The organism is Streptomyces sp. NRRL S-378 (genome assembly GCF_000720645.1).
Lineage (GTDB): Bacteria > Actinomycetota > Actinomycetes > Streptomycetales > Streptomycetaceae > Streptomyces.
Map to the genome: position 1 here is coordinate 1 of NZ_JOBX01000055.1, position 45,945 is coordinate 45,945.

The 45,945-nt window shown below is 74.0% G+C and carries 38 protein-coding genes; 19 read left to right on the plus strand and 19 right to left on the minus strand.

The annotated features are described in order from the left end of the window. Positions 1 to 543 precede the first annotated feature (543 nt). Together IH80_RS0129670 and IH80_RS0129680 are read left to right on the plus strand one after the other, a co-directional pair. A complete protein-coding gene (locus tag IH80_RS0129670; RefSeq protein WP_030964598.1) occupies positions 544 to 1,677 on the plus strand; it encodes a hypothetical protein in 1,134 nt (377 codons plus the stop codon). Positions 1,678 to 1,845: 168 nt separating this feature from the next. Continuing rightward, complete coding sequence (locus IH80_RS0129680) at positions 1,846 to 2,937, plus strand: phosphotransferase family protein (RefSeq protein ID WP_030964599.1); 1,092 nt, start codon at positions 1,846 to 1,848, stop codon at positions 2,935 to 2,937. 85 nt (positions 2,938 to 3,022) lie between these two features. Here the strand turns inward: IH80_RS0129680 and IH80_RS0129685 are convergent, their stop codons facing one another. After that, positions 3,023 to 3,493 carry a hypothetical protein gene (locus IH80_RS0129685; protein WP_030964601.1) on the minus strand — a complete coding sequence of 157 codons (471 nt, stop codon included), beginning with the start codon at positions 3,491 to 3,493 and terminating at the stop codon, positions 3,023 to 3,025. Positions 3,494 to 3,709: 216 nt separating this feature from the next. Here IH80_RS0129685 and IH80_RS0129690 point away from each other — a divergent pair, with 216 nt between their 5' ends. The 4 genes from IH80_RS0129690 (at position 3,710) to fxsA (ending at position 7,681) form a co-directional block, all read left to right on the plus strand. Then, positions 3,710 to 4,150: an Lrp/AsnC family transcriptional regulator gene (locus IH80_RS0129690; protein ID WP_030663734.1), complete on the plus strand. Its 441-nt coding sequence runs from the start codon at positions 3,710 to 3,712 to the stop codon at positions 4,148 to 4,150. A 69-nt stretch (positions 4,151 to 4,219) separates the two neighbouring features. Then, positions 4,220 to 5,848, plus strand: a complete 1,629-nt coding sequence (locus IH80_RS0129695) for an amidohydrolase (RefSeq protein WP_030964602.1) — start codon at positions 4,220 to 4,222, stop codon at positions 5,846 to 5,848. Between the two features lie 364 nt (positions 5,849 to 6,212). After that, positions 6,213 to 6,998 carry a polyprenol monophosphomannose synthase gene (locus IH80_RS0129700; RefSeq protein ID WP_030964603.1) on the plus strand — a complete coding sequence of 262 codons (786 nt, stop codon included), beginning with the start codon at positions 6,213 to 6,215 and terminating at the stop codon, positions 6,996 to 6,998. An 89-nt stretch (positions 6,999 to 7,087) separates the two neighbouring features. Next, entirely contained in the window at positions 7,088 to 7,681 is a 594-nt protein-coding gene (gene fxsA / locus IH80_RS0129705; protein WP_030964605.1) for an FxsA family membrane protein, read from the plus strand. 75 nt (positions 7,682 to 7,756) lie between these two features. Here the strand turns inward: fxsA and IH80_RS0129710 are convergent, their stop codons facing one another. The 3 genes from IH80_RS0129710 to IH80_RS0129720 form a co-directional block, all read right to left on the minus strand. Continuing rightward, positions 7,757 to 8,131, minus strand: a complete 375-nt coding sequence (locus tag IH80_RS0129710; RefSeq protein WP_007262928.1) for an RNA polymerase-binding protein RbpA — start codon at positions 8,129 to 8,131, stop codon at positions 7,757 to 7,759. 313 nt (positions 8,132 to 8,444) lie between these two features. Beyond that, the gene (locus IH80_RS0129715) at positions 8,445 to 9,827 is read right to left on the minus strand and encodes an MFS transporter (RefSeq protein WP_030964606.1); all 1,383 of its coding nucleotides are present in this window, start codon (positions 9,825 to 9,827) and stop codon (positions 8,445 to 8,447) included. A gap of 67 nt (positions 9,828 to 9,894) precedes the next feature. Next, complete coding sequence (locus IH80_RS0129720; protein ID WP_030964607.1) at positions 9,895 to 10,665, minus strand: glycerophosphodiester phosphodiesterase family protein; 771 nt, start codon at positions 10,663 to 10,665, stop codon at positions 9,895 to 9,897. Between the two features lie 172 nt (positions 10,666 to 10,837). On the opposite strand from IH80_RS0129720, the gene IH80_RS0129725 reads away from it, so the two are divergent. Further along, positions 10,838 to 12,340 (plus strand): PLP-dependent aminotransferase family protein, encoded by a 1,503-nt coding sequence (locus IH80_RS0129725; RefSeq protein ID WP_030964608.1) that lies wholly within the window; start codon positions 10,838 to 10,840, stop codon positions 12,338 to 12,340. 204 nt (positions 12,341 to 12,544) lie between these two features. Here the strand turns inward: IH80_RS0129725 and IH80_RS0129730 are convergent, their stop codons facing one another. Further along, positions 12,545 to 14,143 (minus strand): membrane protein, encoded by a 1,599-nt coding sequence (locus IH80_RS0129730; protein ID WP_030964610.1) that lies wholly within the window; start codon positions 14,141 to 14,143, stop codon positions 12,545 to 12,547. A 68-nt stretch (positions 14,144 to 14,211) separates the two neighbouring features. After that, a complete protein-coding gene (locus IH80_RS0129735; RefSeq protein WP_030706611.1) occupies positions 14,212 to 14,406 on the minus strand; it encodes a hypothetical protein in 195 nt (64 codons plus the stop codon). 303 nt (positions 14,407 to 14,709) lie between these two features. Here IH80_RS0129735 and IH80_RS0129740 point away from each other — a divergent pair, with 303 nt between their 5' ends. Beyond that, entirely contained in the window at positions 14,710 to 15,126 is a 417-nt protein-coding gene (locus IH80_RS0129740; RefSeq protein ID WP_030964612.1) for an ankyrin repeat domain-containing protein, read from the plus strand. A gap of 320 nt (positions 15,127 to 15,446) precedes the next feature. Beyond that, the gene (locus IH80_RS0129745; protein ID WP_030964613.1) at positions 15,447 to 16,844 is read left to right on the plus strand and encodes a hypothetical protein; all 1,398 of its coding nucleotides are present in this window, start codon (positions 15,447 to 15,449) and stop codon (positions 16,842 to 16,844) included. Between the two features lie 150 nt (positions 16,845 to 16,994). On the opposite strand, the gene IH80_RS0129750 is transcribed toward IH80_RS0129745, so the two are convergent. From IH80_RS0129750 to IH80_RS0129770, 5 genes are all read right to left on the minus strand, one after another. Further along, positions 16,995 to 18,023 (minus strand): hypothetical protein, encoded by a 1,029-nt coding sequence (locus IH80_RS0129750; protein WP_030964614.1) that lies wholly within the window; start codon positions 18,021 to 18,023, stop codon positions 16,995 to 16,997. After that, entirely contained in the window at positions 18,020 to 18,592 is a 573-nt protein-coding gene (locus IH80_RS39825; RefSeq protein WP_051810117.1) for an RNA polymerase sigma factor, read from the minus strand. Before IH80_RS39825 ends, IH80_RS0129750 begins: the two co-directional genes overlap by 4 nt. Positions 18,593 to 18,685: 93 nt before the next feature. Then, the gene (locus IH80_RS0129760) at positions 18,686 to 19,552 is read right to left on the minus strand and encodes a biotin-dependent carboxyltransferase family protein (protein ID WP_030964617.1); all 867 of its coding nucleotides are present in this window, start codon (positions 19,550 to 19,552) and stop codon (positions 18,686 to 18,688) included. After that, the gene (locus IH80_RS0129765) at positions 19,549 to 20,178 is read right to left on the minus strand and encodes a 5-oxoprolinase subunit B family protein (RefSeq protein WP_030964618.1); all 630 of its coding nucleotides are present in this window, start codon (positions 20,176 to 20,178) and stop codon (positions 19,549 to 19,551) included. Before IH80_RS0129765 ends, IH80_RS0129760 begins: the two co-directional genes overlap by 4 nt. Beyond that, the gene (locus tag IH80_RS0129770; RefSeq protein ID WP_030964619.1) at positions 20,175 to 20,942 is read right to left on the minus strand and encodes a LamB/YcsF family protein; all 768 of its coding nucleotides are present in this window, start codon (positions 20,940 to 20,942) and stop codon (positions 20,175 to 20,177) included. Before IH80_RS0129770 ends, IH80_RS0129765 begins: the two co-directional genes overlap by 4 nt. Positions 20,943 to 21,058: 116 nt before the next feature. On the opposite strand from IH80_RS0129770, the gene IH80_RS0129775 reads away from it, so the two are divergent. The 3 genes from IH80_RS0129775 (at position 21,059) to IH80_RS0129785 (ending at position 28,463) form a co-directional block, all read left to right on the plus strand. After that, complete coding sequence (locus IH80_RS0129775; RefSeq protein WP_030964620.1) at positions 21,059 to 22,561, plus strand: membrane protein; 1,503 nt, start codon at positions 21,059 to 21,061, stop codon at positions 22,559 to 22,561. A 217-nt stretch (positions 22,562 to 22,778) separates the two neighbouring features. Then, a complete protein-coding gene (locus IH80_RS0129780; protein WP_030964622.1) occupies positions 22,779 to 23,681 on the plus strand; it encodes a hypothetical protein in 903 nt (300 codons plus the stop codon). A gap of 54 nt (positions 23,682 to 23,735) precedes the next feature. Further along, positions 23,736 to 28,463 carry a hypothetical protein gene (locus IH80_RS0129785; RefSeq protein ID WP_030964623.1) on the plus strand — a complete coding sequence of 1,576 codons (4,728 nt, stop codon included), beginning with the start codon at positions 23,736 to 23,738 and terminating at the stop codon, positions 28,461 to 28,463. 132 nt (positions 28,464 to 28,595) lie between these two features. On the opposite strand, the gene IH80_RS0129790 is transcribed toward IH80_RS0129785, so the two are convergent. Then, positions 28,596 to 29,030 carry a hypothetical protein gene (locus tag IH80_RS0129790; RefSeq protein WP_051810121.1) on the minus strand — a complete coding sequence of 145 codons (435 nt, stop codon included), beginning with the start codon at positions 29,028 to 29,030 and terminating at the stop codon, positions 28,596 to 28,598. A 384-nt stretch (positions 29,031 to 29,414) separates the two neighbouring features. Between IH80_RS0129790 and IH80_RS0129795 the strand changes: the two genes are divergently transcribed. The 4 genes from IH80_RS0129795 to IH80_RS0129810 are packed head-to-tail and all read left to right on the plus strand — an operon-like array spanning position 29,415 to position 33,750. After that, a complete protein-coding gene (locus IH80_RS0129795) occupies positions 29,415 to 32,252 on the plus strand; it encodes a nitrate- and nitrite sensing domain-containing protein (RefSeq protein WP_030964625.1) in 2,838 nt (945 codons plus the stop codon). After that, positions 32,249 to 32,686, plus strand: a complete 438-nt coding sequence (locus IH80_RS0129800) for a roadblock/LC7 domain-containing protein (RefSeq protein WP_030964627.1) — start codon at positions 32,249 to 32,251, stop codon at positions 32,684 to 32,686. Before IH80_RS0129795 ends, IH80_RS0129800 begins: the two co-directional genes overlap by 4 nt. A gap of 55 nt (positions 32,687 to 32,741) precedes the next feature. Then, positions 32,742 to 33,143: a DUF742 domain-containing protein gene (locus IH80_RS0129805; protein ID WP_030964628.1), complete on the plus strand. Its 402-nt coding sequence runs from the start codon at positions 32,742 to 32,744 to the stop codon at positions 33,141 to 33,143. After that, complete coding sequence (locus IH80_RS0129810) at positions 33,124 to 33,750, plus strand: GTP-binding protein (protein ID WP_030964629.1); 627 nt, start codon at positions 33,124 to 33,126, stop codon at positions 33,748 to 33,750. Before IH80_RS0129805 ends, IH80_RS0129810 begins: the two co-directional genes overlap by 20 nt. 184 nt (positions 33,751 to 33,934) lie before the next feature. Here IH80_RS0129810 and IH80_RS0129815 read toward each other — a convergent pair whose 3' ends face one another. The 4 genes from IH80_RS0129815 to IH80_RS0129830 all read right to left on the minus strand — a co-directional run bounded on the left by IH80_RS0129815 (position 33,935) and on the right by IH80_RS0129830 (position 36,683). Continuing rightward, positions 33,935 to 35,125 carry a lipid-transfer protein gene (locus IH80_RS0129815; RefSeq protein WP_030964631.1) on the minus strand — a complete coding sequence of 397 codons (1,191 nt, stop codon included), beginning with the start codon at positions 35,123 to 35,125 and terminating at the stop codon, positions 33,935 to 33,937. Next, complete coding sequence (locus IH80_RS0129820) at positions 35,122 to 35,580, minus strand: Zn-ribbon domain-containing OB-fold protein (RefSeq protein ID WP_234432427.1); 459 nt, start codon at positions 35,578 to 35,580, stop codon at positions 35,122 to 35,124. The genes IH80_RS0129815 and IH80_RS0129820 overlap by 4 nt, the downstream gene beginning before the upstream one ends. Before the next feature lie 70 nt (positions 35,581 to 35,650). After that, positions 35,651 to 35,989: a DUF962 domain-containing protein gene (locus tag IH80_RS0129825; RefSeq protein WP_030964633.1), complete on the minus strand. Its 339-nt coding sequence runs from the start codon at positions 35,987 to 35,989 to the stop codon at positions 35,651 to 35,653. A 13-nt stretch (positions 35,990 to 36,002) separates the two neighbouring features. Next, on the minus strand, positions 36,003 to 36,683 hold the full coding sequence (locus IH80_RS0129830; RefSeq protein WP_234432428.1) for a M15 family metallopeptidase: 681 nt from the start codon (positions 36,681 to 36,683) through the stop codon (positions 36,003 to 36,005). Positions 36,684 to 36,712: 29 nt separating this feature from the next. On the opposite strand from IH80_RS0129830, the gene IH80_RS0129835 reads away from it, so the two are divergent. Then, a complete protein-coding gene (locus IH80_RS0129835; protein ID WP_030964636.1) occupies positions 36,713 to 37,225 on the plus strand; it encodes an NUDIX domain-containing protein in 513 nt (170 codons plus the stop codon). Between the two features lie 126 nt (positions 37,226 to 37,351). On the opposite strand, the gene IH80_RS0129840 is transcribed toward IH80_RS0129835, so the two are convergent. Beyond that, entirely contained in the window at positions 37,352 to 39,748 is a 2,397-nt protein-coding gene (locus IH80_RS0129840) for a glycoside hydrolase family 31 protein (RefSeq protein ID WP_420708878.1), read from the minus strand. Positions 39,749 to 40,217: 469 nt separating this feature from the next. Here IH80_RS0129840 and IH80_RS0129845 point away from each other — a divergent pair, with 469 nt between their 5' ends. Together IH80_RS0129845 and IH80_RS0129850 are read left to right on the plus strand one after the other, a co-directional pair. After that, positions 40,218 to 42,200, plus strand: a complete 1,983-nt coding sequence (locus IH80_RS0129845) for an acetoacetate--CoA ligase (protein ID WP_030964639.1) — start codon at positions 40,218 to 40,220, stop codon at positions 42,198 to 42,200. Positions 42,201 to 42,294: 94 nt separating this feature from the next. Further along, a complete protein-coding gene (locus tag IH80_RS0129850; RefSeq protein ID WP_030964640.1) occupies positions 42,295 to 43,215 on the plus strand; it encodes a hypothetical protein in 921 nt (306 codons plus the stop codon). A gap of 59 nt (positions 43,216 to 43,274) precedes the next feature. Here the strand turns inward: IH80_RS0129850 and ptsP are convergent, their stop codons facing one another. Both ptsP and IH80_RS0129860 read right to left on the minus strand, forming a co-directional pair. Then, positions 43,275 to 44,945 carry a phosphoenolpyruvate--protein phosphotransferase gene (ptsP, locus tag IH80_RS0129855; RefSeq protein ID WP_030964641.1) on the minus strand — a complete coding sequence of 557 codons (1,671 nt, stop codon included), beginning with the start codon at positions 44,943 to 44,945 and terminating at the stop codon, positions 43,275 to 43,277. Between the two features lie 74 nt (positions 44,946 to 45,019). Further along, entirely contained in the window at positions 45,020 to 45,469 is a 450-nt protein-coding gene (locus IH80_RS0129860; RefSeq protein ID WP_030964644.1) for a PTS sugar transporter subunit IIA, read from the minus strand. Between the last annotated feature and the right edge of the window lie 476 nt (positions 45,470 to 45,945).

Consider the following 45,945-nt stretch of genomic DNA (forward strand, 5'->3'; position numbering starts at 1 on the left):
CAGTCTTTCGGATTTCCGGGGCGGGACGGTCGGTCAAGGGTGGCCGAAGGCCATCGCGAAGCGACGCGACGAAGGAGCGCCCTTGAGGGACCGGCACGAACCGGAGAGACGATGGGACTGACGGGAAACCCCCATACCCTCTCGATGCCGTCCCGCCACACCACCGCATCTACACCGCTGTCGCGCCTCGGGAATCTGTCCCGCCGTGGTTCGGTCCCGAAGCCGCCCCGCGCCTCAGGCTTCCGCCCTGCCTTGCTGTCGTCTCCGTGCTGCGGGCGCAATTCCTGCTTGTGCCCTGCCTCGCTTCCGCACCCCGTCCCGCCGCCGGGCTTCCCGCTCGTGGTCTGCCTTGCTGCCGCCCCCGCGGCGCCGCCCCGCCTTCCACCACCGATCCGCCCCCGCCTGCCCCACCACCCCGACCGCCCCCGCCACTTCGTGCCCCGCTGTCAGGGCGTGCCAGAAGGCTGGTCCCGGGGCGCGTTTCTGACGTACCGTCATATCCGCTCGCGCCGCCCCAGACGTCACCCGCACCGGAGGTCCGTCATGCCCGCAGACCGGCCCGTCGCCCTCGACGAGTACCCCATCCACCAGGCCCCCTTGTCGATGAAGCACCTCGTGAGCGGCGACCGGAACGCCTACGACCGGTGCATCTTCCACGTCTTCGACCACGCCGGCCGCGCCGTCCTGATCCTCGGCCTCGGCGTCTATCCCAACGCCGGGGTCATCGACGCCTACGCCACCCTCCGCCTCGGCGACGAACTCCTGGCGGTCCGGGCCTCCGACGCCCTCACCGACGACCGGATGAACCTCTCGGTGGGACCCCTGGCCATCACCGTCGACGTGCCGCTCCACCAGCTCACCCTGCGCTGCGCCCCCGACGCGGACGACCCGCACGGGCTCTCGTGCGACATCACCTGGACCGCGGAGTTCCCCGCCGTCTGGGAGCCGCACCACATCCAGCGGCGCGGCGACCGGCTCATGCTGGAAGGCCGACGCTTCGTCCAGGCCGGCAACGTGACGGGAACGATGCGCGCCAAGGGGGAGGAGTTCACCCTCACGGCGGGGGAGTGGACCGGTACGCGCGACCGGAGTTGGGGCGTGCGCCCGATCCCCGGCGAGGAGGGCGGCCGGGCTGCCGAGGAGTACCGCCCCGACGGCTTCCACTGGCTCTGGATCCCGGTGCGGTTCGCGGACCGTTTCGTCATGGTCATCGCCCAGGAGGACGCCGACGGCCACCGCACCCTGAACGAGGCCGTGCAGGTCTTCCCCGAGGGCAGCGGCCGCGCGGACGTCCAGCTCGGCTGGCCGCACACCGAGATCCGCTACCGTCCCGGCACCCGCCACCCCGAGAGCGCCACCGTCCACCTCACCGACCCGTCCCGGAAGTCCCTGGAACTGGGCGTGGAGATACTGAACTCCTCGCCGCTCGCCGTCGGCGCCGGCTACCCGCCCGCGAGCGACTGGCAGCACGGCACCTGGCAGGGCCGCGGCTGGAGCGACCGCCGCGTCTACGACCTCTCCCACCCCGCCGCCCATCCCATGGCCGCCTTCGGGGTCACCGACCACTCGGCCCGCTTCACCTTCGACGGGCAGACCGGTCACGGCATCTTCGAGCACGGCAGCTTCGGTCGCCACGACCCGAGCGGCTTCGCCGACTACTCCTCCGTCGCCCCGTAAGCCCGCACATCCAGGCCCAGGTCAGGCCAGGCCCAGGTCAGGCCCGGGTCAGGCCCAGGTCAGGCCCGGGTCAGGCCCAGGTCAGGCCCGGGCCAGGTCAGATCAGTCCAGATCCGGATCAGGTCCGGGTCCGGGCCCGCGCAGGAGAACAGGAGAAGAGGGGTACCCATGGCCACCGCACCACGTCCGCGCACCTCCACCCGCGAACCCGAGGAGCTCGGCCGCCGCCTCGGCGCCTGGCTCGACGGCAGGCTCCCCGGGGCGAAGGTCACCAACATCTCCGTCCCCGGCTCGAACGGGATGTCCAGCGAGACCCTGCTCTTCGACATAGAGCACCCCGACACCCCGCTGCGGGCCTGCGCGCTGCGCCTCGCCGCCGACCCGGCGGCCTACACCGTCTTTCCGACGTACGACATGCCGCGCCAGCACCGGGTGATGAGCCTGGTCGCCGAGCACACCGACCTGCCCGTGCCGCGCGTGCAGTGGCTGGAGGAGGACGCCGGGCCGCTGGGGGCGCCGTTCTTCGTGATGGCCCGCGCGGAGGGCCGGGTCCCGCCCGACGTCATGCCCTACACCTACGAGGGCAACTGGCTGCACGCGGCGACGGATGCCGAGCGCGGAGCGCTCCAGGAAGCCACCGTCTCGCTGCTGGCCCGCCTGCACGACCAGTTCCCCGCGGAGAAGGCCGAGTTCCTCCTGCCCGAGGGCGACGGCACCCCCCTGCGTCGGCACGTGGACGCCCAACGCGCCTACTACTCCTGGGTGGTGGGCGGGCTCGCGCCCTCCCCGCTGATCGAGCGGGCCTTCGCCCGGCTCGAGGAGCTGTGGCCGGCCGACGAGGGCCCCGCCGTCCTGAACTGGGGTGACGCCCGCATCGGCAACGTCGTCTACGACGGCTTCACGCCGGTGGCCGTCCTGGACTGGGAGATGGCGGCGTACGCCCCGCGCGAGGTGGACCTCGGCTGGACCGTGTACCTCCACCGGTTCTTCCAGGACCTCACCGTGAGCTTCGGCCAGCCCGGCCTGCCGGACTTCCTGCGCCGTGCGGACCTGGAGCGCCGCTACGCCGAACTGACCGGCCACACGCCGCGCGACATGGAGTTCCACACCCTGTACGCCGCCCTGCGGCACGCGATCGTGATGCTGCGCATCGCCTACCGGCAGGCCCACTTCGGCGAGGTCGAGGTCCCGGCGGACCCGGACGGCCTGATCCTGCACCACGCCAGCCTGGCCGCCATGGTGCAGGGGACGTACTGGTAGAGGAGCGGGGGAGGGGAAAGGAGCGGGGAGGGGAAAAGAGGCGGGGGAAAAGAGGCGGGGGCGGCGCCTCCGGCCCAGGCGGCCCTCAGGCCGCCTGGGCGTGCTGCTGGCGCGTCTGTGCCGGCGGCTGCGGCAGCACCGGGCGGACGACGCGGATCGGGCGCGAGCCGGGGCCGCCGACGTGCGAGAACGGCTGCGTCCGCCAGTCCAGGCCCTGGGGCAGGGCCGGAAGGGTGAAGGAGTCGGCCTCCGGCGCCTGCACCGGCTGGTTCATGCCGAGGCTGGGCAGGGCGTCGGCGGCGGGCCGGCCGGTGCCGGCGCACACCGTGAGCCCGAAGGGGTTCCACGGGGTCAGGCAGAGCGCGTGCTGCGGCAGGTACTCCTCGTCCGCGAGGAGGGCGATGGACTGGCCGCAGTCGGGGCAGACGGCGTGGTGGATCCCGAACCCGTCGGTGTCGTCGAGGTATTCGCCGTCCTCGGGGTAGGCGTCGTCCCCGGAGTCGAGCGGTTCGAGAGGCTCCGGTTCGGTGCGGCCGGCGCGCTGGGTGTTCGGCATGGATGTACTCCCCCTTGGGTGGGCCGGGCGGGCAGGTTCTTCGGCCTCGGCCACAGCAACCACTTCCCGCCGCGCGTCACGAGTAACCACAACGGACCGGCCTCCCGCGGCATACCCGTGTGGCCTTGGTCACATGCCCGGCGCAGATGCCTCCAGTGGGCGGACAGCACTGGGCCTGGAGTGCCTTTGGCCGTAAGTTGAGCGGCTATGAGTGCAATGGAGGAGCTGGACCGCCAGATCGTGGATCTGCTCGTGCGGGACGGGCGGATGAGCTACACGGATCTGGGCAAGGCCACGGGACTGTCCACGTCGGCGGTCCATCAGCGGGTACGCCGTCTGGAGCAGCGCGGGGTGATCCGCGGCTACGCGGCCGTGGTCGACCCGGAGGCCGTCGGCCTGCCGTTGACCGCCTTCATTTCGGTCAAGCCCTTCGACCCGAGCGCCCCGGACGACATCGCCGACCGGCTCTCCGGCGTACCCGAGATCGAGGCCTGCCACAGCGTCGCGGGCGACGAGAACTACATCCTCAAGGTGCGCGTCGCCACCCCGCTGGAGCTGGAGGACCTCCTGGGGCGGCTGCGCGCCCTCGCCCACGTCGCGACGCGTACGACCGTGGTCCTCTCCACCCCCTACGAGGCACGCCCGCCCCGCGTGTGACACCGGGGACGGTCGTGCAGGGGGACCCGGCGGTCGGAAGGGGCGGGGCGACGCGGGACACTGGTCGGCATGACTGACCGCACCGCCCACTCCGCCGACGCCGCCGGGGCGCCGACCAGGACCGTCCTCCTCCGCGGGGGCGAGGTACACAGCCCCGCCGACCCCTTCGCCACGGCGATGGTCGTCGAACGCGGCCATATCGCCTGGGTCGGTTCCGAGGGCGCGGCCGACGCGTTCGCCCAGGGTGTCGACGAGGTCGTCGATCTCGGCGGCGCGCTCGTGACCCCCGCCTTCACCGACGCGCACGTCCACACGACCTCCGCGGGTCTGGCCCTGACCGGGCTGGACCTCACGGGAGCGCGGTCGCTGGCCGCCGCGCTGGACCTCGTCCGCGCGTACGCCGCGAGCCGCCCCGCCGACCGGGTGCTCCTCGGGCACGGCTGGGACGCCGCCCGCTGGCCCGAGCGCCGCGCGCCGCGCCGGGCCGAGCTCGACGAGGCCGCCGGCGGCCGTCCTCTCTATCTGAGCCGCATCGACGTGCACTCGGCCGTGGTCACCACGGCCCTGCTCGACCTGGTGCCCGGGGTGCGCCCCGAGGGGGACCTGCCGCTGACCGCCGGCGACCACCACGCCGTACGGCGGGCCGCGCTCGCCGCCGTCACCCCGGCCCAGCGCGCCGAGGCGCAGCGGGCCGCGCTGGACCGGGCGGCGTCGCTCGGCATCGGTTCCCTGCACGAGTGCGGCGGGCCCGACATCTCTTCCGCCGAGGACTTCACCGCTCTGCTCGCGCTGGCGGCGGAGCGGCCCGGGCCGCGCGTGTTCGGGTACTGGGCCGACCGGGACCTGGGTCTGGCCAGGGAGCTGGGGGCCGTGGGGGCGGCGGGCGACCTCTTCGTGGACGGCGCCCTGGGTTCGCACACCGCCTGCCTGCACGCTCCGTACGCCGACGCCTCGCACACGGGGACGGAGTACCTGGACGCGGTCGCCGTCGCCGAGCACGTCGCGGCCTGTACGGAGGAGGGACTGCAGGCCGGCTTCCACGCCATCGGCGACGCGGCGATCACCGCGGTGGTCGAGGGTGTCCGGGCGGCGGCCGAGAAGGTGGGCCTGGCCCGGGTCCGTGCGGCCCGGCACCGGGTCGAGCACGCCGAGATGATGACCCCGGCCACCATCGCGGCCTTCGCGGAGCTGGGGCTGACCGCGTCGGTGCAGCCCGCCTTCGACGCGGCGTGGGGCGGCGAGGACGGCATGTACGCGGACCGGCTCGGGGCCGACCGGGCCCGCACCCTCAACCCGTATGCGGCCATGCTGAAGGCGGGGGTGCCGCTGGCCTTCGGCTCGGACGCGCCGGTGACCCCGCTCGACCCGTGGGGCACCGTGCGCGCGGCCGCCTTCCACCGGACGCCCGAGCACCGGGTCTCGGTACGGGCCGCCTTCACCGCGCACACCCGGGGCGGCTGGCGGGCGCTGGGCCGCGACGACGCGGGGGTCCTGGTGCCCGGCGCCCCGGCCGACTACGCGGTCTGGCAGACCGGCGAACTGGTCGTCCAGGCCCCGGACGACCGGGTGGCCCGCTGGTCCACCGACCCCCGCTCGGGCACCCCCGGCCTGCCCGATCTGACCCCCGGATCCGACCTGCCGGTGTGCCTGGCCACCGTCGTGGGCGGGCGGGAGGTATTCGTACGCCCACAGGGGTGATCCGGTCGGCCTCGGTTCGGTGCGGGCGGCCGGACCCGGATAGGTTCGGCCGGGTCCACCACAGGACGTCGTGCCGGACGGATCCGTCTGCTCAGCGCGCCCGCGCCTCGGGGGCGAGGGAAGGTTTCGCCGGGCGGCGGGTGGCCCCGGGTCGGGGTCCGGCGGTCCAGTAGACAACGGTCACGGCGGCCCGCAGCCAGCGGGAGTCTGATCGGCCCGAAGGACCGCGGGCCCCGACCACCCGACCCGGCGCCCCGGGGAGGCCGCCGGCGCCCGCACCGCCGGGGCGGGCCGCGGCCGATGTTCTAAAGTCATCCTCTGCGACCAGACGTACAGGACGTGCAAGCGCACAAAAGGGGAATCAGTGAGCGACGGCGGACAGCGGACCTACGGCCCGCTCGGTACAGCCTTGGTGATCATTCCGACCTACAACGAGGCGGAGAACATCGGGCTGATCGTCGGCCGCGTCCGGGCGGCGGTCCCCGAGGCCCACATCCTGGTCGCCGACGACAACAGCCCCGACGGCACCGGCAAGCTCGCCGACGAGCTCGCGGCCGGCGACGACCACGTGCACGTCCTGCACCGCAAGGGCAAGGAGGGGCTGGGCGCCGCCTACCTCGCGGGCTTCGTCTGGGGTCTGGACGAGGGTTACGGCGTGATCGTCGAGATGGACGCCGACGGCTCCCACCAGCCCGAGGAGCTGCCCCGCCTGCTGACCGCGCTGGCCGGTGCCGACCTGGTCCTGGGCTCGCGCTGGGTGCCGGGCGGCCGCGTCGTCAACTGGCCCAAGTCCCGCGAGTTCCTCTCGCGCGGCGGCTCGACGTACTCCCGGCTGATGCTGGACGTCCCGATCCGGGACGTGACCGGCGGCTACCGGGCCTTCCGGCGGGAGACGCTGGAGGGTCTGGGCCTGGAGGAGGTGGCCTCCGCGGGCTACTGCTTCCAGGTGGACCTGGCCCGCAGGGCCGTGCAGAAGGGATTCCGCGTGGTGGAGGTCCCCATCACGTTCGTCGAGCGTGAGTTCGGCGACAGCAAGATGAGCAAGGACATCGTCGTGGAGGCCCTGTGGCGGGTCACCCAGTGGGGCCTCAAGGCCCAGGCCGCCAAGCTGCTCGGCAAGGACACCGGCAAGCGGGACGGCGGCGCCTGATCCGTCCTGGCCGGCAGGGCACCCCTTAGGGGGTGTCCCGTACCTCCGGCTGAGGACACTTTTATCCGGCCCCAGGCACACTGGGTGCTATGACGACCGGCACTGGATCCCTGCGAACGGGCACCCCGACGGCCCCCCGTCGGCGCTCGCCCGCCCGAACCTTCCTCCCCCTGGCCATCGCCGCCTGGCTGATCCTGGAGATCTGGCTGCTCGGCCTGGTCGCCGACGTGGCCGGTGGGCTCGCCGTGGCCGCGCTGATCGCCGGCGGACTGGTCCTGGGCGGGGTGGTCATCAAGCGCGCCGGGCGCCGGGCCTTCAAGAACCTGACGGACACTTTCCAGCAGGCGCAGCAGGGCGTGCAGCCCACCCCGCAGCAGCCCGGCCGGGGCAACGGCCTCACCATGCTGGCGGGCCTGCTCCTCATGCTGCCGGGCCTGCTCTCCGACGCGGCGGGCCTGCTCCTGCTGCTCCCGCCCGTGCGGGCCCGGATCGGCCGCAGGGCCACCCGGTCCCTGGAGCGGAAGATGGCCGCGGCCCCCGCCGGCAGCTTCGGCGACGCCTTCCAGCAGGCGCGCATCCACTACCCCGACGGCAAGATCGTCCAGGGTGAGGTCGTCCGCGAGGACCGCCCGGGCCCGCAGGCCGGCCCGGACACCACGTACCGCCCGCCGCTCACGCCGTAGGGCACGGGAACGCCGAGGGGCCCCGCCGCACACAGTGTGTGGCGGGGCCCCTCGGCTTGTGCGTTCGTCCGGCTGTCAGGCGGACTTGCGGCTGTCCCGCGGATGCACGGCAATGTTCATGGCGCCGGAGCGCAGGACCGCCAGCCGTTCGGCCAGCACTTCCTCCAGCTCCTCGCGAGTGCGTCGCTCCATGAGCATGTCCCAGTGCGTTCGCGCAGGCTTGCCCTTCTTCTCTTCGGGCCCGTCCCCGTCCACCAGGAGTGCCATGGCGCCGCACGCCTTGCACTCCCACTCCGGCGGAATCTCTGCCTCAACCGAGAACGGCATCTCAAATCGATGTCCGTTCTGGCATGCGTACTCCACCGCCTGGCGCGGGGCCAGATCGATGCCGCGGTCCGTCTCGTAGCTGGTAACCACGAGGCGCGTACCGCGGAGAGCTCGCTCACTCATGAATCGTGCCTCCCGGGCTTGTCGCCCACAGGACAGGTGTCGCTGTCGTCGTCATCCGGTCAACGTCCGGTCGGCGGTATAGATTCCCGCTCCGGGTCGTGCGTCGCCCGTCGTACCGCCCCTTGTTGTACCCACCAGTGCCCGTTTTGTCACATCTGGCAGCAGATGTCACCCAACGTCTAGATTTCTTTAGCGCGCAGTAACGGTCCGCCTGGCAGGCCAAAGGCGTACACTACCGGCCCTTCGCCGCAACGTCTAAATCCGTTCGGAATTCGTTCGTGGATCCGGACCGGGCGCGGGCGCGGACCCGGTCTCAGAGCCGCTCCGGTACAGGATTGCCCGCCGCCTCCACCGCGCGCCGCACCGGCACTCGCGCGAGCAGCAGGAACCCCAGTGCGAAGAAGGCCACCAGCGAGATGATCGCGTCCCGGTAGCTGCCCGTCACCTGGTACGTCAGGCCGAAGACGAGCGGACCCACCCAGCTCAGGCCGCGGTCGCTCATCTCGTACGCCGAGAAGTACTCGGCCTCCTTGCCCGCCGGCACCAGGTGGGAGAAGAGCGAGCGCGACAGCGCCTGGCTGCCGCCCAGCACCAGGCCGATCATGGCGGCGAGGGCGAAGAACCACACCGGCGTCCGCGCGGGCAGGAAGTAGCCGACCCCCAGGGTCACCGCCCAGGCGGCCAGCGAGCCCAGGATCGTCCGCTTGGCGCCGTAGATCCGGGCCAGCCGGCCCATGCCCAGCGCCCCGCCGACCGCCAGGACCTGCACCAGCAGCACCGCCCCGATGAGGGTGGACTGCTCCAGCTGCAGCTCCTCCGAGCCGTAGATGGAGGCCTGCGAGATCACCGTCTGCACGCCGTCGTTGTAGATCAGGTACGCCAGCAGGAACGACAGGGTCAGCGGGTAGCGCCGCATGTCCTTGAAGGTGGCGACCAGCTGCTTCCAGCCGCTGACGGCCGGCGCCGCCCCCGGCTCCCGGACCGCGGCCCGGTCCCGCAGCCGCCGCAGCGGGATCAGCGCGAAAGCGCCCCACCACAGACCCGCGGAGGCCAGGCAGATCCGGACGGCCATGCCCTCCGAGACGCCGAAGGCGTCGTGGCCCAGGTAGAGGGCCAGGTTCATGACGAGCATCACCGACCCGGCGGTGTAGCCGAAGGCCCAGCCGCGCGAGGACACGGTGTCGCGCTCGTCCGGGGTGGAGATCTGGGGCAGGTAGGCGTTGTAGAGCACCATCGACACCGACAGCGAGGCGTTCGCCACGATCAGCAGGAACCCGCCCAGCAGGTACCGCTCGCCGCCCAGGAAGAACATCGCGGTCGTCGCCGCGGCCCCGGTGTACGCGGCCACCGCCAGCAGCGGCTTCTTGCGGCCCGTCCGGTCCGCCACCGCGCCCGCGAGCGGCATGAGCAGCACGGCCAGGATCACGGAGGCCGAGACCGAATAGGCGAAGAAGGACCCGGCCCGCACCGGTATGCCCAGCGGGTGCACGAAGCCCTCGGCGTCCGCGGCGGCCTTGGCCACCGACGTGAGGTACGGCCCGAGGAACACCGTCAGCACGCTCGCCGAATACACCGACACGGCGAAGTCGTAGAAGTACCAGCCGCGCTGCTCGCGCTTCCGGGACGCCGCGGCGGCTCTGTCCTCCTCCGCCCCCGGTTCCGCTTCCTCGGTCCTGCTGCTCTTGTCCGCGCTCACGCGTCGTCCCCCTCGGTGGTCCCGTACCGCACCGGCCGCCGCATCCGTCGCGGCGGCCGGGAGCGGGTCAGGCCCAGGCGCCGCGCCGGTCCAGCACCGTGCGCAACAAGTCGATGTGGTCGGTCATGATGCCATCGACACCCAGGTCGAGGAGAGCCTCCATACGTTCCGGTTCGTTCACGGTCCACACGTGGACCTGCAGGCCCCGCGCGTGCGCGGTCCGTACGAAGCGCCGGTCGACCACCCGGATGCCCGCCTGCGTCTCCGGAACCTGGGCGGCCACCGCCCCGACGCGCAGCGCCGCCGGGATCGCGTACGAGCGCAGCCGCAGCCCGACCACCCCGCGCACGCCGTACGAGGTCGCCAGCCGGGGCCCGGCGATCCGCTGGGCGCGCGCCACCCGGCTCTCCGAGAAGGAGCCCACGCAGACCCGGTCCCAGATCCCGGCCCGCGCGATCAGGTTCACCAGCGGGTGCAGCGCCGACTCCGCCTTGATGTCAATGTTCCAGCGGGCGTCGGGGAACTCCTCCAGCAGCTCCTCGAAGAGCGGCAGGGGCTCGGTGCCCCCGACCCGGGCCTCGCGGACCTGCTTCCACGGCAGCTCGGCGATCCGGCCCCGGCCGTCGGTGACCCGGTCCAGCGTGGAGTCGTGGAAGGCGACGAGTTTTCCGTCGGCCGTGGCGTGCACATCGGTCTCGAAGTACCGGTAGCCGGCCCCGGCGGCGCGGCGGAAGGCCGCGGCGGTGTTCTCCAGCCCGTCCGCGGCACCTCCCCGGTGCGCGAAGGGAATCGGAGCCGGGTGGTCCAGATACGGATGGCGAAGGCGTACGTGCGTCACGGCGGCAGTATCCCCCGTGGCGGCCGGGACCGGTGGTACGCGAGGTGAACGGGATACGGGAGGCCGCCCACGGCCTGGTGCAAGTGGACTGACTCGTGGCACGCTGTGCCCCGGACAGCAATCCAATCCAGGCCTTCTCCGAGGCCAATCGGACGAAAGTGGACCGCACGCCATGGCCGAATGGACCTCAGCGGTCGGTGCCGCGCAGCTGGCCCGTCTCATCACCTCGCAGCAGGAGCGGACCGCCGTACCGGGCGCCCGCAAGCCGCCCGCCTACCGCACCCTCGCCGACGGCATCCGGCTGCTGGTCCTGGAGGGCCGCGTCCCGGTCGCCGCCCGGCTGCCCGCCGAGCGCGAGCTCGCCGTCGCCCTGTCGCTGAGCCGCACCACCGTCGCCGCCGCCTACGAGGCCCTGCGCGGCGAGGGCTTCCTGGAGTCCCGCCGGGGCGCCGGCAGCTGGACCTCCGTACCGGCCGGGAACCCGCTGCCCGCCCGGGGCCTGGAGCCGCTGCCGCCCGAGTCCCTCGGCTCGATGATCGACCTCGGCTGCGCCGCTCTCCCCGCCCCCGAACCGTGGCTGACCCGGGCCGTCCAGGGCGCCCTGGAGGAACTGCCGCCGTACGCGCACACGCACGGGGACTACCCGGCGGGCCTGCCGGCGCTGCGCCGGATGCTCGCCGACCGCTACACCGAGCAGGGCATCCCCACCATGCCGGAGCAGATCATGGTGACCACCGGGGCGATGGGCGCCATCGACGCCATCTGCAGCCTCTTCGCCGGCCGCGGCGAGCGGATCGCCGTCGAGTCCCCCTCCTACGCCAACATCCTCCAGCTGATGCGCGCCGCGGGCGTCCGCCTCGTACCGGTCGCCATGGGCGACGGGCTGACGGGCTGGGACATGGACGTCTGGCGGCAGGTCCTGCGCGACTCCGCCCCGCGCCTCGCCTACGTCGTCGCCGACTTCCACAACCCCACCGGGGCCCTCGCATCCGAGGAACAGCGCCGCGCCATGGTCGAGGCGGCCCGCTCCGCGGGCACGGTCCTCGTCGCCGACGAGACCATGCAGGAACTCCAGCTGGAGCCGGACCTGCGGATGCCCCGCCCGGTCTGCTCCTTCGACCCGGCCGGCAGCACGGTGATCACCGTGGGCTCCGCCAGCAAGGCCTTCTGGGCGGGCATGCGGATCGGCTGGGTCCGCGCGGCTCCCGACGTGATCCGCAGCCTGGTGGCGGCCCGCGCCTACGCCGACCTGGGCACGCCGGTGCTGGAGCAGCTCGCGGTGAACTGGCTGATGCGGACGGGCGGCTGGCAGGAAGCGGTGGAGCTGCGCCGGCAGCAGGCCCGGGAGAACCGTGACGCGCTGGTCGCGGCGGTCCGGCGGGAGCTCCCGGGCTGGGAGTTCGAGGTCCCGGCCGGCGGCCTGACCCTGTGGGCCCGCGCGGGCGGCCTGTCCGGCTCCCGCCTGGCCGAGGTGGGCGAACGGGTCGGCGTACGGGTCCCCTCGGGTCCCAGGTTCGGCGTGGACGGAGCCTTCGAGGGCTACGTCCGGCTGCCGTTCACGGTGGGCGGCCCGGTGGCCGAAGAGGCCGCCACCCGCTTGGCGGCGGCCGCCCGCCTGGTCGCCACGGGCGCGGGCGACAGCGGCACGGAACCACCCCGCACGTTCGTCGCGTAACGCGGGCGGGACACAGGCGGGACGGACGGCACCCCGCCCTGGCACGGGGGCCACCGCGCCGTCCCCGCTCCAGGACTCCGGCCCCACCGCCCCGCACGGCACGGCACCGCCCCGCCTGGCACGGCACGGCACGGCCCGGCCCGGCACCGCCCCGCCCGGCCCAGGGCCAAGGTCCCGCCCCGCCCCCGCCCGGGAGGGCACGGGCTACTCCGGCGCCTCCGCAGCCGCCGCCACCGCCCGGGCCGGCGGCTGCCCCTGGAACGCCTTGGCCAGTGCCGCCCCCGGCGCGGGCCCCTGCTGCCGTTCCGGCAGGAGATCGAGCACGGCCTGCCGGTGCGCCGGATGCGTGCCCTCGTCGTAGGGGTCCGGGGTGGCCGGCACCTGGAGCCGGTGCACCGGCCCGGTGCCCAGCCGGGCGTACCCGCGCCCCGGCGGCACCTGCGCCGTGGGCGTGGTGTGCGGCGGAAGCCCCAGCACGTCGGTGATCTGCTGGATCGCGGCCGGCCCGAGCACGATCCGCGCACGGGTGTGCTGCCACACGGCGTCGTGCAGGACCTCCAGGTGGTCGAACTGCTCGGCCACGGCCACCGTGACGTGCGCCGGCCGGCCGTGCCGCAGCGGCACCTGCAGGTGGTTCATCGGATCGGGTCCGCCCTCGGCGACCGCGAGGTGGGCCAGCACGCTCGGCTGGTCCAGCAGGATCCACAGCGGGCGCCGGGTGTCCTCCGGCGCGGGCCGGCCGGCCTCGCGGGCCCGGTGGGTGGCGATGAGCCGGCGTTCGGTCTCCTGCGCGGCCCACTCCAGCGTGGCGACCGCGCCGACCGGCCCGCACTCCACGGCGAGGACGCCGGTGCGGCCGGTGAGGCAGGCGTACTCGCCGCTGCCGCCGCCGTCGACGATCAGGACGTCGCCGCCGTGCCGCAGGGCCTGCAGGGCGAGGGAACGGAGCAGGGTGGAGGTGCCGCTGCCGGGCTGGCCGACGGCGAGCAGGTGGGGTTCGGTGGAGCGGGGGCCGGTGCGCCAGACGACCGGCGGGACGTCACGGGGCCGGCCGCCCTCCAGGACGGGCAGGGTGCGCTGCACGGTGCCGGAGTCGGTGAAGCCGAGCACGCTCTCGCCCGGGGAGGTGACGAACGGCTGGGCGGCGATGCCCGTCGGCAGTGCCGGCAGCACGCTGAGGTCGAGCCGGTTGCCCTCCTCGTCCCAGTCGAAGAGGTACTCCCGTCCGCGTCCGGACTTGGCGTGCAGCAGTGCTTCGATCCGGGCCCGCGAGGCGGCCTCGCCGTCGGTGAAGTAGGCCGGGTAGCGGATGTGGAGCCGGGTGATCCGGCCCGCCTCGTCGAACTCGTAGCCGCTGAAGGCCTTGTCCCACTCCCCGCCGTGGGCGAAGAGCGGACTGGGGTCGTCCGGGATGGAGAAGTACGGGACGAGGGCTTCGTAGAGGGAGCCGAGCCGTTCGCTCTCGGTGGCGCTGGGCCCGGTCTTCGCGGGGGTGCGGTCGCGCCCGTGCCAGGCCGCGGCCGCCATGAGGGTGATCAGGGCGAGCAGCGGGCCGTAGGGGACGAGTGCGACCACGAGGGCGCAGGCGGCGCCCAGGAACAGGGCGGGACCGCGCTTGTCCTTGGGGGTCTCGGACCATTTGCGCCGCCCGGACGCGGCCAGGATGCGCAGGCCGCGTCCGATGACGAGGAGCGGATGGAGGACGTCCGTGGCGCTGTCGGCGGCCGTGCGAGCGAAGTCGCGGCCCCGGGCCAGCGACGCGGTGCCGCTGCTGAGGATGCGGGGAAGTGGGCGCCGGGCCACGGGCGTCTCCTGGAGTTGTGGTCGTGAGCGTTGTTCCGGGTGGGGCTGGGGTTACTGCTCGGGGGCCGCTAGAGCTTGATCCCGCCGAGCAGGCTCGCGAGGCTCGCGGTGCTCGCCGTGATGCTCGGGGCGATGGCGGAGCCGGCGAGGAAGAAGCCGAAGAGCGAGCAGACGAACGCGTGGCTCAGCTTCATCCCGTCCTTCTTGAAGAACAGGAAGCAGATGATGCCGAGCAGGACCACGCCTGAGATGGACAGGACCATGAGGAGTTCTCCTGGTTGGTGGGGACAGTCACCATCAGTTGTTCCAGGCTCACAGGAAGTATCAATGCGAAAAAAGGTGCATACGGGTGAATCAGTGGGTTTTTCACTTGACCGGCTCAGCCCGAGTGGCGCGCCCGCCGGGGAGGGGGTCCGGGCTGATCCCTGCCTCGGGCCGACCCGGACATGCGCAGGCCAGGGCGCTACTCTGGCGATTCACCCGTACGGCCGCAATGCCGTGCACCCCTGCCCCGCACGGCCCCGGGGAAGCTTCATGCCAGCAGCGAGTGAAAGGCGGTACGCACGATGAGCGAGCACACCGAAGGCGCCTCCCCGGAAGGTCCCGACGAGGACGTCATCGAACTGGCGACCAAGATCTTCGACCTCGCCCGCCAGGGTGAGAGCGCGCAGCTCGCCGCGTACCTCGACGCCGGGGTCCCGGCGAACCTCACCAACGACCGCGGCGACACCCTGGTCATGCTCGCCGCCTACCACGGCCACGCCGACACCGTCACGGCGCTGCTGGCCCGCGGCGCCGAGGCCGACCGCGCCAACGACCGCGGCCAGACCCCGCTCGCCGGAGCGGTCTTCAAGGGCGAGGGCGCGGTCATCCGCGCCCTGCTCGCGGGAGGGGCCGACCCGACCGCCGGAACACCCTCCGCGGTGGACACGGCGCGCATGTTCGCCAAGGCCGACCTGCTGGAACTCTTCGGAGCCGAGTAGTCCGCTTTTTGCCGGGCCACAACCGGCGCAGAGCTCACAGCTTGGTCACGGCAGCCGTAAATGTGGTCGCGGCGCACAAACCGGCTGGGTCATCATGGCGTCGGATTCGATTCGCGAGCACGGGGGACGGGCAGACGGGCAGGACACGCAGAGTGTCCCGCCCCGGTCCGGCCACCCCTGGTCACGAACCACCGACGAGAGTGAGAAGGCAATGGTCTACATCGAGCGGAACAAGACGGCGGACGTCCTCACATGCTGTTACGCGGCCCTGTGAATCCCGATTCCCGGTTGCGTCCCCAGCTTGATTTGAGGCCATTCCCATGTTCGAACCAGTCATAGCGCCGAGCGGTACCCTGCTCGGCCTCCTCCAGCGGGGCCGTGGCGACGGCACGCTGCACGCACTCGCGGCGCCCAGGGCGGAGGCCCTCGCGGCCCTCAACCAGTGCGTGCTCCGTGATCCGCGCCAGGACTGGCAGGTCGAGAACCGCTCGCTGTACTACGCCAGGCTCTACCTCGACCTCGACGGCCCCCTCGGCGAGATCGAGAGCCACCTCTTCAGCGCCGACGACCTCGTCGACGACACGGACCACCGCACGGGCCTCGCCCTGTCCGTCCTGGGCCACCTGGCCTCGTACGGACGCGACGACGCACTCATGCTGCTGCGCCGCTACGCCGCGTCCGGAGCCAACTGGGCCTGGGCCCTCGACGAACTCGCCCTGCGCGACGACGACGAGGGACTGCGGTCACTGGCCGCACCCGTCCTCGCCCGCTTCCCCGCCACCGCGGAGGGTGAGGCGCGGCTGGCCGCCGCCGTCCGCGACGCCTACGAGCCCCGGCCCTGGTGCCTGTGGGAGGACTCCCCGCTGTACGGGGAGCGCTTGAGCGCCGCCCGCCGGCAGGGCTCCTTCGACCGCTGGCAGCGCCAGCTGACCCCGAGCGGCCCACAGCCCGGCTGGGGCGTCCAGGCCGTGTTCGACTGGGCCGCCGACGGCTTGCGCCGCGGCACCCCGCTGCACGTGCCCGCCGCCCGCTGCCTGGCCGCCGTGGCCCAGCCCGAGGACCGCTCCGCCATCCTCGCGGCCGCCGCCGGCGCCGACGGGGAGGCCGCCCGGGCCACCGCCCTGCACCACCTGGTCCTCGCCGAGCCGGACAACCCGGCTGTACTGGACCTCATCGAAGCCGCCGCCGACGAGCCCGCCGTGGCCGCGTACGAGCGCATGTGCGGCCCGGAAGCCGTCGAGCGGGCCCGGCGCTGGGTCCACCGGCCCGACGCCCTCGGCGAGGCCGCCGCGGCCGTCCTGGCCACGCGGGGCGGGGCCGAGGACGCACCCCTGGTCCTGAGCGCCCTGCGCTCCACCGTCCGCGGCTCGGGCCCGGACACCCAGCGGCTGTTCGCCCTCGTCGACGGGGCCGGCCGGCTCGCCATCGGCTGCGCGGCGCCCGTACTGCGCCACGTCTACCGCGAGACGTCCTCGTCCCACCTGCGCGGCCGGGCCGCGCGGGCCCTCGCCAGCACCGACCCGTCCTTCGCGGCCGGCTTCGCCGTCGAATGCCTCTGGGACTGCGAGGAGACCACCCGCGAGGTGGCCGCCCGCCACGCCGAGACCGCCGACGCCCGGGTCGCCCCGCGCCTGCGCCGCCTGGCGTCGGACCCGGCGGAGGAGGAGGACGTACAGTCCGCGGTCCGCAGCCGCATCGCCCCGGAGTCGGCCGTGTAGCGCCCCCGGGAAGCCGAACCCCCGCGCCCGGGCCCCGTGACGACGGAGCCCGGGCGCGCGCGTTCCCGCACGCGGGCACGGCTCCGCCCCGACCCTCGTGGCGGGGCCGGGGCGGACGGCCCGTCCTGCCGGATCCGGGCGCGCGGGGGGTCAGCGAGGCGAGAGGGGAGTGTCCGGCGGAGGGGGAGCGTCCAGGGCGTAGTCGACCTCGCAGGGCGTGACCTTCGACGTCTCCTTCACACCGGCACCGACCTGGTCCGAGGGGTTCGCCGGCTTCGAGAAGACGAGGGTGTACCCGGGCGGAACCGTCTTGGCGTTGATCTTCAGGCTGTTCATGTCGTCCCTGTCCCGCAGCTCCGCCTCGGGGTCGGCCTGCGGACCTCGGTACCCGCCACCCGGATGCGGGCACTCCGCCGCGGGCTTCGACTCGCTCACGGCCACGCTGATCCCCTGTGCCTGCAGACCGCGCACCACTTCGGGCAGTTCCCCGGCCGTGGGCCGAGGAATGCGGAGGGTGCCGGCGGGCTCTCCCACGGGGTAGCCGGCGCCGGCCTTCAGTATGTCGTCCAGGCCCTCGGAGTAGTCGACGCGGCAGGACGGGACCTTGGAGGTCTCGATCACTCCGTAGCCGATGCTGCGGCTCTGGCCGAACGGGTAGTAGTCCGCCCACGTGAACGTGAGCGAGTACCCGGGCGGCACCGTTTTGGCGTCCACCGTGAAGGAGAAGCCGTCGGCGGAGCGCTGATTGACCTCCGCGGCGGGGTCCGCCTGCGGCCCGCGGTAGCCCCCGCCGGGCTCGGAGCACTGCGACCGAGGCCGCATCGGTACGAGCACCGCCGGCACGCCGAGCTTCTTCAAGGCGTCCACGAGCGCCGGGACCTGAGCGGGCTCCGGCATTCCGAACCGCACTGTGCCGTCCGGGTCCTTCCTGATCTCGGGCGCGCCCGTGGCCGACGGGCTGGGCGTTCCCGTGGGGCCGTCGGCGGGCCGGGAGCCGTCGCGGGTGCTCCCGGGCACGGTCATCACCGCGGCGACTGCCACCGTCGCCACGCCCACCGCGAGGGGGACGCCGTAGCGGCGGGCGAAGGAGCGGGCCGGCGTCGGGGGCGGGGTCTCCGGGAGGCGGGCCAGCAGGGCCGCCTTCAGGCGGTTCTCGAAGCCGCGGGGCCTGCTGCTCATCGGGCTACCTCCAGCCGGGACTCGCTCACGGGGCCCGAAGCGCGCAAGGCGCGCCGGGCGCGGTGCAGGCGGACGCGGACCGTCGCCTGGGTGATGCCGAGGGCCTGCGCGGCCTCGGCCGGGGTGAGCTCGTCCACCACCACCAGGTCGAGGACGGCCCGCAGCGGCTCGGACAGGGCGGCGTGGTGCGCGGCCAGGTCCCGGAAGGCCCGCTGGGCGTCGATGCGCTCCTCCAGCGCGGCCACGTCCTCGTCGTCCAGCAGCCGCCGACCGCTCAGGCGCGCCAGCGCGCCGCTCTCCCGCGCCTTCCCGCGGGCATGCCCGGCCAGGACGTTCCGGGCGATTCCGAACAGCCAGGCGACCGGGACTCCCCTGTGACCCCGGTACGTGCCGGCCGAACCCATCGCCGCGAGGAAGATGTCCGCCGTCAGGTCGGCCGCCAGGTGCGGATCCGCGACCCGGCGGGTGACGAAGCCGAGCACGGCGTCGATGTGGTCCTCGTAGAACGTCCCGAATCCCTCGGCCGTGGTGAGATCCGGCGGGCCGGTCTCGTGTCGTGGGCTGTGCACCCGGTTCCTCCCCTGCACCGGGGACCCCGTCGGCCCCCTCACCCCGTACTTGGCCGCAGCCCCCGAAAGCGTTTCACCGGGCCCGTACGAAGGTCACCGGGCCCGTACGAACCTGACCGGAGTGCCCGGCCGGGCCTGCGCCGCCGCGTCCAGCGCCGGGCCCGGACCGACCACCCCGACCACCGGATAGCCGCCGGTCACCGGATGGTCGGCCAGGAACACCACCGGCAGGCCGTCCGGGGGCACCTGGACCGCGCCGAGCACCATGCCCTCGCTGGGCAGCTCCCCGGCCCGCGCGCGCACCAGCGCGGACCCGCCCTCCGTGCGCAGCCCGATCCGGTTGGAGCTCGGCGACACCCGGAACGCTGAGCGCCACAGCCCGGCGAGGGACGCCCCGGTGAACCAGTCCGCCCGCGGTCCGAGCCGCAGCGGCAGCACCAGCTCCGACGGCGCCGCGGGCAGCCCGTACGCGTCCGCGCCGGGTACCGGGTCCGGCCCGGCGGGGCCCACCGCAAGCGTCGTCCCGGCCGTCAGGACCGCCGGCCCGAGGCCCGACAGCAGGTCCGTCGAGCGACTGCCCAGGACCGGCGGGACGGCCAGGCCTCCCCGGACCGCGACGTAGCCGCGCAGTCCCGACTCCGCCAGCCCCACCTCCAGCTCCGCCCCGGCCGGCAGCCCGACCGGTGCTCCCCAGGCCACCGGGCGCCCGGAGACCCGTACCGGACAGGGCGCGCCCGTGACCGCCACGACCGTCGCGGCCAGCGCCCGCAGCGACACCCCGTCCAGGGTCGTCTCCAGCACCGCCGCGTCCGGCGGGTTACCGAGCAGCCGGTTCGCCAGCGCGTACGCCGCCGTGTCCAGCGCCCCCGAGCGGGGGACCCCCAGGTGCGCGTACCCCGGACGGCCCCGGTCCTGGACCGTCGTCAGCGCCCCCGCCCGCACCACCAGCAGTCCCGTCACGCCCGCTCCTCCTGTACGAACCGCACCCGGACCCCCGGGGCGAGCAGCGCCGCCGGTTCCCGCTCCGGGTCCCAGAGCACCGCGTCGGTGGAGCCGATCAGCTGCCAGCCGCCGGGGGAGGAGCGCGGGTACACCCCGGCGTACTCGCCCGCCAGTGCCAGCGAACCCGCCGGGACGGCCGTGCGCGGGGTCTCCCGGCGCGGTACGTGCAGCCGCTCCGGCAGCCCCGTCAGATAACCGAAGCCCGGCGCGAACCCGCAGAAGGCCACCCGGAACTCGATCGCGGCGACGATGCCCGGCACCTCCCCGGCGGCCACGCCCCACAGCCGGGCCACCTCCGCCAGGTCGGGCCCGTCGAAGCGGACCGCGACCGTGACCAGCGGGCCTTCCCGGCGGGTGAGGGGCGGGACCTCCCAGGAGGCGATCCGGGCCCCGAGCGCGGCCGGATCCCGTACGCCGTCCAGCAGGACGGTCCGGGCCGCCGGTACGAGGTCCCGTACGGGCCCCAGGGCACCCGCGTCCCGGCGGCGCAGCAGCTCGGCGTGGAGCGCGGCGACCTCCTCCGCCGAGTCCAGCTCGACCAGCAGCGCCTGCGCGCCCACCACCAGCGTCCTCGGCGTCCTCACGTGAAGGCCTCCACCCGCACCCCGGCCGCGCCCAGCGACTCCCGGACGCGCAGGGCGAGCCCGGCGGCGCCCGGGGTGTCCCCGTGCAGGCAGAGCGAGCGGGCCGCCACGGAGACGGCCGAACCGTCGGCGGCCGTCACGGTGCCGCCGGCCGCCATCCCGACGGCCCTCGCCACCACCGCGTCCGGGTCGTGCAGCACCGAGCCGGGCTCGCTGCGCGGCACCAGCGTCCCGGCCGGGGTGTAGGCGCGGTCGGCGAACGCCTCGGGCACGGCGGCGAGCCCGGCCTCCTCGGCGGCGGCCAGCAGGAGCGAGCCGGGCAGGCCGAGGACGGGCAGGCCGCCCGTCGCCCCGGCGCCCGCGGCCAGCCGGACGCCCGCGACGACGGCGGCGGCCTGGCCGGCGTCGTGCACGGTCCGGTTGTAGAGCGCGCCGTGCGGTTTCACGTAGGACACCCGTGAGCCGGCCGCCCGCGCGAAGACCTCCAGCGCACCGATCTGGTAGGCCACCTCGTCGGCGAGTTCCCCGGGAGGCACGTCCATGGCGCGGCGGCCGAAGCCCGCCAGATCGCGGTAGGAGACCTGGGCGCCGATCCGCACGCCGCGCTCGGCGGCCAGTTCGCAGACCCGGCGCATGATGGACGGGTCGCCGGCGTGGAAGCCGCAGGCGACGTTGGCGCTCGTGACGACCGAGAGCAGGGCCTCGTCGTCAGTGAGCGTCCAGCGCCCGAACCCCTCGCCGAGATCGGCGTTGAGGTCGATCACCGGAGTGGATGCGATCATGGAATCCATGCGCCGAGCGTAGAGCAGCGGGCCGGGGGACGATCCGGCCGAACCATGCCGTTTGGGATGTTGTCACTGTCAGCGCCTAGTCTTTGTCCGTGACTCTCCCAGCCCCGGCGAAGACCCTTCCCTCCCCGGCGCCGGGCCCGGCCGCCGACGAGGGCCTGGCCCGGCGGCTGCGCGCCCTCGCCTGCACCGCCCCGCTGCACGACCTCGACGTACGCAAGGCCAATCTGGCGGGCGAGTACGGGATCTACGCGATGGCGGAGGTCGCGCTCGCCGCGATCGACCTGGTCACCCTCAACATGGACTTCGACACGGGTGCCGACCACGAGCAGATAGTGGCCAGGCTGCTGCCGCGCGTCGCGGCGCAGGCCCCGGCCCGCCCGGCCGCCGAGCACGAGCGGGTGGCCCGCTGGGTGCTGGAGAACCTGATCAACGTCGGCAGCGTGGACCGCGGCTTCCGCGCGATCTACGGCACCTTCGGCCCCGACGGCGTCTACGTGCGCCGCGACTACGACTTCAAGCTGATCGAAGAGGTCCCCTACGGCGGCGCCGTCTACCTGCGCACCACCGACGAGGCCGTCAACGTCCTGGTCGGCGCCCTCGACACCGACGTCACCAGCGCCCAGATCGCCGCCGAGGTCAAGCTGGAGGTGCTGATCAGCCGCGGGCGGCTGGCGGACGCCCAGCTGGCCGCGGAACAGGCCCGCTACCGGACCGTGCAGTACGCGGAGACCCTGCGCCGGACCCTGGACGCGACCCGGCGCAACGTCCGGGCGGTGGACTGGCTCCAGGCCGTCCCGGACATGATCGCCGAAGCTCTCGAACACGTCGCCGACCGCTACCGGCACGAGAACGCGATCCTGACCAACATCCGCCGGGCACGCGACGAGGCCGAGGAGCCGGAGAACAAGCGGCGCGCCGCCGAGCTCGTCGACATCGTCAAGGACTGCATCCGCCGCCACACCCAGCTGCAGTCCCGTCTGCTGGACGCAGGCCCGCTGTTCCGCGCAGAGCAGGACCGCCAGGCCTTCGCCGCCCCGGCGCCGCGCACCGGCATCGACCTGTACGGCCAGCTCGTCGCCCCGGTCCTGCCGCTGCCCGTGGAACAGGCGCGCCGGGTCACCGACGCCTTCTTCGCCGCCGGTACCGGGCTGCGCACCCCCGTCTCGGTGCGGGTGGCCGACCTCGTCGAGATCCTGCTCACCCCGCCGGTGGAGCGCGAGCACCTCGGCGCGGAGATGCCCGAGCCCGACCTGATCGCCACCCCGGACGACAGCCGCTTCAGCGAGGAACAGCTCGCCGCCGCCACGCAGCTCCTGGACCTGCCGCACGACGCCCCGCGCCGGCTGTCCGGTCTGCTCGCGGAGGCCCGCCGCAGCGATCCCGACCTGCCGTACCTGGTGGCCCTGCTGGCCGTCCACGCCGCGAGTCCGGCCGTCGGCACCGCGTACCGCCAGGGCGAGGAGCGGCTGCTCTTCGCCGTCGACGACGGCACGCAGCTCGACGACCCCGAGTTCGGCGGCGCCGACCTCATCGTCGGCACCGCCCTCCTCGACGCGGCCGGCATGGCTGCCGACCGCGCGGAGGCGTCATGACCGCCCCCGCCGTGACCGGCCTGGCACATCCAGCCCCGCCGGCGTGTGAGGCGCGGGGTCCGTGGCGGAGCCCCGGGGCCGGCTCCGCCGGGCACCCGGCCCCGCCTGCTTCCGTCCCCGGCCGCCACCGCGCGGTGCACCCCGCTCGCACGCCGGCGCAATCGACCCGCATCCCCCGTACGCCCCGCACGCCCCGCACCGCCGAGGAGACCCGCCCGTGAGCGACCACCACGCCGAGCACCCCGCGTGGAGCGAGCCCGACACGCCGTCGGCTCCCGTCGCGCCCGCCACCGGAGGGTCCGTGACCCCGGCGGACGCCGCCGACGCGGCCCGTCTCGTCGCCTTCGGGCTCCAGCCCAAGCTGGCGCCCGCCCGTGACGCCGAGTACGCCGAACTGCTGCGCCGCTACCGCGAGGAGCCCGCCTTCGGCCGCCTCGCCGACGCCGTCGCGACCGGCCTCGGCCTGGTCGTGCTGGAGGTGTCCCCGCGCGCCGGCATGGCCGTGGCCGCCGACGAGGACTCCGTCTTCGCCGTCCGGATGGGCGACTACGCCCGCCGCACCGCCGCTGACTCCGCCGACCGGTTCCTGCACGGCCTCGCCCACCTCGCCGTCGCCGCCCTCGCCTTCCCGCGCCCCGAAGACCTCGCCGACGACGGCTACATCGGCCGCGTCACCGTCAACGGCGTCGATGCCTTCGTCCGGCAGACCTGCCGCCGCCTGGAGGAACGCGCCGAGGAACTCGGCGAGAACACCGACCCGGCCTCCGACGCCCCCGGCCTGGAGGCCGCCTGGCGCGTCTACGCCCGCCGCAGCGCGACCGGCGCCACCAAGGACGCCCGCCGCCTCGCCGGCTCCACCACCGGCATCGTCGGCAAGGCCGCGGCCTTCCTCACCGACTCCGGCTTCCTCCAGCGCACCGGGGACGAGGCCGGCGGTACCTACCGCACCACCCCCCGCTACCAGCTCCAGGTCCGCGACATGGCGGGCAGCTCGGCCATGGCCGAGCTCCTGGAACTCGGCGTGGTCCCCGTCAGCGACGGCTCCGCCACCCTCCTGCCGCCGCCCGAGGGCGACGACCTGGAGCTGGCCGCCGACGCCGGGCTGCCCTTCCACGCCTGAGTCCTGATCCCCGTAGACCTGCCTCACACCCAGACACCACGAGAGTCCGCCGCCATGTACGAGCTGTCCCGGATCCGCCTCTACTCCATCGGGCCCGCCGGCGCACGCTACGCCGACACCGTGCTCGACCTGCGCGGAGTCGGCGAGCCGGTGCCCCACCCGGCGCCGACCCAGGCGGAGTTCTTCGAGGAGGAGCCGACCGGGCCGCCGCGCCGCCCCGCGCCCGCCGGGGTGCTCTTCCTCGAGAACGGCGGCGGCAAGTCCGTCCTGCTCAAGCTGATCTTCTCGGTGATGCTCCCCGGCCACCGCAACACCCTCGGCGGCGCCAGCTCCGGCGTCCTGCGCAAGTTCCTGCTCGCCGACGACTGCGGACACGTGGCCCTGGAGTGGCAGCACACCCAGACCGGCGAGTGCGTGGTCGTCGGCAAGGTCAGCGAATGGCGCGGCCGCCAGGTCTCCAACGACCCCCGCAAGTTCGCCGAGGCCTGGTACTCCTTCCGCCCCGGCCCCGGCCTGAGCCTCGACAGCCTGCCCGTCGCCGAGTCCACCGCCGTGCGCCCGCCCGTCGAGGGCGCCTCCGGCGCGCAGGGCCGCCGCCGCACGATGAAGGGCTTCCGTGACGCGCTCACCGAGGCGGGCAAGGCGTACCCGCACCTGGAGGTGTACTTCGAGGAGATCCACGACCGCTGGAACGAGCACCTCACCGAGCTCGGCCTCGACCCCGAACTCTTCCGCTACCAGCGCGAGATGAACGCCGACGAGGGCGAGGCGGCCGGCCTCTTCGCGGTCAAGAAGGACTCCGACTTCACCGACCTGCTGCTGCGCGCCGTCACCGACACCCGTGACACGGACGGCCTCGCCGACCTCGTCCACGGCTTCGGCAACAAGCTCGGCCGCCGCGCCGAGCTCATGGCCGAACGCGACTTCACCGCAGGCTCCGTGGACCTCCTCACCAAGATCGTCGAAGCGGCCGCCACCCGCTCCCGGCTGCGCGACGTCCACGCGGGCGCCGAGCGCCGCACGCGCACCCTGGCCCGCCGGCTGTCCGCCCGTGCCGCCGAGGAACGCGGCCGGGCCGCCGATCTCGCCCAGCGCGTCACCGCCGCGGCCCACGACGTCACCGCCGCCGAGGCCGCCCGTACCCGCAGCGCGGCCGTCTCCGCCGAACTGGCCTACCGGCACGCCTCCCTGGCCCTGACCGTCGCCGACAGGGCCGCCGCCGCCCAGCGCCGCGAACTCCTCGAGGCCCGCACCCTGCACTCCGCCTGGCAGGCAGCCGAGACCGTGCTGCGCCACCGCGCCGCCGCCGACCGCTCCGCCCGCGTCGCCGCCGCGATCCGGGAGGCCGAGCGGGACGCCGCCCCGGCGCTGGCCGCCCGCGCCACGGCCGCCGGCGAGCTCGTGCGGGCCCTGCACACCGCCGCCGAGGACGGCGAGCGGCTCGCCAACGAGGAGGAGGAGCGCTCCGCCGCCCTCCAGGCCACCGGTGAGGACGCCCACCGCGACGCCACCGCCGCCGCCACGGCCGCCCAGCGGGCCCGCAGTGAGGCCGAACACCTCAGGACCAGGCTCAGCGAGGTCCAGCAGGAGACCGCCGAGGCCGTCCGCGCCGGCTGGCTCGACGACTCCGCGCCCGACGCCGACCCGGCCCGGGCCGCCCTCGCCGCCGCCGACGCGGAGAAGGCCGCCGTGGCCGCCTGGGACGAGTCCCGCGAGGTCGCCCGCGCCGCCGCCGAGGCAGCCCGTGAGGCCGCCGCAGCGGAATCCCGGGCGGAGCTGACCGCCGCCCGCGCCGCGGACGCCGCCGAAGCGGCGGAGGCCGCCCACGACGCCGAGCACCGCGCCGCCGCCTCGCTCGCCGCGTCCCCGCGGCTGGCCGAACTCCTCGGGCTGCCGGCGGCCGCGGACACCGCGGACGTGTCGGTCCCCTCGCCCCGTACGGGCGACGGCACCCCCGGCCAGGCCGCCGCGGCCCCGGGCACCCCCGGCGGCCCGCACGGCGAGGCGCAGGGTGCCGGACGTGCCGCCCTGGCCACCGCCGTCGGTCTGCTCACCGCCGAGGACCTCGACCGTGGCGCCGAGGACCTGCGCGAACTGCTGTCCGAAGGCGTCGCCTCGGCCGAGCGCCAGCTGTTCGAGCTGCGCACCGCCGCCGCCGACGACGCCCGCATCCTCGGCGCGCTCGGCGACGGCGGCCTGCTGCCGCCCGGCCCGGACGTCCTCGCCACCGTCGAGTACCTCGGCGAACACGGCATCCCCGCACTCCCCGGCTGGCGCTACCTCGCCCAGGCCGTGGACCCCGCCGACCACGCCGCCGTCCTCGCGGCCCGCCCCGAACTCGTCGATGGCGTCGTCATCACCGACCCCGACACCCACGGCCGGGCCCGCGAGGTCCTCTCCGGCGCCGCCCTGCTGCCCCGCTCCACCGTCGCCGTGGGCACCGCCGCCGCCCTGCTCGCCCCCGTACCCCCGGCCGGCCCCGACGACGCCGTCTCCGGGATCTTCATCGTCACGCCGAACCCGGCCATGCACGACGAGCTCGCCGCCGACGAGGAGCGTCAGGCGCTGCGCACCCGCGCCGCCGCCCGCGACACCGAGATCCGCGACCTCGCCGCCCGCCTCGCGGGCGACCGCGAGCTCTCCGCCCGCCTCGCCTCCTGGCGCACCGGCTGCCCGCCCGGCCGCCTCACCGAGCTCGCCGAACAGGCCGCGGCCGCCCGGATGTTCGCCGAGGAGACCGACGCCGAGCTTGCGGAGGCCCGTACCGTACGCGCCGAGGCCGACGAGGCCGCCGCCGACGCCGCCCGTGTCCGCGAGGAGCGCCAGGACACCGCCCAGCGCGCCCGCCGCGCCGCCGACGCCCTCGCGGGCCTCGCCTTCCGCCTGCGCGAGCGGGCCGGCTGGCAGGCCCGCGTACGCGAACTCGCCGACGAGGCAGCGGAGTCCGAGGCCCGCGCCGAGGTCTGCCTGGACCGGGCCCGCGCGGCCGACGAGGACCGCCGGGCCGCGCAGCGCGCCGCCGACGACGCCCGGCGCACCGCCCGCGCCCTGCGGGCCGAACGCGCCGAGATCGCCGGCGCCCCCGACCAGCTGCCCGACGCCGCCGACGGCCCGCGCGTGCCGCTGCCCGACCTCCGCGAGGCCTACCGCGCCGCGTCCCAGCTCTACGAGAAGGTCGGCGTCGGCGCCGACCTGCGTGCCGAACAGGCCCGCGCCGAGAGCGACGAGAGCGCCGCCCTCGCCGAACTCGACCGCCTCACCAACAAGGTCCGCACCCGCGCCGCCCAGCTCCTGGAGGGCACCGACGGCGCCGACGGCCCGTCCCGCCAGGCCGCGGCCGCGCGCGCCGAGTCCCTCGTGCAGATGCTGGAGACCCGGGCGTCAGCCGCCAGCGAGCAGCTCGGCCGGCTGCGCGGCGAGGCCGAACGGCACGCCCCCGCCGAGGGCGAGGCACACACCGAGCTGCCCGAGGAGCTGGTCCCCGGGGACGTCGACGAGGCCCAGGCCCTGCTGCGTACGGCCACCGCCCAGCTCGCCGCCCACACCGCGGCCGTCGAGGCCGCCCGCGCCGCCCACACCGACCTGCTGCGCGCCCACCGCACCGCCGAGGACGGCGCCGGAGGCTTCGACGAGACTGCGGCGCTCCTGCGGGACCTGCTGCGGGACCACACCCACCAGGACGACGAGCAGGAGCCGGTGGCCCACCCCGGCACCCTGGAGGAGGCCCGCCAGTCGGCCACCGAGGCCCGCCGGTCGCTGCGCGGCTGCGCCGCCGACCTGTCGGCCGCCGAGTCCGCGGTGCGCGAAGCGAGCGACATCCTGGTCCGGCACGCCAACGCCACCCGCTACGAGCAGGTACGCACCCCCGCGCGCCAGCAGATCCGGGAACTGCCCGCCTCCGCGCTGCCCGAGCACGCGGCGGCCTGGGCGGCGGCCTTCGCCCCCCGGCTGCGCGTCCTCACCGACGAGCTGGCCCAGCTGGAGCGCAACCGCGACAGCATCGTCGACCGGCTGCGCGGCCTGGTCGAATCCGCCCTGGCCACCCTCCGCTCCGCGCAGCGCCTCTCCCAGCTCCCCGAAGGCCTCGGCGAATGGTCCGGGCAGGAGTTCCTGCGGATCCGCTTCGAGGAGCCCGACCAGGCCACCCTCACGGAGCGGCTCGGCGAGGTCATCGACGAGGCGACCCGTACGGCCGTGAAGAAGAACAGCAGCGCCTCCTTCGGCGAGGGCCGCCGCGACGGCATGTCCCTGCTGCTGAGGGGCGTCCAGGCGGCCCTCGAACCCAAGGGGATCTCCGTGGAGATCCTCAAGCCGGACGCGGTACTGCGCGCCGAACGGGTGCCGGTGGGGCAGATGGGCGACGTGTTCTCCGGCGGGCAGCTGCTGACGGCCGCGATCGCGCTCTACTGCACGATGGCGGCGCTGCGCAGCAACGACCGGGGCCGCGACAAGCACCGGCACGCGGGCACGCTGTTCCTCGACAACCCGATCGGCCGCGCCAACGCCACCTACCTGCTGGAGCTCCAGCGGGCCGTTTCGGACGCACTCGGCGTCCAGCTGCTCTACACGACCGGACTGTTCGACACGACCGCCCTCGCCGAGTTCCCGCTGGTGATCCGCCTGCGCAACGACGCGGACCTGCGGGCGGGCCTGAAGTACATCAGCGTCGAGGAGCACCTGCGCCCGGGCCTGCCGCAGCAGTCCCCGGAGGAGGAGACCATCCACGGCGAGATCACGGCCACCCGGATGTTCCGCCGCAGCGCCGCCGCCCCGACCGCCTGACGCCCCCCGCGCGCCCGGCCCCCGGCATGCCCGGGACCGAGGCCCGCCGTGTGCCCGGGCCCGGGCACACGGCGCGCTCCCGAGTCCCTCCGGCGCGGGCCCGACGGGTCCCGTCCGGCCTTCGGAGTGCGGTCAGTTCCGGCCGAACCCCGCGAGGGGCCCGTCCTCGCGGACTATTCGGGCCGGGCCCGTGCGCTTGCGCGCCGCCCGTGCGGCCTTGGCCGCCCGGCGGGCCTCACGACGGCGCAGCCGCGCCGTGCTGCTCGGCTCCGACACGACCCCGTACCGCTGGTTCCACGTCTGCCGGGTGATCCACACGTCCAGCACGGCCCAGGTGGCCACGATGGTCGCGGCGACCGCGCCGAGCACCATCGGGAAGGCCAGCCAGGAACCGGTCAGGCTCAGGAAGAACGTGATCGTCGCCTGGGTCAGGGTCACGGCCACCACCAGCACCGCCCGGACCGCCGAGACCCGCACCGGGTCAGGCATCCGGCGCCGGCGGGCCGGCTCCTCCACCCACAGGCCGCGCCTCGCCGCACGGGCGCCGCCGCCCTCGTCACTGCTCATGGTCCGCTCACTCCCCACCCGCGGTCCGCCATGCCTACCCCCACACGTCTACCCCGACGTGCTCCTCGTACTGACAGACGTCCGACGGCGCCGGGAGATTCCCGGACACCGGATGCCCCACAGGTCCCGGAGATCGCGGAACGAATAATTCCAGCCATCCATCAGGATGCGGGAACTGACGCCCCACCAAGTGTCATCTGCCACATATCGGGCCTGACTTGACCGGAAGTATCGGACAACTGGTGATCTTCGTCCAGGGGTCAGGCCGAAAACGTCCGGACACGCCTTCGAACCTTCCCCCCAGCAGTAGTAGGCTCACGCCGTTTAAATGACGGAACACCGACCCCCGGCAACGGGGTTGACCTGGGGGAGGCTGGGGAGGCCATGCGCTTTCGCGGGAAGTCCATCCGCCGGAAGATCGTGGCGTTGCTCCTTGTGCCGCTCGTCTCCCTGACCGCCCTCTGGGGCTTCGCCACGTTCATCACGGGCCGTCAGGCGCTGCAACTCTTCGACGTGGCCTACGTCATCGACAAGGTCGGCTACCCGATCGAGGACGTCGCCCGCGTCATCCAGAAGGAGCGGCGCCAGACCCTCGTCGTCCTCGGCGACCCCCGCGCCGCGGCCGCCACCGCCGAACTCGCCAAGCGCCGCACCGAGACCGACCAGGCCGTCGAGAAGATCAGCGTGAGCGCCCGCGACCCCAAGGTCGTCGACGAGCTCAGCCCGCAGAGCGCCCAGCGCCTGCGCTCGATCGTCTCCGCCTTCCACGGCATCGGCTCCATGCGCCGCTCCGTCGACCAGAACGCCCTCGACCCCGGCCAGGCCCTGGAGCTCTACAACCGGCTGGTCGACCCCTGCTACGACTTCCTGATGAACCTCCACGGCCTGGACAACGTCGAGGTCGACAAGGAGGGCCGCGCCCTCGTCGGTATCAGCCGCGCCCGGGAGCTGCTCTCCCGCGAGGACGCGGTCATCGCCTCCGCCCTGGCCGCGCGCAACATCACCGCCGGCGACGTCCGCCGCGTCTCCGACTTCGCCGCCAACCGTTCGCTGCTCTACGAGTTCAACCTCGTGACCCTCCCCGCCGACGACCGGGAGCGTTTCGAGCAGTACTGGAAGGACCCCCAGACCCTGCCGCTGCGCGACGCCGAGGAACGCTTCATCTCCGGCGGCGTGGTCAACAAGCCGCGCAACCTCACCGCCGCCCAGTGGGACGAGGCGTCCGCCAAGGTCCTCGACGACCTGGCGAGCATGAACACCGACGCCGGCGACCGCTACCAGCGGCGCATCGAGCCCGTGGCCGCGGACGTCATGATCCAGGCCGCAGGCGCCGGCATCCTCGGCCTCTTCGCCCTGATCGTGTCCCTCGTCCTCTCCGTGCGCATCGGCCGCGACCTGGTCCGCGACCTCTCCCGGCTGCGCAAGGAGGCCCATGAGGCTTCCGGCGTCCGCCTGCCCAGCGTCATGCGCCGCCTCGCCGCGGGCGAGCACGTGGACGTCGAGACCGAGGCGCCCCACCTCGAATACGAGAAGGACGAGGTCGGCCAGGTCGGCCAGGCACTCAACACCCTCCAGCGCGCCGCCGTCGAGGCCGCCGTCAAGCAGGCCGACCTGCGGCGCGGCGTCTCCGAGGTGTTCGTCAACCTCGCCCGACGCAACCAGGTCCTGCTGCACCGCCAGCTGACCCTCCTCGACACGATGGAGCGCCGCACCGAGGACACCGAGGAGCTCGCCGACCTCTTCCGCCTCGACCACATGACCACCCGCATGCGCCGCCACGCCGAGGGTCTGGTGATCCTCTCCGGAGCCGCCCCCTCCCGCCAGTGGCGCAAGCCCGTCCAGCTCATGGACGTCGTACGGGCAGCCGTCGCCGAGGTCGAGGACTACGAGCGCATAGAGGTGCGCCGCCTCACCCGCCTGGGCATCGTCGGTCCCGCCGTCGCCGACGTCACCCACCTCATCGCCGAACTCCTGGAGAACGCCACCGTCTTCTCGCCCCCGCACACCGCGGTCCAGGTGCACGGCGAACGCGTCGCCAACGGCTTCACCCTGGAGATCCACGACCGCGGCCTCGGCATGACGCCGGAGGCGCTCCTCGACGCGAACCTCCGCCTCGCCGAGACCCCCGAGTTCGAGCTTTCCGACACCGACCGCCTCGGCCTGTTCGTCGTCAGCCGCCTCGCACAGCGCCACAGCGTCAAGGTCGTCCTCCAGCCCAGCCCGTACGGGGGCACCACCGCGGTGGTCTTCCTCCCGTCGGCCCTGCTGACCGACGCCCCCGAGACCAGCGGTACCGGCGTGCGGCTGGACGGGCCCCGGCCCGGCAAGACCGGCAGGGCCGCGAAGGCCGGCCAGATCGGCCGCACGCACTCCGAGCGGCCGGTGACCTCCACCGGGGAGCGCGCCGCCGCAGGCCGCCCGCTGGCCACCGCCGAACTGCGCGGCCCGGTCGAGCTGGAGGCCCCGCTCGCCGGCCGCGGCCTGGACGGCCTGGACACGCTCGACGACCCGGCCGCCCTGGGTGACGAACCGGCCGTCATCACGGGCCGCCCCGGCGCCGGCCGCCCGGCCATGGCGACCCTCGACGACGAGACCCCGCCGAACGGCACCCCGCGCAGCGCCCTGCTGGGCCTGCGCCCGGCGGACCGTCCGCACACCGACCGGCACACCGAACGCAACGGCGCCCGGGGCGGTGCCCGCAACGGCACCCGCCCGGGCGAGCGCGACCGCGAACGCGAGCCGCTCGCCCCGACCGGACCGGTCCGGCTGGACACCCAGCGGCTGGAGGCGCCCCGTCCCGACGGCCCCCGCGGAGCGGGGGCCGTGCCGCTGCCGCGCCGGCGTCCCACGCCGACCCTGGTCGCCGAACACGGCCGCCGGGTGGACCCCCGGCCGGTCTCCGCGGTCCCGCAGAACGCCCCCGCGGCCGGATCCGACGACTCGGAACCCGCCGCAGGCCCGGACACCGGCGGGCTGCCCCGCCGGATCCGCCAGGCCAGCCTGGCCCCCCAGCTCAAGAAGTCCGCGTCGTCCGCGCCCGCCGAAGCCGCCCCCGACCAGGTGGCAGACCGCGACGCGGAGGACGTACGCACGCGCATGTCCGCACTCCAGCGTGGCTGGACGGCGGGCCGCAACCGGCACGCACAGCAGCAGTCCGAGACCGAGGCGGGCACATCCTCCGCAGGCGGTCCCGCGAACGAGAACGAAGGGGACGGTCGATGACCGCACCGCAGACCGGCAACGACAGCAGGGGCCGCGGCTCCGGCCCGCTCAACTGGCTCCTCGACGAGCTCGTCGACCGGGTCGGGTCCATCCGCAAGGCGGTGGTCCTCTCCGGCGACGGCCTGCCCACGGGCAGCTCCAAGGACCTGACCCGCGAGGACAGCGAGCACCTGGCGGCGGTCGCCTCCGGGTTCCACAGCCTGGCCAAGGGCGTCGGCCGGCACTTCGACTCCGGCCGGGTCCGCCAGACGGTCGTCGAGCTCGACGAGGCCTTCCTCTTCGTCATGGCCGCGGGCGACGGCAGCTGCCTGGCCGTACTGGCCGACGCCGACTCCGACGTCGGGCAGGTCGCGTACGAGATGACGCTGATGGTCAAGCGGGTGGGGGACCACCTGGCGACCGCCCCGCGCACCGGGCTGCCAGCCGGAGGGTGAGTCGGAAGGCATGAGCGACCCAGGCCAGGACCATCTCGCCGACGCTCCCGTCGGCATGCCCTTCGACCCGTCCGCCTTAGACCACGCGCACTGGTTCGACGACGACGCGGGTCCCGTCGTACGCCCCTACGCCATGACCCGCGGCCGGACCAGCCACGCCGGCCAGCACCGCCTCGACCTGATCGCCCTCGTCGTCGCCGAACCGGCGGCGGACGATCCGGTCTGGGACATGACCCTCTCCCCGGAACACGCCCACATCCTCGGGCTGTGCCGGGAACGGCCCCAGTCGGTCGCCGAACTCGCGGCCGACCTCGACCTCGCGGTCGGGGTCGTGCGCGTCCTGATCGGCGACCTGGTCGATGAGGAACTGGTCCACGTGACCAGGCCGGTACCCCCGGCAGAACTGCCCGATGAATCCATTCTGCGTGAGGTGATCGATGGCCTTCGGGCGCTTTAGCCGCACCGGTGCCATGCACGCGGTGTCGCCGGTCGAGCCGCTGACCTTGAAGATCCTGGTCGCGGGCGGCTTCGGGGTGGGCAAGACCACCCTGGTCAGCGCGGTCAGCGAGATCAGACCGCTCCGGACCGAGGAACGGCTCTCCGAGCCCGGCGTCGGCGTCGACGACACCGGGGGAGTGGAGGGCAAGAGCACCACCACCGTGGCCATGGACTTCGGGCGCATCACGCTCCGCGAGGACCTGGTGCTGTACCTGTTCGGCACGCCCGGACAGGACCGCTTCTGGTTCCTGTGGGACGAGCTGGCCCAGGGCTCCCTGGGCGCGGTGGTCCTCGCGGACACCCGCCGCCTGGCCGACTGCTTCGCCGCCATCGACTACTTCGAGCGGCGCGAGATCCCGTTCGTGGTGGCGGTCAACTGCTTCGACGGAGCCGACCGCCACCCCGTGGTGACCGTACGGACGGCCCTCGACCTCGACCCCGGGGTGCCGGTGCTGCTGTGCGACGCACGGGACCGGGAGTCCGTGAAGGACGTGCTGGTGGGGGTCGTGGAGCACGCCATGTCCCTGGCGCGCGAGCGGCGCCGGAGCCTGTCCGCGGGAGCCTGATCCGGGGAAGGACCCGGGAGCCTGATCCGGGGACGGATGCACGGGCGCGACCCGTACCCCCGCCGACTGGGGTACGGGCCGCAGCTCTCACGGGGGGTTCACCGTCCCGGTCGCGGCGCGGGACTGTGGAGCGAGTGTGAACCTGCCGCCCGGGGCCGTCAAGCGTTGTGACGGCACGAGCTGCTCAGCGCACCGCGACCACGGCCGAACCGTGCCCGAACAGCCCCTGGTTGGCGGTGATCCCCGCCCGTGCGCCGGGCACCTGCCGCTCCCCGGCCGTACCGCGCAACTGCCACGTCAGCTCGCACACCTGCGCAATGGCCTGGGCCGGGACGGCTTCCCCGAACGAGGCCAGCCCGCCACTGGTGTTGACGGGGATCCGCCCCCCCAGGGCCGTCGCGCCCTCCCGCAACAGCTTCGCCCCCTCGCCCTCGGCACACAGCCCGATGTCCTCGTACCACTCCAGTTCCAGGGCGGTGGACAGGTCGTACACCTCGGCGAGCGAGAGGTCCTGCGGCCCCAGCCCGGCCTCCTCGTAGGCGGCGCGCGCGATCGAGGACCGGAAGGATCCGGCCACCGGTTCCACGGCCGTCGTCGAGTCGGTGGCGATGTCCGGCAGGTCCAGCACCGTCCTCGGATAGGCGGGCGTCACCGTCGACACGGCCCGGATCCGCACCGGATCGGCCACCCCGCGCGAGCGCGCGAAGTCCATGCTGGTCAGCACCAGTGCCGCGCCCCCGTCGGAGGTCGCGCAGATGTCGAGCAACCGGAGCGGATCGGCGACCACCGCGGAGGCGGCGACCTCCTCGGCGGTGACGGCCGTGCGGTAGCGGGCGTGCGGGTTCAACCGCCCCGCCGCCGCGTTCTTCACCTTCACCCGGGCGAAGTCCTCCAGGGTGTCCCCGTGCACCGCCATCCGGCGACGGGCGTACAGCGCGAAGTACGCCGGGTTGGTCGCACCCAGCACCCGGAACCGCAGCCAGTCCGGATCGTCCGGCCGGTCACCGCCGGCCGGTGCGAAGAACCCCTTGGGCGCCGCGTCCGCTCCGACCACGAGCACCACGTCGGCCAGCCCCGCCAGGATCTGCGCGCGGGCCGTCCCGATCGCCTGCGCCCCGGACGCACAGGCCGCGTACACGCTGGTCACCCGGGCGCCCTGCCAGCCGAGGGCCCGGGCGAAGGTGGCTCCGGCCACGTAGCCGGGGTAGCCGGAGCGCACGGTGTCGGCGCCGACGACCGACCCCACGTCCGTCCAGTCCAGTCCGGCGTCCGCGAGCGCCGCCCGCGCCGCGGTCCGGCCGTACTCGACGAAGCTGCGGCCCCATTTGCCCCACGGGTGCATGCCCGCCCCCAGGACGGCGACGTCGGCGCTCACGAGGTTCCTCCGACGGGCCTGAACTGCCAGGTCACCCAGGTCGTTTCGGCGTCCTCGTGCAGCACGCCGCCCACCACCTCGACCTCCGTGCCCACCGCCAGGTCGGCGACCCCGATCCCGGGTGCGGCCTGCCCCAGCACGACCATCCCCTCGGCCTCCAGCTCCACCGCGACCAGGGTGTACGGCTCCCAGGGCTCGGCCGGGTCGGACACGTACGGCGCGGGCGGCCGGTAGCGCCCGTCGGTGCAGGACCAGACGCGGCCCCGGGGCGAGAGCGGTACCTCGGCGAGTTCCCCGCCGCCGGGGCACCGCGGGTTGCGGCAGTAGGTGTCCTCGCGGGGGAAGAACACCGCGGTGCAGGCCGAGCACCTGGTGCCGAGCAGCCGGAAGCCGCCCCCGCCCGGCGCGTCCTCGGTGAACCACCCGCTCACGACGGGTGTGCGTGTGCGTGCCAAGACCCCTCCCATGCCGAAGAGCTGACGCATCGTCAGAAGATAGGAGTCTGCCACGGCCGGCCGGCCCGGGTCACCGGTTCTCGGCGAGCCACTTCCGGGCGATCTCGTCCAGCTCCGCGTCCCGCCCGGCCAGCATCATCCGGATCATCTGCGCGTCCCCGCGCAGCGACCACGCCGGATGCCCGAACGTGGCCGGATTGTTCCCCTCGATGAGGAAGTGCGCCGGCCAGGCGGTCCCGTACCCGATGAGGGGAAGGGCGGCGAGGTACCGCCTGCGGCCCCGCGCCACCCCGTAGGCGGTCAGCGCCAGACCGGTGAGCGTGCCGGTGAGATGCACCCAGCGGGTGGCGGCCCGGGAGTGCATCGCGACGTAGTACGGCCAGAATTCCTCGTACGAGCTGAAAGTCATGCGGGCAAGGTACTCACGGCCGGACCTCGGCGACAGCGACGGGAAAGTCGAAATACGTGTCCGGGTACGCCTCCGGCCTGTAGGTGAAGTGCCACCACTCCTCGGGAAGGTTCACGAACCCCTGCGCGCCCAGCACGCGCTTCAGCACCTGCCGGTTGGCGCGGGCGGCGCCCGTCACCCGCGGATCGTCCGTGTGCGACAGCGGATCGAAGAAGTCGAAAGCCGTCCCCATGTCGACCTCCCGGCCCGAGAGTTCCTCCAGCGTCACGTCGACCGTGCTCCCACGGCTGTGCCCGGACCTCTCCGCGATGTACCCGTCGGCGATCAGCCGGCCGCGCTCCACCCGCGGATAGAACTCCGCCTTGCGCGCCAGGTCCTGCGGCCCGTCCTCCTCCCGCGCCCACCGCACGAACCGGTCCACCGCCCGCTGCGGCCGGTAGCAGTCGTACACCCGCAGCGAGTAGCCCCGCCGCAGCAGCACCCGCTGGGCCCGCCGCAGCGCCTCCGCGGCCGGGCGGGCCAGCAGGCACTCCGGCTCCTCGTACCCGTCGACCACCGCGCCGGTGAAGTTCCGCTCACCCGCGTACCGCATGTCCTGCCGGATGCTCGGATCCACCTCCCGCAGCGCAGTGAACCCCGGCGGCGCCGCGGCCCCGCCCGCCAGCACCCCGACCAGCCCCGCAACAGCCGTCATCCGCATACCCCTTGGCATACCATCACGGCATGCCGGCACACCTGAGGGACTCGCACTGCTCCACCTGCGGAGCGCCGTACGGCGGTACGACCACCTGGCCCCGCACCTGCCCGTCGTGCGGTGCCACCGCCTATCGCAACCCCCTCCCCGTGGCCGTCACCCTCCTGCCCGTCGAGGATGCGGACGGCACCGGCCTGGTGGTCATCACCCGCACCATCGAACCGGCCCTCGGCGGAATCGCCCTCCCCGGCGGCTTCATCGACTTCGGTGAGGACTGGCGCGACGCCGTCGTCCGCGAGCTGCGCGAGGAGACCGGCATCACCGCCTCCGCCGCGGACGTCACCCTGGCCGACGCCCTGAGTTCCCCGGCCGGCCACCTCCTCCTCTTCGGCCTCCTCCCGCCGCGCCCCGCGGACACCCTCCCCGCCTCGGAGCCGACGGACGAAACCACGGGCTGGCACGTCCTGCGCGCCCCCACGGCCCTGGCCTTCCCCCTCCACACCCGAGCGGCGACCTCCTGGTTCGCCGGCCACTACACCTGAGTCTCCAGCCCAGGAGACGTCCGGGCCGTCGGGCCACCACCCCTCCGCCGGCGTTCGAGGCGTGGGGTTTCGGGGCGGAGCCCCGTTCCTGAAGCCGCAGCCGCCCGCCCGCACCGTTCCGCTCCGCTACAGCCCCCGCACCACCACGCCCGCCACCGGCGCCCCCGCCTCGTCCTCCACCACCACCGCGTCCCCGGCCCACCGCGAGGTGTACCGCTCGACCCGGCCCGCCCCGAAACCCGGCCCCGGGTCCCGCACCACCACCCCGCCGCCCGTACGACCCCGAGCCGGCGCCCAGACCTCCAGCTCCACCCCGCCGCCCGTCGCGGACCGCACCGGCAGGAGCGCACCCGCCCGCGCCAGCACCGGGATCCGGCCCTGCGGCGCGTCCAGCAGGATCTGGCCCGGCCCCTCGTACGCCGCTCCCGTCGCCGTGTCGTACCACCGGCCCCGTGGCAGCCGTACCGCCCGCCGGTCCGCCCCGCGCTCCAGCACCGGCGCGACCAGCAGCGCGTCACCCAGCAGGAACGCGTCCTCGCAGTCCCGCAACCGCCGGTCCTCCGGCGCGCCCCACCACACCGGCCGCACGTACGGGGCCCCGGTCCGGCGCGCCATGTGGGCGAGCGTCACGAAGTACGGCCGCAGCCGCTCCCGCTCCGCCATCACCGCCCGCGCCTGCTCCTCCACCTCCGGCCCGAACTCCCACGGCTCCCGCCGCCCCGCCCAGATCGCCGAATGCGTGCGGAACAACGGCAGGTACGCGCCCAGTTGCAGCCACCGCACGTACAACTCCGGCGACGGCGAACCGCCGAACCCGCCCACGTCCGGCCCCGAGTACGGCACCCCGCACAGCCCCAGCCCGATCACCAGCGCCAGTGAGGCCCGCAGCCCCTCCCAGCTGGTCTCCACATCACCCGACCAGGTGCCCCCGTACCGCTGCATCCCCGCCCAGCCCGACCGGGAGAACAGGAACGGCCGCTCCGTGGGCCGCAGCCGGACCAGGCCCTCCCATCCCGCCCGCGCCATCCCCAGCGCGTACACGTTGTGCCCCTCCCGATGGTCACCGCCCGCCCCGTCCATCGCGTGCCGCGCCGACCGCGGCAACGTGGTGTCCCCGAACGCCGCGAAGGACACCGGCTCGTTCATGTCGTGCCAGAAACCGGAGAAGCCCTGCCCGAGCCGCTCCTCGTACAGTCCGCCCCACCACTCCCGGACCTCCGGATCCGTGAAGTCCGGATAGACGCACTCGCCCGGCCACACCTCCCCGCGCACCTCCCGCCCGCGCGCGTCCCGCACGAAGGCGCCCCCCGACCCCACCGTCAGCCCGGCCGCGTGCAGCGCGTCACCCGCCTTGACCGCCGGGTCCACGATCGACACGAGCCGCACCCCCTGTTCACGCAACTCCCGTGCCAGCCCCGGCAGATCCGGAAACCGCTCCTCGTCCACGGTGAACACTCGGTGCCCGTCGTAGTGGTCGATGTCCAGGTGTACGGCCGACAGCGCGAGCCCGCGCGCCGCGTACCCCGCGACCACCCGACGCACCTCCGCCGCACTCCCGAACCCCCACCGCGCGTGCTGGTATCCCAGCGCCCACTCGGGCGGCACCGCCGCCCCGCCCGTCAGCCCCGACCAGCCCTGGAGCACCCGGGCCGGCGTCCCCACCAGCACCCAGCACCGCAGCGGCCCGCCCTCCATGCGCAGGTCGCTCGCCCCGGGACGGTCCGGCCCCGACCCGACGCCCTCCTCGCCCTCGCGCAGCACCACCCGGCCGTCCCAGCAGTTGTCGTGGAAGACCAGGTGGGTCCCCGCGTCCGCCACGACCATCTGCACCGGCATGGTGAGGTAGAGCGGATCGACGCCCGGCCCGAAGCCCCCCTTCGGGTCCGTGTTCCAGAGCCGGTACGCCCCGTCGCGCAGCCGCGGCCCCGCGGCCCGCCCGCCCAGCCCGAAGAACCGCGCGTCCGCCGGCACCTCACTCCGCACCCCCCACCGCCCCCCGAACCCGACCGGCCCCATCGGCCCCACCCCAAGGCCGGCCGCTGCCCCCGTCCCGCCGGAGCCCGACGCCGTCCCACCGGAACCCGCCCCCGACCCGGCGGAACCCGCCCTCGTCCCACGCGTGGCCGCCCCTGCCGCACCGGAGAGGGCCTCCGGCCCGACGGAGCCCGTTCCTGTCCCGTCAGGCCCGCCCGTCCCGGGCCGGTCCGAGCCCGCCACCCCCGCGGGACGGCTCCCGGCCGAGCGGGCGTCGTCAGCGGCCTCCCTGGCCAGGGGCACCGGTGCCGGTTCCCACCACCGCGGCGGTGACTCCCGCCGCAGCATCGTCCCGCCAGGGGTGCGCACCTCCAGCGCCCCGTACCGGGACACGGCCACCGTCACCCGCTCCGAAACCACTCGCCAGCCGCCCCCGGTGTCCGGTTCCAGCACGGCCCGCAGGTCCGGTTCCGGCCCGCTCCCCACCACCGCGTACGAGGGCGTCGCCCCGGCCCCGTCCCAGGCCCAGAACACCACCCCGCCCGCCATCACCCGCACCACCAGCTCCGAGCGCGCGAACCGCAGCACGCCCCCGCCCGGTCGGGCCTCCGTACCGATCAGCAGCCCCGGCACCCGCGCCCGTTCCGCGCCCCGGCGCGGGAGCCCCACCGCGTCCGCGCGGCGCCGGCGCAAGGCCGAGAGCCAGGCCCGCCGACCGCGCTCCGTACCGATGTCCTTCACCGCACGCACCAGATCACGACCGTCCATGCCGCTCACCCTGCCACCGGCCCCCGGCCGAGGGGACGGCGTTCAACTGCCGTTCACCCAGCGGCGGCGTCCTCCGCCGGTCACCCGACCGGCCAGGCCGGCCCTGGTGCAGCCGTCGATCACATGGCATCGTCCCTGTGAGCCGCCGCGCGCCCACCCCCGCGCGATGGCACCGTACGCACACGTACACGTACGTACCACCGCACACGCACACGAAGCGCGAGCCGCAGACTTGACCGGGAGCCGACCCATGACCTCAGCCACCCAGCCGGAACCCCTCTGGGCGCCGGGCCCCGACCGGATCGCCGCGGCCCGGATCACCGCCTTCCAGGCCTGGGCCGCGGCACGCTTCGGAGCCCCCGCGGACGGCGGCTACCCCGCCCTGCACCGTTGGTCCGTCGACGAGCTCGACACCTTCTGGCAGGCCGTCGCCGAATGGTTCGACGTCCGCTTCACCACCCCGTACGAGTCCGTCCTCGCCGACCGCTCCATGCCCGGCGCCCAGTGGTTCACCGGAGCCACCCTCAACTACGCCGAGCACGCCCTGCGCGCCGCCGAGGACCCGGCCCGCGCCGACGACCCCGCCCTGCTGTACGTGGACGAGACCCACGAGCCCGTCCCCGTCACCTGGGCCGAACTCCGCCGCCGGGTCGGCTCCCTCGCAGCCGAGCTGCGCGCTCTCGGCGTACGCCCCGGCGACCGGGTCAGCGGCTACCTCCCCAACATCCCCGAGGCGGCCGTGGCCCTCCTCGCCACCGCCGCGGTCGGCGGCGTGTGGACCTCCTGCGCCCCCGACTTCGGCGCCCGCAGCGTCCTCGACCGCTTCCAGCAGGTCGAGCCGGTCGTCCTGTTCACCGTGGACGGGTACCGCTACGGCGGCAAGGAGCACGACCGCCGCGAAGCCGTCGCCGAGCTCCGCGCCGAGCTCCCCTCCCTGCGCGCGGTCGTCCACATCCCGCTCCTCGGCACGCCCGCCCCCGAAGGCGCCCTCGGGTGGTCGGCGCTCACCGCGGCGGACACCGAGCCCGTCTTCGAGCCGGTCCCCTTCGACCACCCGCTCTGGGTGCTCTACTCCTCCGGCACGACCGGTCTGCCCAAGGCCATCGTCCAGTCCCAGGGCGGCATCCTCCTCGAACACCTCAAGCAGCTCGGCCTGCACTGCGACCTCGGCCCGGAGGACCGGTTCTTCTGGTACACCTCCACCGGCTGGATGATGTGGAACTTCCTCGTCTCCGGACTCCTCACCGGCACGACGGTCGTCCTCTACGACGGCAGCCCCGGCTACCCGGACACGGGCGCGCAGTGGCGCATCGCCGAGCGCACCCGCGCCACGCTCTACGGCACCTCGGCCGCCTACGTCATGGCCTGCCGCAAGGCCGAGGTCCACCCGTCCCGCGATTTCGACCTCTCCGCGGTGAAGTGCGTGGCGACCACCGGTTCCCCTCTTCCGCCCGACGGCTTCCGCTGGCTCCACGACGAGGTTGCCGAAGACCTGTGGATCGCCTCCGTCAGCGGCGGCACCGACGTCTGCAGCTGCTTCGCGGGCGCCGTCCCCACCCTGCCCGTCCACATCGGGGAGCTCCAGGCGGCCTGCCTCGGCACGGACCTCCAGTCCTGGGACCCGTCGGGCAAGCCGGTCGTCGGCGAGGTGGGCGAACTCGTCGTCACCAACCCCATGCCGTCGATGCCGATCCACTTCTGGAACGACCCTGACGGCAGCCGCTACCGCGACAGCTACTTCGAGATGTTCCCGGGCGTCTGGCGCCACGGCGACTGGATCACGATCACCGACCACGGTTCGGTGATCATCCACGGCCGTTCTGACTCCACGCTCAACCGCCAGGGCGTCCGGATGGGCTCCGCCGACATCTACGAGGCCGTAGAGAGGCTCCCGGAGATCAAGGAGTCCCTGGTCATCGGCCTGGAGGAGCCGAACGGGGGCTACTGGATGCCGCTCTTCGTCCACCTGGCCCCCGGCGCTGCCCTGGACGACGACCTGCGCGCCCGGATCAAGGCGACGATCCGCGAGGAACTCTCCCCGCGCCACGTGCCCGACGAGATCATCGAGGTGCCGGCGATCCCGCACACCCTCACCGGCAAGCGGATCGAGGTGCCGGTCAAGCGGCTCCTGCAGGGCACGCCGCTGGCGAAGGCGGTCAACCCGGGGTCCGTCGACAACATCGACCTCCTCGGCTTCTACGAGGAACTGGCCCGCACCCGCACCCGCGGCTGAGGTCCGCCACCGCTCCTGTCACTGTCAGTGGCGCTGGTTACGCTGAGTGAGCAAACGGTCGCACTCACGTGATCGCACTCAGGGGGAGCCAGCCATGCCACGCAAGAACGACACCGGTACCCACCGGACCCGCAGCACCCACCGGCGCCGCGCGCTGCGTCGCGAGGTCCCCGGCACCGTCGGCCTCCTGGCCGACGCCGGGGACTTCGCGGCCATGTGCGGCTACCGCACCTTCGGCTTCGACCGCCAGGCCGACTACGCCGACTACCTCCACCACGTCGACGGCCTGCTCCGGTCCTTCGCGGCCCGGGGCATCCACACCACCGTGGCGCTCTTCGACCCCGACGAGTACGCCGAGTACTGCGGGGAACACGGCCTGGACCCGGACACCTCCGAGACGCGCACCCGCTTCATCGCCGAACTCGCCGGCAGCGGGACCGTCCTGCCCTACACCGGCCAGCCCATCGACGAACTCGTGCCGCTCCTCGTCGACGAGGCCGTCCGCCAGGCCACCTGGGAGTACGCCACCGGGGTCCTCGCCGGAATGGGCCGGTGCGCCGACTGCGGCGAGGACATCGGCCACGCCTCCTTCGACCGCGCCACCGACGCGCTGAAACGCCTCCTGGCCGGCGCAGGACCCGGCCACCACCATTTCGTCTGCAGCGTCCCGACCGAGGACGAGCAGCTCGTCGCCGTCCTGCACGCCGACACCACCGGCGACCCGGACGCACCGCCGCGCATCGACGGCCGCGAGAGCCTCGACTTCGTGACGGTCCTCGCCGCGGGCCTCGCCCTCGGCGGCCCCGGGGGACTCGTCGTACGCAGCACCACCGAGGGCCATCGCGACCGCGTCCACGGCTGGCGCCTGGACCGCGGACGGCTCACGGCCCTCTCGGCGGCCGCCGTATTCAATGCGTACTGCACCGACGCCGACACCGGAGACCTCGTCGCCCCCGAACCGGGCGTCGAATACTGCCCGGGTTACGAGGTCGACGACCCCGGCCCCCACCACTGAGAAGCCCGAGGGGCCCCCGCCACCGGCGAGGGCCCCTCGTTCCGCACGACACCGTCCGGCTACTCGCCGGAGAGCACCGCCTGGGCGGCCACGCGGGCCTCCTCGGCGCTGTCCGCCGCACGGGCCGCCGCCGCGGCCCGCTCGCACTGCGCCAGCGTGTGCTTGGCGAGCGTCGCCCGGACGTACGGGATCGACGCGGCGCCCATCGACAGGGAGGTGACACCCAGACCGGTCAGTACGCAGGCCAGCAGCGGGTCGGAGGCGGCCTCGCCGCAGACACCGCAGCTCTTGCCCTCCGCCTTGGCCGCCTCGGCCGCCATCGCGATCAGGTCGAGCAGCGCGGGCTGCCACGGGTCCTGGAGCCGGGAGACGGCGCCGACCTGCCGGTCGGCGGCGAAGGCGTACTGCGCCAGGTCGTTGGTGCCCAGCGAGAGGAACTCGACCTCCTGGAGGATCGAGCGCGCACGGAGCGCGGCGGAGGGGATCTCCACCATCGCGCCGAACTTCGCCTGGAGTCCGGCCTCGCGGCAGGCGTCGGCGAAGGCCTTCGCATCGGCGCGGTCGGCCACCATCGGGGCCATGACCTCGAGATGGACCGGCAGACCCTGCGCAGCCTTCGCCAGCGCGGTGAGCTGCGTGCGCAGCACCTCCGGGTGGTCCAGGAGCGTGCGCAGCCCGCGCACGCCCAGAGCGGGGTTCGGCTCGTCGGCCGGTGTCAGGAAGTCCAGCGGCTTGTCGGCACCCGCGTCGAGCACACGCACGACGACACGTCCCTCGGGGAAGGCTTCGAGCACCTTGCGGTAGGACTCGATCTGCTTCTCCTCGGACGGAGCCTTCTTGCTGTCGTCCAGGAAGAGGAACTCCGTACGGAACAGGCCCACGCCCTCGGCCCCGGCCTCGACGGCGGCCGGCACGTCCGCGGGACCGCCGACGTTGGCCAGCAGCGGCACTTTGTGACCGTCGGAGGTCGCACCGGGACCGGACGAAGCGGCCAGCGCCGCCTTGCGCTCGGCGGCCGCAGCCTCCAGCTCGGCCCGCTTCTCCGCGGACGGGTCGACGAACAGGTCACCCGTGCTGCCGTCCACGGCGATCATGGTGCCCTCGGCGATCTCGCCGGCACCCGGCAGGGCAACGATCGCCGGCACGCCCAGGGCGCGCGCGAGGATCGCGCTGTGGCTGGTCGGCCCGCCTTCCTCGGTCACGAAGCCGAGGACGAGGGCCGGGTCGAGCAGGGCGGTGTCGGCGGGCGCCAGGTCCCGCGCGATCAGCACGTACGGCTCGTCGCTGTCGGGCACACCCGGCATCGGCACGCCGAGCAGCCGCGCCACGATCCGGTTGCGCACGTCGTCCAGGTCGGCCACCCGGCCGGCCATGTACTCGCCGGCTCCCGCGAGCAGGTCGCGGTAGGCGGCGAAGGCGTCGTACACACCGCGCTCGGCGGTGCTGCCGACGGCGATCCGCCGGTCGACGTCCGCCATCAGCTCGGGGTCCTCGGCGATCATCGCCTGGGCCTCGAGCACGTGCTGGGCCTCGCCACCGGCCAGCTGGCCACGCGCGATCAGGTCGGCCGCCACGGCTTTCACGGCCTGGCGGGCGCGCCCCTGTTCGCGCGCCGCCTCATCGGCGGTGATCTGCCTGGCCGGCGGTTCGAGGACCGCCGTGCCCATGTGCCGCACCTCGCCGATCGCCACCCCGTGGCTCACGCCGACGCCTCGCAGCGTTGTCTCCATTTCACCCGTCTCCGATTGGGCGGCGGCCCCGGCCGCCGCGGTGGATGTCCGTCACGCCCGTGCGGGCGGAAGGCTCACTGCCAGCTGAAGAGCGTGTCGTCAGCCTTCACGTCGCCGGACTCGACGAGGTCGGACAGCGAGTCGGCGGTCGCCTCGAGTGCCACGACGGGGCAGATCGGGGATTTGCCGAGCTCCTCGACGGCAGCGGGGTTCCAACGGATGACCGCCTGGCCGCGGGTCACGGTGTCGCCCTTGTTGACGAGCAGCTCGAAGCCCTCGCCGTTGAGCTGGACGGTGTCGATGCCGAGGTGCGTGAGTACGCCGTGGCCCTCGCCGTCGACGACTACGTACGCGTGCGGGTGCAGGGAGACGACAACACCGTCGACGGGGGACACCGCCTCCGAGGGCTCGCGCACCGGATCGATGGCGGTGCCCGGGCCCACCATTGCGCCGGAGAACACCGGATCCGGCACTGCCGCGAGTCCGATGGCGCGACCTGCAAGTGGGGACGTCACGCTGGTCATGAGGGGCCTCCCAGGGGTGGGGCTCTTGGTTTCGCCGTCACTGACTGTCGCGAACGGCGTACTCTTCAGAAGGATAAGTCACTAGATGTTCGGGTTAGTCCGATGTAGGACCCGATCCGGACTGGTCCCTTCGGCACGGAGACTAGTGGACTAGACCGGTGGACTAGACCATACGCCTGAATCGATTTGCTTGGGCACCCCCCGGCCTGTACTGTCGTGACTCCCGCCAGGATGCCCCGCGTGAACATCTCGCGAACGGCAGCTGGACGGGAAACCTCCTCTTCAGCTTCGAACTCGATCTCCACCGCTCCTTCGTATGCCCTTTCGGGAATGCAGCGAGTGGTCGGGGAGACGGAAATCCACTGATAGAGTCGGGGTCGCCGGAAAGGGAAACGCGAAAGCGGAAACCTGGAAAGCGCCGAGGAAATCGGACATGAAAGAGTCTGATAGAGTCGGAAACGCAAGACAGCAGAACG

What these genes read in the sequence shown, in the direction of transcription:
- IH80_RS0129690 (WP_030663734.1), top strand. Translation starts at nt 3,710, where the DNA reads ATGGAGGAGCTGGACCGCCAGATCGTGGATCTGCTCGTGCGGGACGGG.
- ptsP (WP_030964641.1), bottom strand. Translation starts at nt 44,945, where the DNA reads ATGGAGACAACGCTGCGAGGCGTCGGCGTGAGCCACGGGGTGGCGATC.
- IH80_RS0129795 (WP_030964625.1), top strand. Translation starts at nt 29,415, where the DNA reads ATGCGCTTTCGCGGGAAGTCCATCCGCCGGAAGATCGTGGCGTTGCTC.
- IH80_RS0129835 (WP_030964636.1), top strand. Translation starts at nt 36,713, where the DNA reads ATGCCGGCACACCTGAGGGACTCGCACTGCTCCACCTGCGGAGCGCCG.
- fxsA (WP_030964605.1), top strand. Translation starts at nt 7,088, where the DNA reads ATGACGACCGGCACTGGATCCCTGCGAACGGGCACCCCGACGGCCCCC.
- IH80_RS0129845 (WP_030964639.1), top strand. Translation starts at nt 40,218, where the DNA reads ATGACCTCAGCCACCCAGCCGGAACCCCTCTGGGCGCCGGGCCCCGAC.
- IH80_RS0129740 (WP_030964612.1), top strand. Translation starts at nt 14,710, where the DNA reads ATGAGCGAGCACACCGAAGGCGCCTCCCCGGAAGGTCCCGACGAGGAC.
- IH80_RS0129725 (WP_030964608.1), top strand. Translation starts at nt 10,838, where the DNA reads ATGGCCGAATGGACCTCAGCGGTCGGTGCCGCGCAGCTGGCCCGTCTC.
- IH80_RS0129670 (WP_030964598.1), top strand. Translation starts at nt 544, where the DNA reads ATGCCCGCAGACCGGCCCGTCGCCCTCGACGAGTACCCCATCCACCAG.
- IH80_RS0129830 (WP_234432428.1), bottom strand. Translation starts at nt 36,683, where the DNA reads ATGACGGCTGTTGCGGGGCTGGTCGGGGTGCTGGCGGGCGGGGCCGCG.
- IH80_RS0129825 (WP_030964633.1), bottom strand. Translation starts at nt 35,989, where the DNA reads ATGACTTTCAGCTCGTACGAGGAATTCTGGCCGTACTACGTCGCGATG.
- IH80_RS0129790 (WP_051810121.1), bottom strand. Translation starts at nt 29,030, where the DNA reads ATGAGCAGTGACGAGGGCGGCGGCGCCCGTGCGGCGAGGCGCGGCCTG.
- IH80_RS0129785 (WP_030964623.1), top strand. Translation starts at nt 23,736, where the DNA reads ATGTACGAGCTGTCCCGGATCCGCCTCTACTCCATCGGGCCCGCCGGC.
- IH80_RS0129695 (WP_030964602.1), top strand. Translation starts at nt 4,220, where the DNA reads ATGACTGACCGCACCGCCCACTCCGCCGACGCCGCCGGGGCGCCGACC.
- IH80_RS0129810 (WP_030964629.1), top strand. Translation starts at nt 33,124, where the DNA reads ATGGCCTTCGGGCGCTTTAGCCGCACCGGTGCCATGCACGCGGTGTCG.
- IH80_RS0129860 (WP_030964644.1), bottom strand. Translation starts at nt 45,469, where the DNA reads ATGACCAGCGTGACGTCCCCACTTGCAGGTCGCGCCATCGGACTCGCG.
- IH80_RS0129805 (WP_030964628.1), top strand. Translation starts at nt 32,742, where the DNA reads ATGCCCTTCGACCCGTCCGCCTTAGACCACGCGCACTGGTTCGACGAC.
- IH80_RS0129750 (WP_030964614.1), bottom strand. Translation starts at nt 18,023, where the DNA reads ATGAGCAGCAGGCCCCGCGGCTTCGAGAACCGCCTGAAGGCGGCCCTG.
- IH80_RS0129850 (WP_030964640.1), top strand. Translation starts at nt 42,295, where the DNA reads ATGCCACGCAAGAACGACACCGGTACCCACCGGACCCGCAGCACCCAC.
- IH80_RS0129735 (WP_030706611.1), bottom strand. Translation starts at nt 14,406, where the DNA reads ATGGTCCTGTCCATCTCAGGCGTGGTCCTGCTCGGCATCATCTGCTTC.
- IH80_RS0129680 (WP_030964599.1), top strand. Translation starts at nt 1,846, where the DNA reads ATGGCCACCGCACCACGTCCGCGCACCTCCACCCGCGAACCCGAGGAG.
- IH80_RS0129710 (WP_007262928.1), bottom strand. Translation starts at nt 8,131, where the DNA reads ATGAGTGAGCGAGCTCTCCGCGGTACGCGCCTCGTGGTTACCAGCTAC.
- IH80_RS0129745 (WP_030964613.1), top strand. Translation starts at nt 15,447, where the DNA reads ATGTTCGAACCAGTCATAGCGCCGAGCGGTACCCTGCTCGGCCTCCTC.
- IH80_RS0129840 (WP_420708878.1), bottom strand. Translation starts at nt 39,748, where the DNA reads ATGGCGGGCGGGGTGGTGTTCTGGGCCTGGGACGGGGCCGGGGCGACG.
- IH80_RS0129685 (WP_030964601.1), bottom strand. Translation starts at nt 3,493, where the DNA reads ATGCCGAACACCCAGCGCGCCGGCCGCACCGAACCGGAGCCTCTCGAA.
- IH80_RS0129800 (WP_030964627.1), top strand. Translation starts at nt 32,249, where the DNA reads ATGACCGCACCGCAGACCGGCAACGACAGCAGGGGCCGCGGCTCCGGC.